The sequence below is a fragment of the Nonomuraea sp. NPDC050404 genome, from assembly GCF_040655495.1.
GTDB lineage: Bacteria > Actinomycetota > Actinomycetes > Streptosporangiales > Streptosporangiaceae > Nonomuraea.
The window spans coordinates 57,672-115,342 of sequence record NZ_JBFAKB010000034.1 but is presented as its reverse complement, the minus strand read 5'-3'; the positions used below and the strand labels follow the sequence as shown (position 1 = coordinate 115,342).

52 protein-coding genes and 1 pseudogene (1 of these 53 only partly in view) are annotated in these 57,671 nt (G+C 67.0%); 21 read left to right on the top strand and 32 right to left on the bottom strand.

The window, feature by feature from the left end:
• The 13 genes from AB0I81_RS54145 to AB0I81_RS54085 form a co-directional block, all read right to left on the bottom strand.
• Positions 1–112: the start of a carbamoyltransferase C-terminal domain-containing protein gene (locus AB0I81_RS54145; RefSeq protein ID WP_360676284.1), read on the bottom strand. 1,655 nt of this gene lie to the left of the window's left edge; 112 of the gene's 1,767 nt are visible here — the first part of the coding sequence; its start codon is at positions 110–112; its stop codon lies beyond the left edge, outside the window.
• Between the two features lie 75 nt (positions 113–187).
• Entirely contained in the window at positions 188–1,117 is a 930-nt protein-coding gene (locus tag AB0I81_RS54140) for a TauD/TfdA family dioxygenase (RefSeq protein ID WP_360676281.1), read from the bottom strand.
• Positions 1,108–2,568: an AMP-binding protein gene (locus AB0I81_RS54135; RefSeq protein ID WP_360676278.1), complete on the bottom strand. Its 1,461-nt coding sequence runs from the start codon at positions 2,566–2,568 to the stop codon at positions 1,108–1,110. The genes AB0I81_RS54140 and AB0I81_RS54135 overlap by 10 nt, the downstream gene beginning before the upstream one ends.
• A complete protein-coding gene (locus AB0I81_RS54130) occupies positions 2,565–3,461 on the bottom strand; it encodes a TauD/TfdA family dioxygenase (RefSeq protein ID WP_360676276.1) in 897 nt (298 codons plus the stop codon). Before AB0I81_RS54130 ends, AB0I81_RS54135 begins: the two co-directional genes overlap by 4 nt.
• 19 nt (positions 3,462–3,480) lie before the next feature.
• A complete protein-coding gene (locus tag AB0I81_RS54125) occupies positions 3,481–4,671 on the bottom strand; it encodes a hypothetical protein (protein WP_360676273.1) in 1,191 nt (396 codons plus the stop codon).
• Between the two features lies 1 nt (position 4,672).
• On the bottom strand, positions 4,673–4,915 hold the full coding sequence (locus AB0I81_RS54120) for an acyl carrier protein (RefSeq protein WP_360676270.1): 243 nt from the start codon (positions 4,913–4,915) through the stop codon (positions 4,673–4,675).
• 5 nt (positions 4,916–4,920) lie between these two features.
• Positions 4,921–6,471 carry a histidine ammonia-lyase gene (locus tag AB0I81_RS54115; protein ID WP_360676267.1) on the bottom strand — a complete coding sequence of 517 codons (1,551 nt, stop codon included), beginning with the start codon at positions 6,469–6,471 and terminating at the stop codon, positions 4,921–4,923.
• A complete protein-coding gene (locus tag AB0I81_RS54110) occupies positions 6,443–9,553 on the bottom strand; it encodes an AMP-binding protein (RefSeq protein ID WP_360676264.1) in 3,111 nt (1,036 codons plus the stop codon). Before AB0I81_RS54110 ends, AB0I81_RS54115 begins: the two co-directional genes overlap by 29 nt.
• A gap of 16 nt (positions 9,554–9,569) precedes the next feature.
• Entirely contained in the window at positions 9,570–9,788 is a 219-nt protein-coding gene (locus AB0I81_RS54105) for a phosphopantetheine-binding protein (RefSeq protein ID WP_360676261.1), read from the bottom strand.
• A 25-nt stretch (positions 9,789–9,813) separates the two neighbouring features.
• Entirely contained in the window at positions 9,814–10,860 is a 1,047-nt protein-coding gene (locus AB0I81_RS54100; RefSeq protein ID WP_360676258.1) for a hypothetical protein, read from the bottom strand.
• A gap of 56 nt (positions 10,861–10,916) precedes the next feature.
• The gene (locus AB0I81_RS54095; RefSeq protein ID WP_360676256.1) at positions 10,917–11,606 is read right to left on the bottom strand and encodes a class I SAM-dependent methyltransferase; all 690 of its coding nucleotides are present in this window, start codon (positions 11,604–11,606) and stop codon (positions 10,917–10,919) included.
• Between the two features lie 152 nt (positions 11,607–11,758).
• Positions 11,759–12,448, bottom strand: coding sequence for a class I SAM-dependent methyltransferase (locus AB0I81_RS54090; protein WP_360676253.1), 690 nt, complete (start codon positions 12,446–12,448; stop codon positions 11,759–11,761).
• Between the two features lie 211 nt (positions 12,449–12,659).
• Complete coding sequence (locus tag AB0I81_RS54085) at positions 12,660–13,925, bottom strand: MFS transporter (protein ID WP_360676250.1); 1,266 nt, start codon at positions 13,923–13,925, stop codon at positions 12,660–12,662.
• A gap of 184 nt (positions 13,926–14,109) precedes the next feature.
• Here AB0I81_RS54085 and AB0I81_RS54080 point away from each other — a divergent pair, with 184 nt between their 5' ends.
• Positions 14,110–15,882 carry a condensation domain-containing protein gene (locus AB0I81_RS54080; RefSeq protein ID WP_360676247.1) on the top strand — a complete coding sequence of 591 codons (1,773 nt, stop codon included), beginning with the start codon at positions 14,110–14,112 and terminating at the stop codon, positions 15,880–15,882.
• On the opposite strand, the gene AB0I81_RS54075 is transcribed toward AB0I81_RS54080, so the two are convergent.
• The 5 genes from AB0I81_RS54075 to AB0I81_RS54055 all read right to left on the bottom strand — a co-directional run bounded on the left by AB0I81_RS54075 (position 15,766) and on the right by AB0I81_RS54055 (position 22,507).
• The gene (locus tag AB0I81_RS54075) at positions 15,766–18,951 is read right to left on the bottom strand and encodes a BTAD domain-containing putative transcriptional regulator (RefSeq protein ID WP_360676245.1); all 3,186 of its coding nucleotides are present in this window, start codon (positions 18,949–18,951) and stop codon (positions 15,766–15,768) included. The genes AB0I81_RS54080 and AB0I81_RS54075 overlap by 117 nt on opposite strands.
• 32 nt (positions 18,952–18,983) lie before the next feature.
• Positions 18,984–19,508 carry a hypothetical protein gene (locus AB0I81_RS54070; RefSeq protein ID WP_360676243.1) on the bottom strand — a complete coding sequence of 175 codons (525 nt, stop codon included), beginning with the start codon at positions 19,506–19,508 and terminating at the stop codon, positions 18,984–18,986.
• Positions 19,509–19,752: 244 nt separating this feature from the next.
• A complete protein-coding gene (locus tag AB0I81_RS54065) occupies positions 19,753–19,947 on the bottom strand; it encodes a hypothetical protein (RefSeq protein ID WP_360676240.1) in 195 nt (64 codons plus the stop codon).
• 76 nt (positions 19,948–20,023) lie between these two features.
• Positions 20,024–21,160, bottom strand: coding sequence for a hypothetical protein (locus AB0I81_RS54060; protein ID WP_360676237.1), 1,137 nt, complete (start codon positions 21,158–21,160; stop codon positions 20,024–20,026).
• A 315-nt stretch (positions 21,161–21,475) separates the two neighbouring features.
• Positions 21,476–22,507: a hypothetical protein gene (locus AB0I81_RS54055; RefSeq protein ID WP_360676235.1), complete on the bottom strand. Its 1,032-nt coding sequence runs from the start codon at positions 22,505–22,507 to the stop codon at positions 21,476–21,478.
• Between the two features lie 78 nt (positions 22,508–22,585).
• Here AB0I81_RS54055 and AB0I81_RS54050 point away from each other — a divergent pair, with 78 nt between their 5' ends.
• On the top strand, positions 22,586–23,200 hold the full coding sequence (locus AB0I81_RS54050; RefSeq protein ID WP_360676232.1) for a TetR/AcrR family transcriptional regulator: 615 nt from the start codon (positions 22,586–22,588) through the stop codon (positions 23,198–23,200).
• Positions 23,201–23,646: 446 nt separating this feature from the next.
• Here the strand turns inward: AB0I81_RS54050 and AB0I81_RS54045 are convergent, their stop codons facing one another.
• Positions 23,647–24,546, bottom strand: coding sequence for an EamA family transporter (locus tag AB0I81_RS54045; protein ID WP_360676229.1), 900 nt, complete (start codon positions 24,544–24,546; stop codon positions 23,647–23,649).
• Between the two features lie 34 nt (positions 24,547–24,580).
• Between AB0I81_RS54045 and AB0I81_RS54040 the strand changes: the two genes are divergently transcribed.
• From AB0I81_RS54040 to AB0I81_RS53990, 11 genes are all read left to right on the top strand, one after another.
• Complete coding sequence (locus AB0I81_RS54040; protein ID WP_360676226.1) at positions 24,581–25,063, top strand: Lrp/AsnC family transcriptional regulator; 483 nt, start codon at positions 24,581–24,583, stop codon at positions 25,061–25,063.
• A 654-nt stretch (positions 25,064–25,717) separates the two neighbouring features.
• Positions 25,718–26,086 (top strand): hypothetical protein, encoded by a 369-nt coding sequence (locus tag AB0I81_RS54035; RefSeq protein ID WP_360676223.1) that lies wholly within the window; start codon positions 25,718–25,720, stop codon positions 26,084–26,086.
• A gap of 159 nt (positions 26,087–26,245) precedes the next feature.
• Positions 26,246–26,692 (top strand): hypothetical protein, encoded by a 447-nt coding sequence (locus AB0I81_RS54030; protein WP_360676220.1) that lies wholly within the window; start codon positions 26,246–26,248, stop codon positions 26,690–26,692.
• Between the two features lie 199 nt (positions 26,693–26,891).
• Positions 26,892–27,371, top strand: coding sequence for a hypothetical protein (locus AB0I81_RS54025; RefSeq protein WP_360676217.1), 480 nt, complete (start codon positions 26,892–26,894; stop codon positions 27,369–27,371).
• Positions 27,372–27,454: 83 nt separating this feature from the next.
• On the top strand, positions 27,455–27,895 hold the full coding sequence (locus AB0I81_RS54020; RefSeq protein WP_360676214.1) for a hypothetical protein: 441 nt from the start codon (positions 27,455–27,457) through the stop codon (positions 27,893–27,895).
• A 733-nt stretch (positions 27,896–28,628) separates the two neighbouring features.
• Positions 28,629–31,145 (top strand): right-handed parallel beta-helix repeat-containing protein, encoded by a 2,517-nt coding sequence (locus AB0I81_RS54015; RefSeq protein WP_360676211.1) that lies wholly within the window; start codon positions 28,629–28,631, stop codon positions 31,143–31,145.
• Between the two features lie 261 nt (positions 31,146–31,406).
• Positions 31,407–31,832, top strand: a complete 426-nt coding sequence (locus AB0I81_RS54010) for a hypothetical protein (protein ID WP_360676208.1) — start codon at positions 31,407–31,409, stop codon at positions 31,830–31,832.
• A 29-nt stretch (positions 31,833–31,861) separates the two neighbouring features.
• A complete protein-coding gene (locus tag AB0I81_RS54005) occupies positions 31,862–32,374 on the top strand; it encodes a helix-turn-helix transcriptional regulator (protein ID WP_360676205.1) in 513 nt (170 codons plus the stop codon).
• A gap of 339 nt (positions 32,375–32,713) precedes the next feature.
• Positions 32,714–33,595 carry a class I SAM-dependent methyltransferase gene (locus tag AB0I81_RS54000; RefSeq protein WP_360676203.1) on the top strand — a complete coding sequence of 294 codons (882 nt, stop codon included), beginning with the start codon at positions 32,714–32,716 and terminating at the stop codon, positions 33,593–33,595.
• Positions 33,592–33,714: a hypothetical protein gene (locus AB0I81_RS53995; RefSeq protein WP_360676200.1), complete on the top strand. Its 123-nt coding sequence runs from the start codon at positions 33,592–33,594 to the stop codon at positions 33,712–33,714. Before AB0I81_RS54000 ends, AB0I81_RS53995 begins: the two co-directional genes overlap by 4 nt.
• A 95-nt stretch (positions 33,715–33,809) precedes the next feature.
• On the top strand, positions 33,810–34,961 hold the full coding sequence (locus AB0I81_RS53990) for a SagB/ThcOx family dehydrogenase (protein WP_360676198.1): 1,152 nt from the start codon (positions 33,810–33,812) through the stop codon (positions 34,959–34,961).
• Position 34,962: 1 nt separating this feature from the next.
• Here the strand turns inward: AB0I81_RS53990 and AB0I81_RS53985 are convergent, their stop codons facing one another.
• Positions 34,963–35,703, bottom strand: coding sequence for a MerR family transcriptional regulator (locus AB0I81_RS53985; protein ID WP_360676195.1), 741 nt, complete (start codon positions 35,701–35,703; stop codon positions 34,963–34,965).
• Positions 35,704–36,736: 1,033 nt separating this feature from the next.
• Between AB0I81_RS53985 and AB0I81_RS53980 the strand changes: the two genes are divergently transcribed.
• From AB0I81_RS53980 to AB0I81_RS53960, 5 genes are all read left to right on the top strand, one after another.
• Positions 36,737–37,117: a methyltransferase domain-containing protein gene (locus AB0I81_RS53980; protein WP_360676193.1), complete on the top strand. Its 381-nt coding sequence runs from the start codon at positions 36,737–36,739 to the stop codon at positions 37,115–37,117.
• 237 nt (positions 37,118–37,354) lie between these two features.
• A complete protein-coding gene (locus tag AB0I81_RS53975; RefSeq protein ID WP_360676191.1) occupies positions 37,355–37,516 on the top strand; it encodes a hypothetical protein in 162 nt (53 codons plus the stop codon).
• 75 nt (positions 37,517–37,591) lie between these two features.
• Positions 37,592–38,584 carry a substrate-binding domain-containing protein gene (locus AB0I81_RS53970; RefSeq protein WP_360676188.1) on the top strand — a complete coding sequence of 331 codons (993 nt, stop codon included), beginning with the start codon at positions 37,592–37,594 and terminating at the stop codon, positions 38,582–38,584.
• 41 nt (positions 38,585–38,625) lie between these two features.
• A complete protein-coding gene (locus tag AB0I81_RS53965) occupies positions 38,626–39,600 on the top strand; it encodes an ABC transporter permease (RefSeq protein ID WP_360676185.1) in 975 nt (324 codons plus the stop codon).
• A complete protein-coding gene (locus tag AB0I81_RS53960; RefSeq protein ID WP_360676182.1) occupies positions 39,597–40,352 on the top strand; it encodes an ATP-binding cassette domain-containing protein in 756 nt (251 codons plus the stop codon). Before AB0I81_RS53965 ends, AB0I81_RS53960 begins: the two co-directional genes overlap by 4 nt.
• Positions 40,353–40,396: 44 nt before the next feature.
• Here AB0I81_RS53960 and AB0I81_RS53955 read toward each other — a convergent pair whose 3' ends face one another.
• The 4 genes from AB0I81_RS53955 to AB0I81_RS53940 all read right to left on the bottom strand — a co-directional run bounded on the left by AB0I81_RS53955 (position 40,397) and on the right by AB0I81_RS53940 (position 44,753).
• Entirely contained in the window at positions 40,397–41,992 is a 1,596-nt protein-coding gene (locus AB0I81_RS53955) for an FAD-dependent monooxygenase (protein ID WP_360676179.1), read from the bottom strand.
• The gene (locus tag AB0I81_RS53950) at positions 41,992–42,234 is read right to left on the bottom strand and encodes a hypothetical protein (protein WP_360676177.1); all 243 of its coding nucleotides are present in this window, start codon (positions 42,232–42,234) and stop codon (positions 41,992–41,994) included. Before AB0I81_RS53950 ends, AB0I81_RS53955 begins: the two co-directional genes overlap by 1 nt.
• Positions 42,235–42,251: 17 nt before the next feature.
• Complete coding sequence (locus tag AB0I81_RS53945; protein ID WP_360676174.1) at positions 42,252–43,481, bottom strand: serine hydrolase domain-containing protein; 1,230 nt, start codon at positions 43,479–43,481, stop codon at positions 42,252–42,254.
• Positions 43,482–43,616: 135 nt separating this feature from the next.
• Entirely contained in the window at positions 43,617–44,753 is a 1,137-nt protein-coding gene (locus AB0I81_RS53940) for an FAD-dependent monooxygenase (RefSeq protein WP_360676171.1), read from the bottom strand.
• Between the two features lie 120 nt (positions 44,754–44,873).
• On the opposite strand from AB0I81_RS53940, the gene AB0I81_RS53935 reads away from it, so the two are divergent.
• Together AB0I81_RS53935 and AB0I81_RS53930 are read left to right on the top strand one after the other, a co-directional pair.
• Positions 44,874–45,764 carry a LysR family transcriptional regulator gene (locus AB0I81_RS53935; protein ID WP_360676168.1) on the top strand — a complete coding sequence of 297 codons (891 nt, stop codon included), beginning with the start codon at positions 44,874–44,876 and terminating at the stop codon, positions 45,762–45,764.
• A gap of 235 nt (positions 45,765–45,999) precedes the next feature.
• Positions 46,000–46,662, top strand: a complete 663-nt coding sequence (locus AB0I81_RS53930) for a DUF4097 family beta strand repeat-containing protein (protein ID WP_360676165.1) — start codon at positions 46,000–46,002, stop codon at positions 46,660–46,662.
• A gap of 360 nt (positions 46,663–47,022) precedes the next feature.
• Here AB0I81_RS53930 and AB0I81_RS53925 read toward each other — a convergent pair whose 3' ends face one another.
• The 5 genes from AB0I81_RS53925 to AB0I81_RS53905 are packed head-to-tail and all read right to left on the bottom strand — an operon-like array spanning position 47,023 to position 54,106.
• Complete coding sequence (locus AB0I81_RS53925) at positions 47,023–49,785, bottom strand: discoidin domain-containing protein (protein ID WP_360676162.1); 2,763 nt, start codon at positions 49,783–49,785, stop codon at positions 47,023–47,025.
• A gap of 39 nt (positions 49,786–49,824) precedes the next feature.
• On the bottom strand, positions 49,825–51,126 hold the full coding sequence (locus AB0I81_RS53920) for a Gfo/Idh/MocA family oxidoreductase (protein ID WP_360676159.1): 1,302 nt from the start codon (positions 51,124–51,126) through the stop codon (positions 49,825–49,827).
• Positions 51,123–51,935 carry a carbohydrate ABC transporter permease gene (locus AB0I81_RS53915; RefSeq protein ID WP_360676156.1) on the bottom strand — a complete coding sequence of 271 codons (813 nt, stop codon included), beginning with the start codon at positions 51,933–51,935 and terminating at the stop codon, positions 51,123–51,125. Before AB0I81_RS53915 ends, AB0I81_RS53920 begins: the two co-directional genes overlap by 4 nt.
• On the bottom strand, positions 51,932–52,822 hold the full coding sequence (locus AB0I81_RS53910; protein ID WP_360676153.1) for a sugar ABC transporter permease: 891 nt from the start codon (positions 52,820–52,822) through the stop codon (positions 51,932–51,934). Before AB0I81_RS53910 ends, AB0I81_RS53915 begins: the two co-directional genes overlap by 4 nt.
• Positions 52,823–54,106 carry an extracellular solute-binding protein gene (locus tag AB0I81_RS53905; RefSeq protein WP_360676150.1) on the bottom strand — a complete coding sequence of 428 codons (1,284 nt, stop codon included), beginning with the start codon at positions 54,104–54,106 and terminating at the stop codon, positions 52,823–52,825.
• Positions 54,107–54,184: 78 nt separating this feature from the next.
• Between AB0I81_RS53905 and AB0I81_RS53900 the strand changes: the two genes are divergently transcribed.
• Positions 54,185–55,321, top strand: coding sequence for an ROK family protein (locus tag AB0I81_RS53900; protein ID WP_360676147.1), 1,137 nt, complete (start codon positions 54,185–54,187; stop codon positions 55,319–55,321).
• 224 nt (positions 55,322–55,545) lie between these two features.
• On the opposite strand, the gene AB0I81_RS53895 is transcribed toward AB0I81_RS53900, so the two are convergent.
• The 3 genes and pseudogenes from AB0I81_RS53895 to AB0I81_RS53885 all read right to left on the bottom strand — a co-directional run bounded on the left by AB0I81_RS53895 (position 55,546) and on the right by AB0I81_RS53885 (position 57,237).
• Positions 55,546–55,878: a group II intron maturase-specific domain-containing protein gene (locus AB0I81_RS53895; RefSeq protein WP_360676313.1), complete on the bottom strand. Its 333-nt coding sequence runs from the start codon at positions 55,876–55,878 to the stop codon at positions 55,546–55,548.
• A gap of 127 nt (positions 55,879–56,005) precedes the next feature.
• Positions 56,006–56,545: pseudogene (locus AB0I81_RS53890) on the bottom strand (transposase); the annotation flags it as partial.
• 41 nt (positions 56,546–56,586) lie between these two features.
• The gene (locus AB0I81_RS53885) at positions 56,587–57,237 is read right to left on the bottom strand and encodes a transposase family protein (protein WP_360676144.1); all 651 of its coding nucleotides are present in this window, start codon (positions 57,235–57,237) and stop codon (positions 56,587–56,589) included.
• Positions 57,238–57,671: the final 434 nt, after the last annotated feature.

Genomic DNA, 57,671 nt, shown 5'->3' with positions numbered 1-57,671 from the left:
CCGAGTCCGCCCCCTGGGCGAGCCGATATACGCGCTCGTCCAGTCCCGGAAACGACCGCCGCATGTATGGCTGGCTCTGGCCCAGCCCACTGATTCCCAGGACATACCGCACGATTGTTGCTCCTCTCCTGTCGACACTGCCGGTTCGCATCGGTTCGGCGGCTCCAGCCGGGCCGGCCGGGCCGGGTCAGGTCATCGCCACCGCGATCTGTCGCTCTCCCTCGTACGGTTCGCGTCCGTGGGCCGTCAGCATGTTGTCGATCATCAGCAGGTCGCCTTGCTGGTAGTCGAACCGCGTTGCTGCCTCACGATATTTCTCGCGGATGTGCGCGCATACCTCCGCGGGAATTTCCGCCCCGTCACCGTAGACGGTGTTGTTGGGCAGGCCGGACCTTCCGAAAAGCTCCTCAAGGACTCCGATGACCCGCTCGGGAAGGGTTGACCAGTGAAAGAAGGCTATGTGGTTGAACCACAGTTCGTCGCCGTTTCCCGGATGGCGATGCAGAGCCACTCGATCGGCTACCGTGCGGAGAGTCCCGTCGTTGTTCCAGTGTGTCTGTATGCCGTTATTTCCGCAGTAGAGATCCACGGCTTCGCGGCTCGTGGTGCCAAATACCTCGCTCCACGGCAGGCCAATCTGTGGATGGTAGTTTCGGACGTGCCGCCAGCCGCGCCTGCGGAACTCCTCGACGATGCCGACGTCAAGCGAGGCGGTGACCTGACGCATGTCGGCCAGTGGCGTTGCCCCACCTGAAGCGGGCGGCCGCCGGCAGAAGAAGAAGAGCCTGGCCGGCCAGGTCGCCTGGTAGGAGTTTTCATTGTGGAAGAATATTTCCTCCTCCCGGGTGTACTCGGTCGACGTGTAGATTCCGGACTCGAGTTGCTTCCGCGGCGTGGAGCGCTCCGTATACGGCAACGGGTCGCCGCCCAGTGCCTGAACCGCCTTTGCGAAGTCGGCTGTGCTCTCGAGGGGAAAACCTCGGAACAGGACGCGGCCCGCTGACATCAGCAGCTCGTTGACATGCCGGGACTGCTCGTCATTCAGCCCGGCGGTCAGGTCACCGTTCAGGTCGGATGGTGTGACCGGGGTGACCGGCGTCTTTCCTGTTACTCCCATGACGCGCTCGACTTTCCACGTTCTGTGATGTTGATCTGTGTATTGATCCGAATGGAACTCGGCAGCGCGTAGGACGGAAATGTCTGGCGCAGGTGCGCGAGAAGATCGCCTTGGGTCGTCCCGCCGTCCCGGGTCACCACGGCCGAGCGGAGGCCGTGCACCTCGTCCGCCTGGACGGTGGCGCTCACCACTCCTGGAAAGGCATTGAGGCAGGACTCGAGAGCGGCCAGGTTGATCCGAAAGCCGGCGACCTTCGCCTCCCGGCCCAGCCGGCCAACATAGGTGTAGGTTCCGTCCTGGTCGCGCCGCACGCGATCTCCGCTGCGGTAGCTGCGCTTACCGGCGGAACTGGGGAAAGGTCGCAACTGCCCGCGGCCATCCGCGGCGTCGTCCGAGTTCGAGGCGGTGAGGTAACCGGTCGCCACCTGCACCCCGGCAATTACCAGCTCGCCCTCCTCGAACTCGGCTCCGGCCTGGGGCGGCTGTCCCTCGATACTCAACTCCACGCCCGGCGGGGCGGTCCCGATCGGAATCTCGTGAGCGGTGAAGCCGGCCGGCACGACGTAGCGGCAGCAGCCCACGGTCGCCTCGGAAGGGCCGTACTCGTTGACCACCAGCGTGTCGGGGAGGCTGTGTCGCCAGCGGGCGACACTTTGCCCGTACAGGGCCTCACCTCCGACAACCAGGATTGGTATCGAGCACCGGGCTCCACGCGCCTCCAGCAGCTCACACAGCATGTTGACCTGGCTTGGCGTCATCTTGACGAAACTGGAGCCCTGGAGGATGCCGGGGTCGGTGGCGACCTGAAGCGGCCAACGCAAGGGATCGAGAACCTGTACTCGTCTGCCGTTCAGGAGTGGTCCGAGGAGGCTGGTGATCGTCAGGTCGAAGCCCAGCGAGGTGAACAGCGGTGCCCCCCATCCTCGGGTGCAGTTGTACTCGCGCATCGACCAGCCGAGGTAGGCCCGCACGGCAGGCTCGGGTACGACGACTCCCTTCGGATCGCCGCTGGTGCCCGAGGTGAAGATCACGTACACGGTGTCCTGCGGGACGGTCGGTATGAGGCGGTTGGCGCCTGGATCGTTGGCCACGTCCCCGGGGCTGAGCCAGACGACGCCGTCGGTCGTCCCGCCGGCGGCTCCGAGGATGAAGGCGGCACCGCACAGACGGGCGATCCTGGCGGCAGTGCGTGGCGGTATGCGGAGATCGATGGGAGCGAAGGCGGCTCCGGTCATCAGGATGGCCACGATCTGGATGAGGGCGGTCGTGCTCGGGGCCGCCTGGATAGGCACGATTGTCCCGGGTCCGGCCCCGCGTCGGCGCAAATGCGTGGCGACCTCGCGTGCGTGCGAGAGTAGCTGTGCATGGGTGGTGACCGTGCCCTGCTCGATGACCGCGGTGGCGGTGGAACTGGTCAGTTCGCCGACGAGGCTGTGCGCGCGTGTGGTCACGGCCTTGCCAATCCTGCGCAGTCAACGAGGTCGCCGACGGCGACCAGCAAACGACGCACGCCCGAATAGGGGTTACGAGCGTGGCTGCGGCGCAGGTTGTCAACGACTATCGTGCGGTCCGGCTTCCAGGGCACGACTTCCTCCAGGTCGGAGCAGATTTCTACAAGTTCGTCGATGACGGCGTCGGGGATCGGCCTGCCGTCCCCGCGTCGGCACCCTTTGGGAAACTCGTGAGGCTCGTAAAGCAGACGGAGCGAATCGTAAATGTCCTCGTCCAGTGCCCGAGGATGCCAATGCAGGACTTGTGCTGTCAGCGAGGGTCGGCCAGTGGCCGGGTCGAGGATGACAGCCGGCCGCCGCTGCTCGGTGGTGAGGATGCCGCCGCGCTCATCCCACCTCCAGATGGCGCCCTCCCGTTCGCAGGCGCGCTCGGCAGCGGCTGGATCAGTGGTGCGGTAGACCTGGCGCCAGTCGAGCCCGAGGTCCATTCCCAGCCGGCGAACGTAGGTGACGCCGGTGGCGAGGACGTCCCTGGCCGAGTTGCTAAGCCGCCCGTAGACGGCCGTCATGTCCGCGGTCGGTGTCTGCCCACCTTCCCCGATTTCCTGGCAGCCAAAGATGATTCGCCTGGGCCACATGCGCGCAAACGTGTTCTCGTTGTGCCACAGCAGCTTCCTGGTCCGGGAGAAGGGGGTCGGACTGTTGATCGTGCCCGTGGGGTCATCGTCGATGCTGTTGTGCTCCGGGTTGTCTTTGGCGAGCGGCCCGCAAGCCGCGGCGGCGAGTCGCTGGAAAGCCGCTACGTCCTGGCACAACCCATCGCCGTCGATGACGACCGCACCGTCACGGCGAAGGTGCTCCGCGACCGCCGTGGAGTTGGCGAGCCACCACACGTCCGGTGGGCCATCGAGCCTAAGGTGCCGCATCGGAGGCCGCCCTTTCACCGTATGCCGCTGCCGAGATCAGGTGCCGGCGTGCCAGCTGCGCCAAACGGGCGATACCGGTGCTGTCGGCGGTGCCGCGTCGTGCGGTCACCGTCACTTCAAGGCTGGTATCAGTGACCGTCACGCCTACTGAAAGCTGGTTACGTGCCACTGGTAAGCGGATGTCGATGGGCCGCAGGTGATGCGGACGACGCCGATACCGGAGGTCACGGAAATAGAACTTGCAGGGGTGACCGCCGTGCCCGGCAGCTTCGCTGCCCGGGCGGATCTCCTGCCGTACGGCGGCGGCCAGCCGGCGCAGCACGGCCGTGTGGACGGCGGCGGCCGCGGCCGGACCGGACGTGCCGCGGTCGACGGTGGCGATTTCCAGTTGAGCCAGGTGGAATCCCATCGTGTCTTGGGACGTGCCGGCCAGCGGGCGGAGGTCCACGTCGATGTACGCCATGACCGGCGCCGGCTCCGACCAAGCCGCTGCGGCAGCCGCCAGGTGCCCGACTGTCCAGGCGAACGGGGTGACTCCGGCCCTCCGCGCCGCGGCCGCAAGCCGCTCCCAAACACTGTCGCCATTCGAGATCGCCAGGTGCCGCTGCAGGTCGGTCACGAGCGGGACATGGTCTCGCGTGGCAACGCGGTGCACGCAGGAGCCGAAGCCGGGATGGTGATGTCCCGCGTCGCCTGCCCCGGGTCCGGAAAGCCGGCGGTCGACCTCGGTCCAGAAGATCTCCTCGGAATGCGCGTCCCAGACGATGTGGTGGGCCAGCACGAACAGCCGCGTGGCGTTTCCCCGGTGATCGGCCTGTGCGGCCAGGTGGACCAGCGGCCCGGTCGCTAGGGGGGTCGGCAGCCCTGCCAGGTGGGAGACGATGTCCGTGTGCCGCCATTCCGCCGGGAACGCAAGGACCTTTGCGGGCGGCGAAGCCGCAGGCGGCTCGAGGAACTTGTGAAGTATGCCTTGCTCGTCGACTGCGAACCGTGCCAGCGCCTCGGGATGGCAGGCCCGGACAGCGGTCATGGCGCCGGCCGCGTCGCGAAGGCTTACCTGCGACCCGGGGCATGGCTCCGCGGCCGCCAGGCACAGGTAGCGCCCCCGCAGTTCGGCCGCCTGCTCCTGATACCACAGGCCGAACTCGGCTGCGGTGGCAGGCAGAATGATCGCCACCTCAGCGTCGCCTCGCTTCGATAACGCAGCGCGTTATGGTAGCCAGCTGCGGAGCCTCAAAGACCTCAAGCAGCGGCAGCGTGACATCGCACGCGGCCTCAACCGATCGCAGCAGCCGGATGAAGGTGAAGGAGTCGGCGCCGCCTTCGAAGAGGTTGTCGTGCGGTGCCAGCTTCATCGCGGACTCCGGCGCGATATCACGCCAGCAAGCTTCAACCTCTTCCAGGACCCGCGGGTAATCCATTGGCCTCATCGACCCGCCTCTTCTCGAACACCGGCTGCGGCGGTCTGTTCCGCGACAAGGTCGCCGGCCAGGTCGTACCGGAGGAATTGGCGGGTCTGCTCGATGTCGTCGGCCAAGACGCGGTCGTCCTTGAGCCGGGGCACTCGTGTGCGGTAACGCTCCTGTACGCCGCGGACCGCGGGGGAGAGGACCAGCCCGGCCTTGAGATCGGCGGCCTGGCATGCGGTCATCAACTCGATGGCCAGCACGTTCTCCAGGTTGTCCACGATCTGCCGCAGCTTCAGCACGGAGGTGCCACCCATGCTCACGTGATCTTCCTGCAGTTGGCAGGTCGGAATCGAGTCGACGCTGCCGGGGTGCGCCAGGGTCTTGGCTTCGCTTACCAGCGCCGCAGCGGAGTACTGGCTGATCATGAGCCCAGAGTTGACGCCCGGATCCTCGGTGAGAAAGTCCGGGAGACCGCGGCGTCCGGACAGTAGCTGGTAGGTCCGGCGCTCGGAGATGGAGGCAAGCTCGGTGGCGGCGATGCCGAGCATGTCCGCGGCCATGGCGACCGACTCGCCGTGCAGGTTGCCGCCCAGGAGCGCCAGTTCGTCATCCACGAAGAACAGCGGGTTGTCGGCGGTTGTGTTGATCTCATTGAGAATCGAGTTCTGGGCGTACGCGATGTGCTCGCGCACGGCCCCGTGGACCTGAGGAATGCATCGAAACGAGTACGGGTCTTGCATTGACGGTACGGCGGAGTCCAAGGCTGTGTGGTTTCCGCCGTGGGTGTAGTGGGAGAGGTTATTGGCGACCACCGCCCGCCACCGGTTCCCCGAATCGCGGTGGTATCGCTCGTGGAAGAACCTGTCGGCGCAGCTGAACGCCTGGGTGCTGATCGCCGCGATCAGGTCGGCTGAGCGCGCGAGCTCAAGGAGGCGCCGCAGTTCGATCACCGCGACGGCCGAGATGTACTGGGTCCCGTTGGTCAGCGCGAGACCGTCCTTGGGACCGAGCTCCACCCGGCCGAGGCCCAGCTGCTCCTCGACGTCCCCGGTGTCGCGCACCTGGCCGTCCACGGTGATCTGGCCGAGGCCCAGGAGGGGAAGCGCCAGGTGGGACAGGGGTGCAAGATCTCCGCTCGCACCGACGGTGCCGCGCTCGGGTACCACGGGGTGGATGCCGTTGTTGAGCATCCTCACCAGGCTTTCGGCGACCTCCGGGGACACGCCGGTGTAGCCGCTGCGGAAGGTCAGCAGCTTGATCAGAAGCATCATCCGGACGACTTCAACGGGCGCACCGAGCCCGATGCCGCATGCGTGGGAAAGGATGTGGCGACGCTGGACTTCCGCCTCATCGCCGGGCCGGACGCGGACGTTGGCCAGCGCGCCGAAACCGGAGTTGACGCCGTACAACAACGCGGGCCTCACGGCGAGCGAATCGACCCACTTGGACGAACGTCTGATCGCCTCGGTGGCCTCATCCGCCAGGACCACTGTGTTGCCGGGATCGATCCCGGCCATCAGGTGCTCGAGTTCCCAGCGTTCACCGGGCCGAATCACGACGTTGGCCATCGCCGAACCTCCTCATTGAGAACTGCTTTGTCATGGTGGTGAGAGTGGCGTCGGCCTCAGCGCGCAGTGCACGTGCCATCCCACCGTCGGAGCGGCCCGTGACGACGCAGGTGATGTCCTCGGCCAGCGCGCTGGTCCGGAAGTAGCACGCGAGGGCATGGCGCGGGGGCGAGCCGATGAGCTGCGTGGCCGAGCTCGCCACGCCGTCGATCTCGACAGCCGGCGCAGGCACATGATCCTCCAGGACGACGACGACGTCGCCGACGGGTGCCCACCCTTGTCCCGGCCGTACGCTGCCGAATCCCGGGACCAGCGCCGCGAAGTCGACAGCCGCCAAGAGGTCGCGGTTGACCGCTTCGATGACGCGGGTGGCGTCCTGGCCGGCAGCATCGACCAGCAGGGGCACGTCAACCACGTAATTGCCGATCGAGCGGACCTCATCTGGAGTCCGCGTTGAGACCGGGGTCTCGACAACAACCTGGTCCAGGTCCAGCACCCGGCCGACCGCCCTGGCGATCAACGTGATGAGGACAGCCGCCCGGCTCACTGACAGGCGGTCCGCGAGCTCCCTGATCGGCTGCGTCGGCAGCCGCCAATCGACCACCGACGCTCCTGCGGCAGCACCGTTCGGGCGCAGCCGCTCGTCGTACGGCTGCGCCTTCAGCCCACGCCTGACCGTGGACCAGTGCCCTGCCGCAGGCTGGACGAGACCGGCATCCGGTCTTGCCGGGGGCAGCACGCACAGCGAAGGCAGCGATGTTCGGCGTTCCGGTGTGCCAAGGCGGTGCTGCAACTCCGCTACGAGCAGTCCCATGCTCACTCCGTCGCACACCAGGTGGTGGGCGATCAGATAGACGCCCACCAGTGCGGGCTCCGTGCGCGAGCGGACCAATATGGCCCGGACCAGCTGATCCGCCCCAACGTCAAACGGCTGGTACGCGCTGCTGTCCACCTCGGGTTGGGGGAAGGTGCCGGCGGATGCAGAGATCTGGAGTACGTCAACCCGCGCAACGCCTGCTCCGCGCAGAACCCGTCGCGGGCGATCGCGGCCCAAGACGTACCGGACTCTCAGCTGGGCTACGTCCTTGAGCAAGTCCGACAGCGCTAGCCGGAGGCGCTGCTCGGTGATGGCCGCATGCGTGGTGAATCCTCCGACGACGTTCAGTGCACCGTCGCTGGGAAACATCTGACTCCACACCCAGACCGGCCGTTCAGCGGAGGTCAGCTCCTCACCGAGGGTTACGGGGGCAGCGGCCGACGCGGATTGCGGAGTCTGACGACGGTTGCGGTCCACCACGCCGGCGAGCCCGGCGACCGTGGGATGGGCCAGGTAGTCACGGATCGTCAGCCTGACTCCCAGGTCGCGCTCCAGGTGAGCGCTCAACTCGAGTGCCAGGAGGGAGTGTCCGCCGCTGGCGAAAAAGTCAGTCGAGCCTGTTATGGCCACGTCGGGCAGTACCCGCTCGAACCCCGCGGCGACCACCTTCAGCGTCGTCTCATCCGCCGCCACCTCCACCTGTTCGTCGCCCGAGTCGGCTACCTCGAGCGACCGGTAGTCGACCTTCCCGGAGTGCAGGCGCGGCAGGTACGGACAGATCACCACCCGGTCGGGCAGCAGGCGGACCTCCACCGTCTCGGCGATCTGCGTCAGGACCGCGACACGATCGAGGCGGCTGTCGGACGGTACGATCCAGACGCGGATCACCACCTGCCCGTCTGCCTCATCGGCTCGTGCGGCCGCCTGCCCCACGGCCGGGAGCGCGTGGAGCACCGCCTCTACCTGGTCGAGATTGATCCGTACACCGCGTCGTTTCACGGTTCGATCGCGCCGTCCAGACAACCGCAGACGACCATGGTGGTCCAGATAGCCGAGATCCCCTGTCCGGAAGACCGGGACGCCATTGGGTGCCGGGAAAGCTACGAGCGAGCCGACCTGCTCCGATCCGTATCCGCGACACAGGTACTCGGACTCCACCACGATCTCGCCGGGGTGTTGCGCTGAGGATCCGGATTGGCCGTCCAACGGCTCGATGGACAATGTCCGTCCTGCGATCGTTTTACCAACCGGAATGTCGCCCGAGCCGGCGTCCTCCGGGGTGATCTGGTGCCAGGTCAGCAGAATGCACTCCGAAGGGCCGTATTCATTGTGCAGTCCGACCTTGGCCCCGCAGCGCTCCGCAGCGTCGAAGACCTGCCTTGCCACTTGCGGGTCGAATCGCTCGCCGCTGCACATCACCTCCGTCAAGTGCGGCGGCCACGACGCCCCGGGCCGCACCGCAGCGGACGCCACCCGCCTCAGGATCGACGGAGTGGTCTCAAAATGGGTGATGCGCGCCTCCCTCAGCCACTGAAGAACCGCGTCCCCGTCATTGCGGATGGACATCGGCGCGAAAACGCCTGCCGCGCCACTGGCCAGGGCCGAGATCAGTTGGCAGTAGTGGGCGTCGTAGGTGGGGGCCGCCCACAGCGCCAGGCGGTGGCCCGGCGCGAGACCATATCTGCCGATGAACTCTGCGCAGTAGTGCTCGATCGCCGCACGACTCATCTCGATCAGCTTCGGGTCCGCAGTCGTGCCAGAAGTCCGAACGCAGTACGCCGCCACCTGCGGTGTCCGCACCGCCATGCGTTCGCTGTGCTGGAGCACAGCATGGTCATCCCACTGCCGGGCGACTTTACTCAGGTCCCGGCCGGTAACGGTGACCAGGTTGTTTATCAGGTTCGCAGGCGTGGTTTCGGCGGATGGGCCGGCCAGGAGGACCACGTCGGCGGCGAACTCATCGATGAGCTGCCGCCGCACGGCGTTGCTTTCCTGGTCGTCGATGACCATGAAGGTCCGTCCCGCCCGGAAACATGCCGCGATCAATGCGCTGACCTCCATCGACGCCGCACCGACGATGGCGACCCGTTCCGCGTGCCGTTGACCGAAGAACTCATCGCATGTGCAGGCAAGGGCACCGAGGTCGGCGTACGACAAGACATTGCCTGTGCTGTCCGCCAAGGCTGTCTCGGCAGCTCCACGACGGATCCGCTCATCCAAGATCGTGGCTAGCGATGCCCGTCCGTCCGGACCAGAGCTGGTCATGATGGCTTCCCCTTGGTCACTCGGCGTTCGCCATCATCGCCACGAATTCATTCATGCTGGCCGCGGACAGCAGGTCGTCCAGTGAAACGTTGTATCCGGCCTCCCGCAGCCCTCCCAGCAGGGAAAGAATTCCTAGCGAGTCGAGACCAAGCTCGAATACGTCTACCGTCATGTCCGTCAGCTCGCGACCAGTCACCACGCGGAACTCTTGTTCAAGAACCTTGCGTGCCTGCATCGTCAGCCTCCTTTGTCGCGTAACGTCAAGTAGTCATATCGCCGCGATCACGGCCCATCGGCTTTTTCCTGCGCTCCGCGTCCCTGAAGCCAGCGTGTCGGCAGTCCAGTGCATCCGTCACCGTACTTATCTGTTGCCTGATGATCTCGGGAAAGCCGGCCATCAGCCGGTGCAGTGCCGAACGGTCATTGTTCTGCTTTGCACTGAATACCGCCACGGGCAGAGCAGAATAAAATCGAAGTACCCTGCCGTATCGTTCGCGAATATAGCGTTGCCATAGATCGTCGCCGAGCAGCAACTGCAACCGCTCGGACATCAGGTTGCTGTGCTCGAACAGCGCCCGCGGGGCATGGAGATCGAGCCCCGAATCTTTGGGCGGCGTGTCCAGGAGCTCATCCCGGTACGCTTCGAGCGCCGCCACGCCGTACAGGCGACCGTCCGGCATGGCCAGGCCCTGGGTGGCTCGACCCGGATTCTCAGAAGCGAGAAAAAGCTCGAGCTCGGCAACCACGAACCGTGGGTCGAACCGGTAGGACGCCATTGCATTGAATTTGAAGAGGATGAATGATCGCGTCCACGGCTGGTCGGCGTTGGCGCAGGATTCGTACGCGGCGTCTAGGTCTGCCCACAAAACATGGGTGGTTTCAAATCGAATCAACTCGTCGTAACCCAGTAGATGCGCGATCCCTGCATCACTGTCTGATCCATGGATGAGAACGTCATGATGACAAGGACTCTTCCCGTACGTCGGTCGTCTCGGGATAAAGAACTCATCGACGAACGCGTAGATATACCAGCCATCGAGCAGCTGCGCATGCACGAACTCGGCGAAGCTGTGGCCGATCCACCTTTGCATCCACTTACGGTCTGCCTTGATGGTGTGCAGATACGGGTTGGCCGCAAAATCATAGGAATAGAAGCACAGCGATGGGGACTCTATCGGGTGTTCATCATAGGCCAGGTGCATGAAGTTCGAGAGAATCCAGTCACGGTTCTTGGGAGCATGCGCCTCGATGATGGAGACCGGGTACGCATACGGCTGGTACGCCCGGATACTGGGATTCGTTGTCACCGGCAAAATTGTGCGGTGACGCCGCAAATCCCCAGCGTGTTCCGCCTCTACCCGGTTCACCAGTATTGTCCAACTGCCCACGCGCGCTCGGCCGGTCCCTGAATCCGGCTGACGGCAAGCGCGTCGGACATGTACTCGAGCGGGGTGACGACTTCATCTCGGACCGCCTCTTCCCATGCGGTCGCTGGGCCGATGCCCCACTTGAACCAGGGCGTCAGGTCATCAACCACGAGCGTGGCGCCTGGCTTGGCCAGCCGGCGAGCGTTCGTGATGTCCGCCTTCACGCACGAGTAGTCGTGGCCTCCGTCGATGAAGATGAGATCGAAACCATCCGTTGATCGCGGTACCTGAAAGGCTGGAACGGTTTGCGTGGAATCTCCGTAGATCAGGTGATGGCGATCCGGGTAACGGGAGTCGATGAACTCCTTTGCCGCCTTGACGGAGGCCTCGGTGTTGATTTCAAAGGATGTGACCTTCGCCTGGGGGGAGCTTTCAAGGAAGGCGATGCTCGAGTAGCCGATATTGAAACCTATCTCGGCTATGGAGCTGGCCTTCCGGGCACGCGCCAGATACATGAGGTAAAGGACCTGGGACAGGCAGCTAATTCCGTCGTCCAATACGCTTCCATGCTCTTGTGCATGCCGGAACATGTCCTCCATGAGCGACTGAATACGTGATCGATCGCTGATTCCCGAGTCGGGGAAAAGGGCAGACTTGAATCCCGCTGAAGGCATCGACATGTCCATATGGCAATGTTGGCTTTTGAAAGCTTCCGCTGTCAACGCTTCGGTGCTGCCGGCGCCGGGGGAACTGCAGAAGAGCCGTCATAGCAAGATTCCCTACCGAGGTACCCCCGGTAGGGAATGGAGTGATTCAGCTGATCTTGAAAGTCCTTCGCTTACTGGTATTGTCCAACAGCCCACGCGCGCTCGGCCGGTCCCTGAATTCGGCTGACGGCAAGCGCGTCGGACACGTACTCGAGCGGGGTGACGATTTCATCCCGGACCGCCTCTTCCCATGCGGTCGCTGGGCCGATTCCCCACTTGAACCAGGGCGTCAGGCTGTCAACCACGAGCGTGGCGCCCGGCTTGGCCAGCCGGCGAGCGTTCGTGATGTCCGCCTTCACGCACGAGTAGTCGTGGCCTCCGTCGATGAAGATGAGATCGAAACCATCCGTTGATCGGGGCAGCTGAAAGGCTGGAACGGTTTGCGTGGAATCTCCGTAGATCAGGTGATGGCGATCCGGGTAACGGGAGTCGATGAACTCCTTTGCCGCCTTGACGGGAGCCTCGTTGTGAATTTCAAAGGATGTGACCTTCGCGGAGGGCGAGCTCTCCAGGAAGGCGATGCTCGAGTAGCCGATGCTAAAGCCTATCTCGGCTATGGAGCTGGCCTTCCGGGCACGCGCCAGATACATGAGGTAAAGGACCTGGGACAGGCAGCTAACCCGGTCGTCCAATGTATTTGCGTGATCTTGTGCATGCCGGAATATGTCCTCCATGAGCGACTGAATACGTGATCGATCGCTGACTCCTGAATCGGAGAACAGGGCAGACTTGAGTCCTGCTGGAGGCATCGACATGTCCATGTCGCAATGTTGGCCGCCGAAATCCACCGCAGTCAACGCTTTGGTGATGCCGGCGCTGAGGCAGCTCTCAGAAGAGCCTTCCCGCGTGGCACGAGGTCAGCTTCCGAGGTTGTTGTCCTGCCCGGCAGGACAACAAACATGCAGTGTCCGGTTGACAGCTCTCTCTGGCTGACTCTGCGGCCGCTAATGAGCGCATGCGGAAACATCTTGGTCACTTCGCGGGTTTGGCCTGTGCCGTCTGGCTGGTGCCGGCCGGCTGCTCGCGTTCGTTGAGTAATGCGGCGATGGCGAGCAGGCCTGCCAGCGCGATGAAGGATCCCATGCCGATGACCCAGCGCGGGCCGAACCATTCCGCAAGCACGCCGCTGGCGAGCATGGCGACGAGCGACACCCCGGCGTAGATGGCGCCGGTCGTGCCAACGATCCGGCCGCGCAGCGAGAGCGGCGTGCTGAGCAGCAGCCAGGTCTGCCCGCCCACCCAGGAGATGGTGAAGGGCAGCCCGGACACGACGAAGGCGATCAGCGCCAGCGGCAGCGACGGCCAGATCGCCAGCACCACGATCGCGCCATTGGAGATGGCGGCACCGAGCAGAACGGGAAGACGGTACCCCAGCCGGCGGACCACCGTGCCGATCACCGGGCCCGCGATCAGGGCCGAGACCGCGAACGCGCTGTTGACCAGGCCCATCTGCCCGGACGTGGCGCCGATCACGCCCAGCATCAGCACGGGAAACAGGGAAGACAGCGGCCCCTCCTTGATTGCGTCAAGGATTTGCAGGAGTACCAGGCCCCGGACGCGACGGCTGCGCCGGAGCATCGCCAGATACCCGTCGCCGCCGCCTTCTTCGCCTTCCTCAACCATGCCGCTGGCGGTCGGCGTCTTCCGCCCGGAGCTCCGCAGGAGCAGGCTGAGCAGTGTGGACAGCAGCATCAGCGCCGTCACCCCGATGGCCGTCCAGCGGAATCCGGCCCATCCCATCATGAACCCGCCGAGTGCCGGCCCGACTAGCCTGGTGGCATTGGAGGCGAACGAATTCAGGCCGTTGGCCTCGGCCAGGTCCTCGGCGGTCACGTAGTCGGCGACGAGGACCTGCTCGGCCGGAGTGTAGAGCTGCTGCACGACCGCCTGGGCGAACACCGCGCAGACGAGGCCAAGCGGCGAGTCGGCGAGTACGAAGAGGGCCAGCAGTACCACCACCCGCAGGAAGAGCGCGATCCGTATGATCCGCAGGGGAGCGCTCCAGCGGTCCGTGACAGTCCCGGCCAGGTGCCCGAAGGCTACCCCGGCCACGGTCGGGGCAGCAGCGAGCACGGCTGTCCAGACCGGCGAGTGGGTGAGCTGGTAGATATGGACGCTCAAGGCGATGCCCACACCCGATCCCACCAGCGACGAGACCAGGTTGACGACCAGCAAGGTCCCGAAGTGTGGATTCCTCATCAAGAACCTGATCGGGTTGACCCCCTTGTTGACGCTCACCTGGCCGCTCCTCTCGGAAGGATGACCACATCAGCCATACGCGAAGACGTAATCGTGTGTCAGTCATGATGGCAAGGTGTGTCTCTTGCTTATTGACGATTACGGATGCCTGCGCTAGAACTAGCCAAAGTCGATGGTCAAACCATCAATGCTTGAACTCCGTGAGCGTGCGTGGAGAAGTGGTATGTCGGTCATCAAACTTACGCCGCAATCTTCAGTACCCGTACATTTCTCGGGCAAGGCTACCCGGCAAGGACCACTGACCATAGGTCAGCTCAACATTTTGAAGTGGATTGATGATTTCAATTCGAGAGAAGGTCAGCCGTATCCCACCGTGACGTGTGCTGTCAGCCTGGATGGAACGGCAAGTGTGGAGGACTTCACTGAAAGCATTGCCCTCCTGATCGCCCGCCATGAAGTGCTGCGGACGTCCTTCGTCACCGGACCGCAGCCATATCAGCGTGTTTCCTCCGTTGGCACCTTGATGGTTGATATCTATTCGCTGGAAGGCGGCCGAGCCGATCGGGTTGACGTTGAAGCCGAGCTCGCCAAGTACCTGGAGACCACAGCCCCAAGACAGCCTGCCGGGCAGCGGCTGGCCGGCCAGCAGTTGCGAGTCGCCCTGGCCACGAGCGCTGAAGTGGTATGCGCAGCCCTCCTTGAGTTCTCTCACATGGCTGTGGATAGGGCGGCTGCGCAAATCCTTGAGCATGAGCTGGCCGAACTGATAAGCGATCCTGCTGCTCGAGTCATAGGACCACCTCGTCATCAGCCTTTGGATCAGGCGGAGCTCGAGCGCTCGGAGCGTGAATGCCAGAAACGTCGTAGAACGCTGGAATACTGGAGCAGCAAGCTTGCCGTAATGCCCTCACCTCTCTACCTGACGCCTTCTGCGGGATCCGGGCTCACGGAGGCGAACGCGGACGACACGGTGGGCATATACATGTCGTCACCGGCCGCTGCACTGGCCGTGCAGTGCGTGAGCGCACGCACGCGAACCAGCCGGTCCAGCTGCCTGCTTGCCGCGTTGTGCGCCGTGCTCTCAGTGCGTACCGGCTATCGCGAGATAGTCTTTCCCGTGATGCCCTCAAACCGCTTTGAGCGCCACCTTTACGACTACGTCGGTACGCTTGCCCAAACCGGCATCGCCGCTGTCGATGTCGGCTCTGCGAGCTTCGATGAATTGGTGAGGCAGGCATGGCGTGGCATGCTGAAAGGCTGCATGCACGGCGTTTACGATGCCTATGAGCTCGAAGAAATCGGTAATCGCATATCGCATGACCGTGGCGTCTTTTTCTGTTTCGATGCCATCTACAACTGTAGTGTCATCGAAAGCGGTGTACCCGTGAAGGAACGTACACCATCGCCCGAGTACGTGACCGCCATGCTGAGTCGGACTCAACTGCGCCGTTACCCTATGCCGTACCGTCTGGCTACACCTGTCCGATTCGATGTTTCCAGGCTGGAAGGCGAGGTGGAACTGTGTGGCTGGAGTTCTGACGTTGGCCGGGTGCCGGCGGCACACCTGACATCGTTGCTGCAGGCCATTGAGCGTCTGCTGGTAGCAGCGGCCGGCGGCGACCTCGATCACGAGGGTATGATCGATGTCCTTCAGATGGAGCCAGTCCGCCGGGACTCGAACTGGGTGAAGACCGACATCCAGTGGGTCGAGCTGGCTGAGATCCAGAGACTCCTCGATGACGCGTTCGCGCCGGCCAAGGCGCGGATTTTTTCACAGGTAGCCGGCGAACCGCTTGTGGCGTATGTCGAGGCTTCCGACTCCGTCCGTACGCCGGAACAAGCTCACGCACGGTGCATGGCTATGATACCCGCACACCCGTCAGCGATGACGCCGCGCCATTACGTCATATGCGAGGCAGTTCCGGTTGGCGTTGACGACCCCATTGGCTGGCCGGCGGGGACAAGTGCAGGGACGGGAAGGAGCGCGGGCATCTAAACATTCAATGCCAGTCCAATGAGGCGCTGCAAAATCGATCGCCGCAATGAATATCCGACGCCATGCCGGATCCGTATTGCTGGTGATATCAAGAGCCTCGCGACGGGCTGCGTCCGCGGCCCTTGGATTTCCCAAATTCGCATCAACGTCGGCCTTGAACTCAAGGAACCTGGCACGAAGCACCGGAATGGGACCGGTCTCACTGAAGATCACCAGCGCCTCGCTGATCAGGGTGGCGGCGCGGTCCCAGTCCCCGACCATGACGCAGAACTCAACGAACGACAGCAGCACCCGGCCACTGGCAAGACTGCTGACCATGACACGCGACAACTTGAGCGCAGCACAAAGGGCGACCTGCGCGGACTCGTAATGTCCCTGACGGGTTCTGAGTGAGCCGAGAGCGGTCAATGCGTGCGCCTCGCCCACCATGTCACCGCATTCCCGCACCCGGGCCAGTACCCTGGTGAACGACTGCTCAGCTTGCCGCCAGTCGCCCGTGCGGAGGTAGAAGTCACCGAGCCTGTGCTCGACTTGGGCAGCTATGCGCAGCGCCTGCGTGGCGCTCTTGGCAACTGCCTGGTCAAGGAGCACTCTGGCGTCGTCCCAGAGTTCCCTGTCCATGTAGATCTGCGCCATGTTGCCCAGCGCGTCCACCTCGCCCACCTGGTCACCGGCAGACCGGCAATCAGCCAGCGCCCGCCGGTAGCCCAGCAGTGCTTGGTCGAACCGACCGGCCATGCGGTCGGCGAAGGCGAGTGCACCGAGCGCCTGTGCCCGGCCGGGCACATCCCCGAGTTCCTCGAAGATGCGAAGGGCGGACTGGAGGTAGGAAGTGGCATCCGTAAAGCTACTGTTAAGCTTCATCGTCCCAAGCGAGCAAAGCAACGCGGCCTCACCGCGCGTATTGCCTGTCCGTCTGACGACTTCAAGCGCTATCTCGTGCGTTCGCAGCCAATCCTCAATCCGGTGATCGGGTTCAAACAATGTGGCCAGGCTGACAGCCAGCCCCCAGCACACCTCGTCCAGTCCGAGTTGAGCTGCTTGGGTAACGGCGAGAACCAGTCCCGGGCTTTCCAGCCGGAGCCAGCCAAACGGGTCTTCCACGAGTTGATCGCGCACCTTGGCCGGCAGCATCCACAACTGCGCGGCACAGCGCAGCTCGTAACTGCCGTAGATTCGGCAGTGAGCGTCAATGGCTAGGGAAAGCCAGCAGGATAGCAGCCGGGACTGTGCGGCAATGCGCTCGCTCGTCACCTCGTCCGCGGCCAGCCGCTCCAGGGAGAAGATGCGAACTAGAGCATGCAGCCGGAACCGGTGCCGGCCCGTGTCGTCAGCCCTCACCTCAACGAGGCGTGCCGCGACGAGTTCGTCAAGCACATCGGCTGCGGAATCAATATCGGCGTCGAGCAGGGGAGCGCTGACCCAGGATGCGAAGTCCACCGGGCCAAGGAGTCCGAGCCTGGTGAAGAGCCGCCGTGCACCCGGGCTGAGGCCAACGTATGAGGTGGCGATCGTCGCCCTGACGCCCATGTCACCGAGGGTCAGCTCGTCAAGTCGCCGAGTTTCGTCTCTGATGCGGGAGACCATCTGCCCGATGCTCCAGTGCGGCCATTTCACGAGCTTGGCGGCCACGATCCGGACGGCGAGTGGCAGGCACTCGCACAGCCTGACGAGTTCGAGCACCATTTCGGGCTCGACAGTCACGCGCTCAGCGTGAACTATCTTGCTGAGCAACTCGACGCAGGCTGCCTCGTCCAGATTCTCAACATGAAAGTGCAAGGCGCCGGGCAGGCTGGTGAGTGGATAGCGGCTGGTGACAATCACGCAGCAATTCGAGTTCCCTGGCATCAGCGTCTCGACGCTTGCCGCACTGTCGGCATCATCGAGCAGGATCAAGACCTTGCGTTCGCCCAGCCAGCTCCGGTAGACGGCCATCCGGCTTTCCAGCTGGTCTGGAAGTGCTGCCGGGAGGAAGCCGAGCGAGCCGAGCAGCTTGGCCAGCAAATCCAGTGGGTCGTTGCGATGGCCGTCGCTGCCTTGGAGTTGAACGAAGATCTGGCCTTCGTCATACAGGCGATGGACGGCGTGCGCCACGTGCAGGGCCAGGGTCGTCTTGCCGACGCCTCCATTGCCGTTGAGGCACACGACAGGCATGTATCGTCGGCCTTCCGCCGAACTCGATCCGGAAAGCTTCGCAATAATGGTATCGACCATTTCCTCTCGACCGGTGAAGTCGGCGATAGCCGGCGGAAGCTGCCGGGGGACAATGGTGTCAACCTTGCCTGTAGATTCCGATCCGAAACCAGTCCGGGGCGCGATTGTAGGCGAATTTTCCCGTTTCAGGATGGACTTGTGCAGCCTGTCAAGCTGGTCGGATGGCTCCAGGCCAAGTTCATCTCTGAGGATGGCCCGGATTTCCTGGAATGATTCAAGGGCGTCTGCTTGCCGGGCCGACCTGTACAGGGCGCGCATGTGCAACGCTCTCAGCGACTCGCGCAGTGGGTAAGCTCTGACGAGCTCACTCAGCTCGGCTACGAGTTCGTGATGCCGATCGAGTTTGAGCTCAAGCTCGACACACTCTTCGGTGGCCCTGATTCGTTCCTCTTCAAGCCGAATCGCCATCGTTCTGACCACCCCGCTCTCGACGTCTGAGGCGACCGCCGGGCCGCGCCAAAGCGCTAGCGCGGCACGAAGCTCGGCTGCCGCATCCCTAGTCTTCCCGGCAGCAGCTAGCTCCCGGCCGGAGTTGATCATCCGGCGGAACACAGCGGAGTCGAGCGACTCGGTGGGAATATGGATGGTGTAGCCTACCAGGCTGGTAGCGATAACATGGTCGTCACCGAATTTCCGCAGCTGACGCCGCAAGGCAGATATGCAGGTATGGATCTGGCCCTTGGCGGTGATGGGTGGATCCTCTCCCCATATCCCCGCAGTGATCCGGTCGAGCGATACGAGATTTCCTTCCTGCATGAGCAGCATCGCCAATATGGTCCGCTGGCGGCCGTTCGGAAATTGCAGGGCCATTCCATCAAGTGAGACATCGAGCGAACCAAGGATCCTGAAATGCATAGCATGGTGTGTCGCCGGCAATTTCGACGTCATCATGCGCACGATCGGGGGTCGATCTGACAGTTCGGCGGATTGGTCGTCGCCTTCTTCAGCCAGATGTCCCAGCCGCCGGGGTGCGAAAACTTGTCCGCCAGGAAGATGAGGATCGGGGTGGGCCAGGGAGGATCGTGTTCCAGCTTCATGTCGCAGTCGTCCCTTTTCCATACGCAGACGACGCCCTGCCCGAGATCGCCCCCCGTGAGGTCCCACGCCTGGTTGGCGCTCCCGTTGCGGTCCCGGAGATGGATGTCACCGGTGACCCTGCCGCCGCTGTCACGCGCGTCCGGGCACATGTTGTCGTTGACGTTGCGGACCTGCCGAAAGCTCGCCGGGTCGTCCTGGCTCGGCGACGGGGTGAACTCCCACTGCTGTCGCTGGTCGCCGTTGTCGCATGGATACAAGTCCGGCTGTGCCGCCCGTACAGATCCCACGCAGCTGCAGGAAGCGCTCGGCGTGGCGATGAAGTAGATGCCGGCGGGTATCTCCGCCGCCTTCGCCGGCGACACGCCGCCGACCACGCTCCGCAAGCTCGCCCCCGCGAGGGCGCCGACAGTCACCAGTGCGCGTATCCGGGAGCGACTTGTCATCGGGCCGGCCCTTTCCGGAGTCAAGGGTGGTCCCGCCCCGATGCGGGCGGTCGCCAGATGAAGGTATGCGCAGCCGCGCGTCGGAGTCTTCGTGAGTTTTCACGAAACCGGGGCACCGGGCCGGGCGGCTTTGTCACTAGACGCAACCCGATGTCAATGGCTTTTAATCAAGAGGTCAGGTGGTGTCAGCGGTGCCCGTCAGATAGTGGGTCCGGTCCTGATCGTCGAGCTCGACGGAGGCTTCGGAAATGACGCGGAACGCACCAGAGCGCGGGGCCTGCCGAAGGTCGCGGACCAGGCGTCGACGTGCGGCCGCCAGGGCGTGGCGGGACCGGGCTGACAGTAAATTGGACTGCGCCCGGGCGCCCATCAGGATCAGGGTGGAGGTCTTGCCGGGTGACCGCAATATTACTTCTCTGCCAGCGGTTCGCGGCTTTGCGCAGAGATCACATCTCCGAAGCCTCCTCGCGTAGGCCATTGCGCAGATGTGCGGCCATCGTGTCGCTGACCGGGACGGTGGTGGGCAACTGGGGCTCGTCGAAGTAGCGGGCCTTGTATTGGCGCAGCAGGGACTCTCCGTGCTCGGGCCAGGAGAAGTTCTTCTTCTTGAGGAGCTTGCCGAAGACGACGCCGGCGTTGTGCGGGTCGGGCTCGGTCAGGAGCCTGATGGCGGCGGGGGAGATGTCGTCACCGCGGAGGTAGGAGGTCAGGGTGTCGCGGTAGCGGCGTCGGTTGATCAGGCTCGGGTTGGCGAAGAGCTCCTGTAGGAGGGCGAACTCAAGGTAGAAGCTGATGCCTGTTTCCGGGTCGAAGTGGATGGCCACCGATTCTGCGTCCAGCATCTCTTCGGGACAAGTGAAGCCAGGTAGAGGGGAAGTGTCGCCGGGCTGGACCCGATCCATGCAAGCTCGCATGAAGGCGTCGTATCGCGGGGCCACGTCCTCTCCCCGGACGACGATGTATTCGGCGCCGTACAGTTCGCGGAAGACTTCTCGCTGCTCGGCGACCATCCGGCGTGCGGTGGCGAGCTTGTCCGGGTTGCGGAAGACCAGCTTGGGGTTGCGCAGGCCGAACTCCGCCGCCTGAGTGAGGAGTTGGTCGCGGGCGTCGGCGGGGAAGAGGCTGATGTTCGCGCTGACCAGCCAGTCCTCGCCGATCGGTACCAGGCGGCAGATGAGGAACATGCCCTTTTTGATGGGGCGGAAGGCGGACTTGCCCATGTTGGACCGGACGCGGTAGGTGAGCTCGTCGATGAGGCTGAACAGGATCGCGGCGTCCCCGTCTTTCCCTTGGGCCTCGAAGATGCCTTCGACCACGTCCCTCCAGCCGAGGATCATTTCCCGCTCCTGCGGGCTCAGGCGGGGGTGAGCGCGCAGGAAGCGGTCGATGACCGTGTCGCCGGAGGCCAGCCGCCGTTGTAGGACGAAGTGATCGATGACCATGCTCACGGCTGCCTCGCCGTCGGCGAGGCCTTCAGGGTCGCTCTGCTCGAATGCCTCGTTGAGCTCCCGGGCGAACCGGGGCGACAGGGCGAAGTCGACCAGCTGCCCTTTGAGGGCCGCGGCCCGCTTCATGACGTCCATGACAGTGCCGTTTCTTCTCCGGGCTTGTTCGGTTACTGGCCCACGGACAATCGAGGACTTCCCCGTCCGGTAGATCGAGGAACATGTGGGCCGAGCGTTGAGACTACCTCGATGATCACAAGGAAGTCCGCGCCTTCAGCGCCCCCAGAAATCCGACCCGGTGGACCGCGGCGGCGATGGCGATCCCGCCCCAGTCGACGCCCTCGTGGTGTGCGGGCACGAACGACTCGGCCGGGGCTTTGAGCCCGGCCGCACGTATCCGATCGCGCGCTGCAGCTCGGTCCGGCGACCTGTGCCTGACGGCGCCATCATGAATCAAGGTCGTCTCACGGGTGCACGGCCGTCTGTGATTCGGGAGTCGGTGAAGATGGCGCCGATCTCCGTCATCCGCTCGGTCGCGTAGCCGGGGTCGATCAGCGCCTCGGGGACGTGGAGGCCGGGCGGCACGGGCTCGCCGCGCAGGCCGAGCAGTCGCTCGACGCCGAGGGCCACGCCGAGCGCCGTCAGGGGGCGCTGGCCCTCGGGGTGGAGGAGGTAGCGGCTGGTCCTGAGTGGTGCGCCGGCGCGGTCCACGCCTGCGAGGTCGATCTTGATTTCCGTGGACGCGGGCCCGCCGCGCCGTCTGCCCGCCGATTCGCCGATCGCGAACGCGAAGCGGACGTTGGGTGCGCCCGTCGCGACGGCCAGGCTCGGCACGTCGAGGATGGGGACGATCTGGCCGGGCAGCACGGCGCCGTCGACGCTGGTGACCTCCACCTGTGCGTCGGGGCCGCTGACCCAGTCGAAGGCGCCGTCGCGGCGGACGTGCCCCGCCGAGGTGGTGGCCAGCAGGCGTGCCATGTCCGCCGTGGCCGCGGGCCCGCCGCTGTCCTGTTCGTCGAGCACGCCGCTGACCTCGATGGTGTCGAGCCGGTCGAACTTCCTGGCGAGGCCGAGTACCGCGAGGACGACGAGGCCCGCGTACCAGTGGCTGGCCAGCAGGATCGGCGCCGCGCCGGCTCGCAGGCCGGCGGCGACGACCTCGGGGCCGATGTCGACCAGGCCGCTGGAGATGCTGACGTACGGCAGGCCGCGGTCTTGTGCGTAGCGCAGTCCGTTCAGGTGGCTGTCCCGCACCATTGCCACGACCGCCGAGTGGCCGTCGGTCGGCTGGCGGCCGAGGTCGGCTCGCCGCAGGTCGATGGTCGCGGCTGTTGCGCCACCGAGGTCGTCGGCCACCTGCCGGGCGCGGCCGAGATCGCGGCCCGCGATCGTCAGCGGCAGCTCCGGGTGCCATTGGCGCAGCATGGCTGCGGTGCTCGCGCCCGCCTGGCCGGATCCACCCATGATCAGTACGGAGTGCTCCACGATGATGCCCTTTCGCTAACCTACATTCTGTAACTTACATTTTGTAGCTTAAGCTGGAAGGCGACGCAAGGGAGGACGATGACCACGGGATCGACGCGCCTGTCCAAGCCGGCCAGGCGGGAGCAACTGCTCGACACCGCCATGGCGATCGTGCGCGCCCACGGCACCGACAGCCTCACGCTGCTCAGCCTGGCGGAGGCCGCAGGAGTGAGCAGGCCGATCGTCTACGACCACTTCGGCACCCGCCCCGGCCTGCTGATCGCGCTCTACCGCAGGCTCGACGAGCGGCACCGGGCCGCCTCGGAGGAGGCCCTGCGCGACGCCCCCGCCGACCCCCGCGAGATCGCCCGCGTCCTGAGCACCGCCTACTTCGCCTGCGCCACCGACATGCCCGAGTGGACCGCCATCTCGGCCGCGCTCAAGGGGAACCAGGAGATGGAGGCGATCGAGCGCGAACTGCTCGACGGCTACACGGACCTGATGGCCACCGCCCTGCGGCCTTACTCCGGGCTCACGCAGGAAGCCCTCCGGCTGCGCTGCGTCGGTACGCTGGGCGCGGCAGAGGCGTTCGCCGCGGAGCTGAACCGGGGGCGGGCCACCGCCGCCGAGGCCATCGCGGCGCTGACCGATCTGACGGTCGGCGGCATCGACGCCGGAGCCCAGGCGGGCGCGGGTGTTGCCAGGACCGGTTGAACCCGCTTTCAGGAAGATCGACTTCTCGCGCGGCCGACTGTCCGGAATCTGCCGGGCACCTCAGTCTCGGGTTGGGGGTACTGCCGGTAATTTGCGATTGATCGTTTAGCTTCGCGGCTTGTGGCCGAGTACGTGCCCCAGCTGAAGTTGAGCGGCGATCGCCAAGCCATCGCGGCCCCCGTGGTACGCACCGAACTCACCGCCGGAGACTGCACCACGCCATCGCCCACCTCAAGAGTGCCCGATGATCTGGTGTGGCCGGTAAGGGGCCTCCAGCCGGGCCGTCTCCTCTTCGCTCAGGGGCACATCCACCGCCGCGTTCGCGTCGTTCAGATGACCCACCTTGCTCACTCCCAGGAATCTGGATCGCCGTAGGTCATCATGCCCAGGCAGATCCGGGAGACCCGCAGTCCCGACGAGCCCAGCTTCATGTATCGCATCTGGTCTTACCTTCCTGTGAGAGCGTGGTCTTCACCGCGGCTGGAGGTTTCTCGATGGAGCGCGACTGAGAGCACCACGAGCCCGACTCCGGCTAACTCGGTGAGTGAGGGGAGTTGCCGGAGTACCACGATGCCGATCACCGTTGCCGCGGCCGGAAGCAGCGCCACCAGCAACGCGTAGGTAGATCGAGCCATGCGTGCCATAGCGAGTTGATCGCACACGTACGGGATCACAGACGAACAGATCCCCACCCCGATCCCTGCGGCGAGTGTGACGGGGTCGATCAACGCGGGGGCGGCCTGCCCGACGGCCGCCGGCGCGACGAACACGCAAGCGATGAGCATGGCGGCGGCCAGCCCGTCGATGCCGCTGATGCCGCGCAGACGCCGAGCCGTACGGTGGGCCAGCACGATGTAGGCGGCGAACAGCACTGCGTTGGCGAAGGCGAACACCAACCCCCATGGCTCCCCGGGCAGCCGGATGCCGGTGAGCAGGTAGACACCGCCGACGGCTGCCACGAGCGCCACGAGGTTACGCGCCGTACGGACACCGAGTGCGGCCAGCAAGATGACCGGCAGAAACTCGATCGCGGCGACGGTCCCCAAGGGCACGCGGGCGATGGCCAGGTAGAAACAGACGTTCATGGCCGCGAGCACCGCGCCCCAGGCGATGATCGTTCGCCGCCCTGCGGCGTCGAGCCGGATGAGGGTTCGCCAGGGGCGGCGCCAGAGCGCGAAGACCAGTGCGGCGCTCCAGATCCTCAGCGCCGCGACCCCGAGCGGGGCGAGTCTGGTGAACAGAAGCACGGCGAAGGCCGGGCCGAGGTAGTGGAAGACGGCGCTCCCGACGAAGTAGGTCCATGGAGGCGTCGCGGACAGGACGGCGCGAGGGCTGGTGGGCGGCATGTCGCTATCGTCGGACAACTCGTAATTTAGGAGAATGGCGAATCGAAGGATCAGACCCGAGCGGACGTACGAACCAAAGGCAATCGACGCCCTCGACCTTCGTATACTCGCCGAGTTGCAGGTCGATGCCAGAGTGAGCTTCGCCGAACTGGGCCGCCGGGTCGCCCTGTCGGCCCCTGCGGTGGCCGACAGGGTGCAGCGGCTGGAGGAGGGCGGAGTGATCACCGGCTATCGCGCCGAGGTCGACCCGCGGGCCCTGGGCTTTCCGGTTACAGTGATGGTGCGAATCCGCCCGGCGATCCGGGAACTCCAACGCATTTCCAAGATCGCCCAGGAAGTTCCGCAGATCGTCGAATGCTACAGAATGACTGGCGACGACTGCTTCTACTTCACGATGCACCTGCGGGCAGTCGACGAACTCGAACCGATCCTCGACCTGTTCACCCCCTACGGTCACACGACCACGTCGCTCATCCACACTGCGCCCGTGCCGCGCCGCCCCCTGCCGCTGGAGTGAGAGTCTTCGGGCCTTTCGGCGCGATCCTGCGGTTCGCCGACGGGCGGGACCGGCTCCAGGGGCCGCGACCGGGCCCCCTGCTCGGCCGGGCAGGAAGGAACTGCCCGCGAACACGATGGGCGCCGACGCGGTCGCGGTGGCCTCAGCGGCGGGCGGAGCGCCGGACGCCGTCCGCCGGAAAATTATGGACAGTTTCCCTTATTCGACAAAATGCCCGGCATGAATGCTCCAGCGCCCATCAGCACCAGGACGCGCGTCCCCCGACCGGCCCTGGAGGCCACGTGACGACCTGGTACGAAGTGGCGGGCTCCGGCGCGGAGGATCCCGCAAGCTGTTGAGGAGTCACTTCCCTGGGAGAGTCCTGCCTCTGGCCAGTCGGCTCATGACGGTGGAATCACCGAAGGGTGTGCCAACAAATGTCCGCCGGTCCCGGTGCCGTTCCCAAGCCCGCGGGCCGGGTGGCCAGGCGTATTCCCGTCGTATTCCACGGTGCTGCCGACGCGTGCAACGATCACTCTGGTGAGCCACGGGCCGCCGGGATCGCTCGTGTCAGCAGGGATTCGAGCATGACGAAAACCTCGTCGGAGGCCGGATTCCACCCCCTGACACCAGGAGCTCCGGAGGGCTGGTCTCCATGCGAGAGAAGGAAGAACGATGAACCCGCTCAGAACGGTCACCGTCAGCGTCGCTGTCGCGGTGGCGAGCGTCATTCTCGCGCAACCGGCCTTGGCGGCCAGTTTTCAACGGGACGTCGGAGACGGGATCGTCCGCTACGCCGACCCTGCCAACGAGCTGTGCGTCCGGGCAGATGACACCACAGGGACAGCCTGGGTGGAGGTGACCCTGACCCGCCCAGGTGTGATCGGACAGCCCATCGTCATCAGAGACGACAACATCCGGCACCCCGGCGCCACCTGTGCGGTGCTCACCGCCTTCGAGGACGTCACCTACCGGGCCGTTCACGAGAGCTACTGGAGCGGGCGAGACACCGTCCTGCGCGGGACGTTCACCTTCGGGACCTGACGCTCAAGCAGGAGCCGCACCATCGATCGCCGTTCTCATCTCGATCCGCCACGAGGCGATACCTCGTACATCTCCCCCCCGCGCAGGCCACGCGGAGGGGCTGAAGTTCACGCCCCAAGGCCAACCGAACCAACCGAGACATCTCTTGCTGGAGGACTGTTGAAGACGCGCATTCTGGGCGCCGTGCTGGGAATCGCAGCATTGAGCGGGCTGCTGGTGCCAAGCCCGGCGCAGGCGAGCGATGGGGTGTCCTCCGCCCGCGCGAACTACACGGACGGCGGCGCCGGGTCCGTCCGGACGACCGTCGACTTCGTCAACCGGAAGAAGGTCGTCTTTCGGAACTTCACGGTGCGCGACATCTGTCCCGGCGACAACTTTCCGGTGAAGGCCAGGATTTTCTGGACGCACACCGACGGAACCAGCGGGTACAGCGCCTGGAAGTCGGACACCAACGGCTGCGGCGACAACGGCACCAACTTCGGAAACATCACCCGCACCGGCACCAAGCCCATATCGAAGGTCTCCCTGGAGGTGTGCATCTACACCCGATCAGGCGGGATCCTGTCTTTCGCCTTCAGCGCGCCCCGAGACAACCAGTACACCTGAGCCGCTGACGCTCAGGCTTTCAGCTGGTCGGCGTACCAGGACCGTTCGGAGTCTTGCTGGAGGGTCGGGAGAACCGCAGCGTGCGGGGCTGGGATGAGGGCACCGGCAGCTGGTGGGCGCCGCTGTGGCGTAAACGATCTGCCTGGCCCGACCTGGGAGCGGCCGTTTGGTTGGCACCAGTTGATGCCAGCCAGGTGACGTGGCAGGTGGGTCCGGATCAGATCCCCGGCCGGCGGCCGACGCGGGTCTCGGGTCACCGGCGCAGGCCGAGATCGACGAACTGACCGCCTGCCTGCGTGACCTCGATCAGGACATCGAGCACCTGAAGATCACCCGTAAGCCGAGGAGCCTGACCCGGCACCCGCGCCGCAACCGACTCCCGTGCTTCCCCGCCTATCAGCAAATCCTCATTACCTTGGCGGACACCGGACAGTCCATGCGCGTTCGGGACCTCTGCATGGCCCTGGACCGGCCCCTCGTGCGAAAGAACGCCGAGAACACCCGAGCCAAGCTCAAACGCCTGAACAGCCTCGGCATTCCCACCGAGACCGAGCCAGGACTGTTCGCTCAACCATGCCGGAGCCCCGGGCAACCTGCTTCGACCAGCCCACCTCGCACAGGACAAACGATCAAAGAAACATCAACTCGCGAACCGCCCTTTGAAGCGGTGCGCTACTGACAAATGTTTCTGCACGAATGACAAAGCCCGAAGCCCACGACGATCCAAAGGTCTATGGGCGAGGCCAGAGAAAGAAGAGTCACATGTTCCGCATCACCAGTGCGTTGGTCGCCGCGGCGCTTGGCGCATCTATCATCATCACCCCGTCGCCCGCATCCGCGGCAAGCGATTGGAAGTGCTACGGCACCCAGGTCAAGCGCTGCGCCACCGTCTGGTGGGACCAGGCCGCCGACACCTACCGAGCGCGGGCGAAAATCACCGATATCGCCGGTGGCGGCAGCTACCAAGTCAAGGTCACCAACGTGAAGCTTCTGCGCATCAATAAAAGTGACTATGTGACAGTGCGCTCCGCGAAGGACAATGACGGCTGGCATGACACCGAGGACTCGGCCGCCACCGTCACCGTCGACCCGTGCCTTCCAAAGCAGAGCTACGCCGTGGTGGCGACTTTCAGTTGGAAGGGTGCGTCCTCCGGCGAGAAGACCTGGCGTCCCAGCCACGCGTGGGGCAACGTCTGCGACTGACAACCCGCCGAACACGTCCGTCCCACACTGAGCGGTGCGGGGCGGACGCGGCTCCATCAAACTCGGGGAACCCCTCGTCCAGGCCGGCCAGGGTGCGGTGCGGGGTGGAGTCCGAGGGCGCTGCTCCGAACAACGCCGCCTGGTGAGCTTGCAGCCGTTCGGCTTCCAGCAGGCTCCGCGCGCCGCACGCGATCGCCGCGGCCAGGGCGACCAGGACGTGCGCACGGTTTCGCCAGGTCGGCCCGGCGGGGCACCGGATCAATGCTGGCGGCGCGCAGGATCTCCCACACTGTGGAGGCCGCGATATTGTAGCCCAGCCGGGCCAGCTGGCCTTGGATTTCCGATGCCTTCAGGTCGGGTTCTCCCGCGCCACCCGAACGACCAGCGCTTTGACCGACTGGCGAGTGCAGGGTCGTCCCGGGTCCCGATCTTGACCGCGGAGGGCGTGGCGGGGCGATCCGTTTTGATCGACACGAGCAAATTTCCGAGAGTATAGTTCGCGCCCGATTGCAAGATCTGTTCTGCTTCCAGGCCGCTTCCGGAAGGAGCGTGTTGAGCTGCGCTCGCCTCGCCGGTCGCTGCTCGGCCGATCCGTTCTGGCGGCCACAGTCGCGTTCGGCGACGAAGAGACCGATGGTCCTGGTCCCTCCCTCCGCAACGTAGCGATGCCTGAGGTGGAGGCTCCAAGCTTGAAAGGCAAGATGTGAAAGCACGCCCAATCTCTGCTCGGACCGTGCTGGCGGTGCTGACGGCACTGCCGGTCGCGAGTGCGATCATGTTATCTCCCGGCCATGCCGCTGCTGCCGCGGCGGATCCGCCATGGCCGACCTCACCGCCGGCCGTGATCTGTGGCAACGACGACGTCTTAACCGGGCCGTCCACTCCGCCTGCGGGGGCCATCACGGTTCCGGCCGGGGACAACGAGAAATTCAACTTCGGCCAGTCCGGTGCGACGTACTGGTTCGCGCCTGGAGTGCACACGTTCGGCACCGACAGATACGGCCACATCAATGTGGTTGCGAACACCACCTTCATTGGCGGGCCTGGCGCGATCATGGACGGCCGCAGGCTCAACAAGTACGCATTCGTCGGCGACGTTCCGAATGTGACCATCAAGTACCTGACCATCAAGAACTTCGGCCTCGATGACCCCCTCGACAACCGCAACTTCAATGAAGGGGTCGTCAACCACGACACCGCCCCGAACTGGACGATCTCGTACAACACCATTTCCAACAACGATGGCGCCGGCATCTACATCGGCAGCAACAACGTCGTGTCGTACAACTGCCTGAAGGACAACGGGCAGGCCGGCTTCGGCGGTTACCGTCCGCAGGTGGAGAACGACTCGTCCCAGAAGAACCTCGTCCTCGACCACAACGAGATCGTCGGCAACAACACCGACGACTGGGAGAGCCGGGTCAAGGGATGCGGTTGCACCGGCGGCGGCAAGTTCTGGGACGTCAACGGCGCACGGATCACCGACAACTACGTGCACGACAACAAGGGTCCGGGCCTGTGGGCGGACACCAACAACATCGACTTCCTCTTCGAGGGCAACTTCATCGACCACAACGACGGTGAAGGCATCTGGTACGAGATCAGCTACAACGCCACGATGCGCAACAACACCATCACCCGCAACGCGTGGGTGAGCGGACAGCGTAACCAGGGCTCGCCCGGTCCGGCCATTTACCTGTCGGAGTCCGGCGGCGACTCCCGCCTGGCCAGCACGGTGAGCGGCGCCGCCGCCATCCGAATCTACGACAACCTGATCAAGGACAACTTCTCCGGCGTGTCGATTTTCGAGAACGCCGACCGCTTCTGCAACTCCAACGGCAACACCAGCTCGGGGTACTGCACGCCGCTGGTCAAGCCAACGCACATTCCGGAGCCGTACGACAAGACCCACACCAACCCGATCAACAGCAGCCACCCCTGCTACACCAGCATCAAGAACGAGCCGTACCTGACCGATTGCCGCTGGCACGCGAAGAACATCGAGGTTCGGAACAACGAGTTCCGCTTCGACAAGACCGTCGTGCCGTGCGCCGGCCCTTTCTGCGGCGCGCAGGCGCTGATCGCTGCCGGCATCGACGACATTCCGTGGTCGCCCTACACCGCCGCCGGCGTGCTGAACGACGTCATGTATAAGAACAACAACAAGTTCCGCGATAACCAGTACCACGGCGACTGGCGGTTCGCGAAGGGGTACGGCGACACGGTCTCCTTCAACTCGTGGCGGGCCGCGCCGTTCAATCAGGACGCCGGCAGCACCTTCGACGGTGACGCGGGCGGAGCGCCGATCGGGTACAGCGACCTGGACGAGGACACCTCCAGGTTGTGGACGTCGATGGGCAAATGGCAGGACTGGTACTCGGAGAAGGCCACGCTTTCCACCGACGCGGCCCACGGCGGAAAGTATGGTCTCCGGGTCGACGTGACCAGTGGGTCCGGGTGGGGAGTAGGAACCAGCAACTGGCCGGGCTTCCGGACGACTCCGGGCCCCAAGAAGATCGGCCTGTGGGGCAAGCTCGGATCGGGTACGAATCTCCAACCGTTCATGAGAATCAATTGGCTGGACCGCGCCGGGGCGATCCTTCAGACCAATGACGTCAGGCTTCCCGTACTCACCGCCACCTGGCAGGAGGCGTCCGAACTCGTCGACGCGCCGGCCGGGACCGCGACGGCCTCGATAACGTTGCACGGCGCCGGGAGCACGGGCGACTTCCTCTACCTGGACGACTTCACGGTCGGCCCCCCGTCCGACACTCCGCCCCCGGATGGACCCAACCTCGTGGACGCTGACACCGCCGGGGAGGGGCCGACGGTGGGGAATTGGAAGCCCTGGTACTCCGCCGACGTGGCCGTGTCCACCCAAGAGGCCCACTCCGGAACCGGCAGCCTGTGTGTCACGGTTACCAGCGGTTCGGGCTGGGGGATCGCACTGTCCAACTGGCCGGGCTTTACCGCCGAGGCCGGTGGCAAGCGCATCAGTTACTGGGGGCGGCAGGGAGCCGGCGCCATCACGGGGGTGACCCTCCGAATGAAGTGGTTCGACGCCGGCCAAGCGCTGTTGCGGACCGATCTGGTGCCTCTGACCGGGTTGACCGCCAGCTGGCAGCAGGCGACCGGCAACGTCACGGCCCCCGACGGGACGGCTACCGTGCAGCTTGAGTTCTACGGCGGCTCGGGCACGGCGAATGACAGCGTGTACCTCGACGACCTGCGGATCACCAACGCCGCGTGATCTGCGGTTGGCGCTGAGAGCGATCTCAGCGCCAACCACCGTTGCAAGGCTCGAAGCACCGCCAATTGCATCGGATGCGAACTCGTGATGGTCCCGCGAGTCGGAAAGGAATCTCACGGCCGGCGACGAGAAGAGTCGGCGCGGTTTCGTAGTGCCATGGGCAACGGCCGGGCTCGTACGGACCGCCCGCGGTTGGACCGGACGGAGTTACACCCAGCAGCGCTGGGCGATGCGGATTCTCGTCCATTTGACCCCTGATCCGTGACGGCGCGGGTCACGTGCGCCGGCCGCCGCGCGCGCCAAACTCGACGCCGGGGCGCTGGGGCGGCGGAAGGACTGCTCGCGCAGGCCCTCGTCGCCCCGCTCGACGGGGCCGAACACGCCCAGCTCGAACGCGTACGCGTGGCGATAGCGGGAGGACTCGCCGAGGCGGCCCGCGAGCGCGGCGCGCTGACCGTCCTGCCGTTCGCGCTCAATTACTCGGCCGCGCACCAACTGTTCGCCGGACACTTCGACATCGCCGAACAGCTGATCCACGAAGCCGATTCGATCACCGACGCCACCCGCAATGTCGCCGTCGCCGACTTCTCCGTGCTCCTGGCGGCCTGGCGCGGTGACCGGGATCGCACCCTCGAACTGCGTGAACGCGCGCTGCCGAAGCGACCGACCGGGGCGAGGGACTGCTGATCGAGGCCGCGGAATGGGCCGCTGCGACAATGCATCTGGGGCATGGCGAATATGCCGCCGCGGCGACCGCGGCACAACGCGCCTACGATCCGGCCGGGCTCGGCGCGCAGGCCGAGGCGCTCTATCAGGAGGCGGTCGAGCAGTTCGCCCTGTCCCGTGTCGCCGTTCACCACGCCCGCGCTCAACTGATCTACGGGGAGTGGCTGCGCCGCCAGAAGCGACGCATCGATGCGCGCGTCCAGCTCAAGGCCGCCTACGGAGCCTTTGAATCGATGGGGGCGGCCGCCTTCGCCGGTCGCGCCCGACGTGAGCTGCTGGCCACCGGTGAAACCGTCCGCAAACGCGCCGCCGATCCCCAGGACCGGCTCACGCCCCAGGAGGCCCAGATCGCGCGGCCGGCCCGGGACGGTCTGACCAACCCGGAGATCGCCGCGCGGTTGTTCCTCAGCCATCGCACCGTCGAATGGCACCTCGGCAGGGTCTTCACCAAGCTCGACATCAAGTCCCGCAAACAACTCCTGCAAGCCTTACGCGCCGTGTGATCATCCCGGCAGTCATCACTCTGACGACCCGCTGAGCTCGACTCCTCCTCCTTGGAGCCAGAAGCGATCGATTGCGCCCCACGTGGAGATCCGATCAACCCCTACCGCCCGGTCGTACCCGGTGCTCGCGCGGGTGCCGTCGATCGTCATCGTGACATCGGCGGGGGCCGCCCGGCTGCGGGGTCCGCGGCGTGATCGTGACTTTGATGATCGAGGTTTGGGATATGGCGTGACGCATGTCACACGAAGCGCGGCTTGAGTGTGCCGTAGCGGCACAGCTTTTCCTGGTTGTCAGCCGGTCCGCACCCACGACGGAGCGGCGGGGGAGCAGGGGCGATCATGGCGAAGCAGCAGCCGCGGCCGGCGGATGGCAGGGATGGGTACGCGCTCGGTCCGGATCCGTCCCCCGATGGGATGACGGAGGCGGGTGCGGTCGTCGCCGATCCGGTGCGGGAGGTGTACGACCGCACGGCCCCGATCTACGACCGGATGACCGGAGCGGATGACTACGACCTGTGGGTCGGCCTCTACCGGGAGTTGATCGACCGTCATGGCGCACCCGGGCGTGAGCTGGTGGATCTGGGATGCGGCACGGGCAAGGCCGCTCTGCGGCTGGCCTCCTCGGGGTTCCGGGTGACGGGTATGGATCTGTCGCCGGAGATGATCCGGATGGCGTGCGCCAAGCCGGGAGCCGAGAACGTACGGTTCGCCGTCGGCGATCTGCGTGACCTGCCCGAGGCGGGCCCCTTCGACGTGGCCGTCGCCCTTGGCGAGCCGCTGAACTATCTCGCCGACCAGGACGAACTGCTGACCTCCTTCCGCAGCGTGGCGGGCGTGCTGCGGCCGGGCGGCCTGTTCGTCTTCGATGTCAACTCGGCCGGCTTCTACCGCCGGCTCGCCGAGGAGACCAGCGTGGAGGAGGAGCCGGGCGCGGTCATCGTGCACCGGGGCAGCGCCTCTCCCCGGCAGGCGGAGGCGGCCGATCTGCGGATCGACTACTTCGCCACGGCGGACGGCCTCACCTGGCAGCGAACCAGCGCGCTGCACTCCTTCTCCTACTTCGCCCCCGACGACGTGGCACGGCTGCTGAACACCGCCGGCCTGGCTCAACTGGCCGCCTACGGCCTGCACCGCGGCGCACTCGTGCCGGGGGGCGATGAGGAGCGCGACCGTAAACGCCTGGTGGTCGCTCGCAAGAACGCCGCTGCCCTGACCCGGTGAGGCCAGGCAGCGGTCCCGCCGGATCAGCGAACGGGGGTGACATCAGCATGCGCAAGATCGTGATCAAGGCCAAGGCGGTCAAGCGGTACGACCGCCGCGTCCGCTTCTGGATCGCCTAACGGGGCCGTCCCACACCGGCGGCTCGGGATCGGTCATCCGGTCCCGGACCGCTGAGGTCCGGCCCATCCCCACCAGGTCTCGGAGAGTTCGCCCCATGCGCCTGCGCAGAGCCCGCTGCCTCGTCTGCTACTGGCACGACGACGAGTTCGTCGTCCACCCCTACCTCCGCCCCGACCCCATCGAACTGCCCGTCGAGGCGGCCGAACTCCTCGCCGCCTTCGACCAGTGGACCACCGTGGAGGACGCGGCCACCGCGCTGCCCGCCTACGACCTTGACAGCGTGATCGAGGGCGTCGCCACCCTGCGCGAGCACCACCTGCTCCTGACCGAAGGCAGCCCGCAGGCCGAACGGGACGAGGACGTAGCCCGCCACTGGGCACCGTGGTCTCCCGAGGCGTCGTTCTTCCACTACGCGACCCAGGGCGGCCGCTACGAGGAACTCACCGAGGAGGACCGCTACGACCTGGTCGCCGACGGCCGCCCAGCGATCTTCACCTCCTACCCGGCAGCGGAGCGCGTCCTGCTGCCCCGCACCCCGCCCCGCCCGTACGCGCCCCTCGGCGAGGTCCTCTACCAGCGCCGCACCCACCGCTCCTTCGGCCCCCGACCCGTGACCCTGCACGACCTGGCCACCCTGCTGTCCACCACCTTCGGGCCGGTGGACTTCATCGACGCCGGCGGCTTCGGCGCGCTGATGCGCCGCACCAGCCCCTCCGGCGGCGCCCGGCACGAACTGGAGGCGTACGTCGGCGTCCGCCACGTGGCAGGGATGGCACCGGGCTGGTACCACTACAACACCCGAGAACACTCCCTGGAGTTGCTCACCTCGGGCTGCACGGGAAAGGACCTGGTGTCCCTGGGCGGCGACCAGTCCTGGCTGGCCGAGGCGTCCTTCGTCGTCGTGCTGGCCGCGGTGATCGAGCGCATGCTGGTCAAATACCGCTTCCCCCGCGCCTACCGGGTCTGCCTGCTCAACGCGGGCCACTTCGGCCAGACCTTCGCCCTGACCGCCACTGCGCTGGGCCTGGGCCCCTTCCAGTCCGGCGCCTTCGACGACGCCGCCGTGACCGAACGCCTCGGCCTGGACGGCACCACCATCACCCCCCTCTACATGCTCGGCGCCGGCACCCCCACCGGCACCGACCCGCACGCCAGGCCACCCGCCACCCTCGAAACCTTCACCCGCACCACCCTCGACCACCCGGACCCGCCACCCGCCGGCACGTCCACACGACAGATCGAGTGATTCACCTCGTCTGCTCGGGCGGTTCGGCCTGCGCGAGCAGGGTGGCCAGGCGGCACATGACGTCGGCCTGGGCGGGGTTGTAGAGGTCCGCGACGGCTTGGTCGATCGTCTGCCTGGTGAACTTCTTACCGCGGGGGGCATCGGCCAGCAGCGTGCGGAGTTCCGGGCGCTGCCGGTGCAGCGACTGCAACCAGGGGACCATGCGCTCGGCCAGGTTGGCGCGGGTCTGCTCATCGGCATCGGCGGGCAGCCGTTGGAACTCCTCATCAAGGGGGCCGCTGGCGGGGTTCTGCAGGAAGTCGGCGTAGGCCTTCATGCCTTTCGGGCCGAGCAGTGTGCCCATGACGGTTACGAACGAGCGATCCACTCCGGGCATCGCACTGTCCGCCGCCGTGGCGAACTCGGGTGGCAGGTCGGTCGGCACCGACGTGTCCAAGATGAAGCCGAGCTCCACCCTGGCCCGCTGCAGCCTTTCGATCGTGGCCGCCAGTTCCGTGTCGAGGCTGCGGAAGGCTTCCGCCGGATGGTCAACGGTGTCGCCCATGTCGGCGATCTGGGACAACGAGAACCCCAGATCCGCGAGGCGCTTGATGCGCAGCAACCTGACAAGGTGGGCCACGCCGTACTGCTTGTAGCCGTTGGCGCGGCGCTCCGGCTCGGCGAGCAGGCCGATCTCGTGGTAGTGCCGTACCGCACGCAGGCTGGTGCCCGCGAGGTCGGCGATCTCACGCGTGCTCCACACGACGACAGCCTTCCTCCGTTCCGTCGTCGGGCGTCAGGTGCCAGACCTGGCCGTCGAGCCGACGCGCCCCGTCGCGACCATGCGGTCGCGGCACCGTCCATGGAATCCGCCTCCCCGGCAGGTCCAGCCGGTCGGGAGCGACTTGGCCGCCGGTGAAGACGTACTGCGCGTAGGTGTTCGTGGCCGGTGGCCAGTGTCCCAGCGGTGAGAGAACGGAGGGGGAGACGACGCATGGGGACGATGACCAGCCGGTTGAGCATGGGTTTCATGGACGTTCCCCCATACCGCAGCACGAGGGGACGCGGATGACGTCTGCGCCCGGTTCCGGACGCAGACGCTGCGGTACGTATCACTGTCGTGACATCTCCAGGAAGACGCCATGTGCCTGACCGCCACACAACAATTACTCAAAGCGCTTGAACGGCTTCTGTAAGCGATATCTGCAGGCCGCACCTGGCCTGATGGTGGTAAACCGGTGCCTGCCGTGCGGATCGGGGATGGCGGCTGGAATGGGTCGCCGGTCCCGATATCGCTGGCGGTTCAGAGGATTCTGATCATTTCGATGCGGGACCCCTCCGGGGTGGTTCGGCCAGGTGAAGACGCTCCACTTGTTGATCGCTGCTCGCACCGATCCAGAGCCCCGCGGTCCGGTCCCCGTCTTGGCCGCCGCGCTTTGTCGTGCACCCGATTCCGTCACAGGTGATTTCCTGCCAGGATGACGACAATTCCGGCGGCCAGGATGATCAAGCCCGTCATACCGCTCAGGACGCTGGGCAGGACACGAAAGCGCGGTGAAGACCCGGGCCGCCTGAGGCGGCCGTCCGCTGGCTCGTGGACGAGGTTGGCGTCACCACCGATCAACTGACGTGCACTGTAGGAGTCGCCGAGCGCGACATACTGATGCTGCGACGCCGGATCGGGGGAGCCACGAGTCCCCTACCCCTGAGGTGCCAATGTCGGCACCCTCCCTTGCCCGAAACCATTCTGTAATCATACAGTTACGCTAAGTAGTTGTTTGAGAGGGAGATCCAACGTGGCCAGCGGCTCCGAGCGCCGGACATCGACCCCCATGGGATGGGTGAGTAAAGCCGTCGCCGATTCGGTGCGGAAGGTGGACGACCGCACTGCCTCGGTCTACGACCGGCCGACGGGGGCTGATGACTGCGACGTATGGATCGGTCTCAACAGGAGGCTGATCGACCGTCATGGTGCGCCCGGGCGTGAGCTGGTGGATTTGGGATGTGGCACGGGCAAGGCCGCCTTGCGGCTGGCCTCCTCGGGGTTCCGGGTGACGGGTATGGATCTGTTGCCGGAGATGACCCGCGTGGCGTCCGCCAAGCCGGGAGCCGAGGAGGAGCGCGACCGTAAACGCCTGGTGGTCGCCCGCAAGAGCGCCGCTGCCCCGGCCCGGTGAGGCGAGGCAGCGGTCCCGCCGGAATCAGCGTTGAGGAACGGGGGTGACATCAGCATGCGCAAGATCGTGATCAAGGCCAAGGTGGTCAAGCGGAACGACCGCCGCGTCCGCTCCTGGACCGCCTAACGGGGCCGTCCCACACCGGTCCCGAGCCGGGGCAGCGGCTCGGGACCGGTCATCCGGTCCCGGACCGCTGCCGTCCGGCCCACCCCCAACAGGTCTCGGAGATCTCGCCCCATGCGCCTGCGCAGAGCCCGGTGCCTCGTGTGCTACTGGCACGAGAACGAGTTCGTCGTCCACCCCGACCCCATCGAGCTGCCCGTCGAGGCGGCACCGCCGGCAGGCGGAGCGCGGTGGCCGTCGGTGAGCACTGGTTACGGTCATGTCGTCAACGCCTGAACGGGACATCTGATGATGGCCAACACCAGAGGTCGTCGCCGTACCGCGACCCTCAGTGCGCTTCTCGCTGCGAGCATGCTCACGCTGGCTGCCTGCGGTTCCGGCGAGACCGTGGGGACCACCCCGGCGGGCGAAAGGGCGAGCACCGCAACGCCCAGAATCGCCGCGGTGATCAAGGGACTGGACAACCCGTTCTTCCAGACGATGAAGCAGGGCATGGACGACCAGGCCAGCACGGCCAAGGTGCCTGTCACGGTCCAAGCGGCCAACGCCATCACGGACACGACCGGCCAGGCGGACAAGCTCAACGGCCTGGCCGGACAGGACTTCTCCTGCTACGTGATCAACCCGATCTCGGGCACCAACCTGGTCCAGGGTCTGGCCCACCTCTCCGCCCGGAACAGGACCGTGATCAACGTCGACAGCCCGATCGATGCGGAGGCGGCCAAGAGCGCGAACGTCAAGCTTGCGTCGTACATCGGGACCGACAATGTCGAGGCCGGCAAGATGGCCGGGCAGCGTATGACCAAACTGCTGCCGGACGGCGGCAAGGTCGCGGCCATCGGCGGCATCCCGGGTGATGTGACCAGCGGCGCCCGGATTGAGGGCTTCCAGCAGGGGCTCGGGCCCGATGCCAAGGTGGCGCAGATCGTCGCGGCCAACTGGGAGCGGCAGACCGCGCTCACCGCCGCCACCGACGTGTTGCGGGCGCACCCCGACCTGGCCGGATTCTTCGTCGCCAACGACGACATGGGGCTCGGCGTGGCACGAGCCGTCGCCAACGCGGGCAAGACCGGCAAGGTCAAGGTCATCAGCGTGGACGGCATCAAGGACGCGCTCAACGCGGTCAAGGCCGGCACCCTGGATGGCACCGTCGCCCAGTACCCGTACGCGATGGGGCTGATGGCGGTGGAGGCGTGCCAGGCGGCGGCGATCGGCAAGACGCTGCCCGTCAACGTCAAGGCCCCGGTCGAGCTGGTCACCAAGGAGAACGCGGACGAGGCGTTGGCGGCCACGCCCAAGCCGTTCGGCGGCTTTGACGACCCGTTCATGACCCTCATCAAGTAGCGCCCGAGCCGTCCCGCCCGGCGGGACGAGGAGAGTCAGACATGGCAAACGCAACGCTCTCGGCCCGCGACACGGAGAGCTGGTCCGCGAAGCTGAAAGACGCCGGGTTCTGGGCGGAGTGGGCGGCCCTCGTCGGCCTGATCGTCGTGGCGATCGTGTTCCAGGCGCTCAACCCGGCCTTCCTCAGCTCCGGCAACATCGCCTCCATACTGCTGGCCGCCGCGATCCTGATCGTGCTGGCCGTGGGGCAGACGTTCGTGATCGCCGCCGCCGGCATCGACCTGTCGATCGCCTCGGCGATGACGCTGGGCGCGGTGGTCTTCGGCCAGGCGTACACGGCGCAGTGGGGGCTCGCGCTCTCGTGCGTGGCGGGCGTGCTCGCCGCGGCAGGGGCGGGCCTGGTCAACGGCCTGACCACCGCCTGGGGCAAGATCGCGGACTTCATCGTGACGCTCGGCATGCTCTCGGCCGCCTCCGGCCTGGCGCTGATCCTCTCCGATGGCAAGCCGGTCACGATCATCGATCCGGCGCTGCTCACCCTGTCCACCGGGAGGGTAGGGATTTTCGGCTATTCGTTCCTGATCGCGGTCGCGGTCGCGATCGTGGCGCACGTCGTGCTGTTCCACACCAGGTTCGGCATCCATCTGCTCGCCACCGGCGGCTCACCGGAGTCGGCCAACGCGATGGGCATCAGCACCCGGCGGATCAAGATCGCCGTCTACACCATCAGTGGCACGCTGGCCGGGCTGGGAGCGCTGCTCCTCATCGCCCGCGTCGGCGCGGCCGAACCCGCCTCCAACACCTCCTTCCTGCTCAACTCCGTGGCGGCGGTCGTGCTCGGCGGGGTGAGCCTGTTCGGCGGGCGGGGTACCGTCATCGGCCCGGTCGTCGGCGCGCTGCTGCTGGTCGCGCTGGTCAACGGGCTGACCCTGCTCGGGGTCTCCCAGTTCTACCAACCGCTGGCCGTCGGCGTCGTCGTGGTGCTGGCCGCCCTGCTGACAAGGTTCCAGCGATGACCGAGAACGGCACTGTCCTGCTCGAGACCCACGGGGTCTCCCTGGCCTTCGGCAGCGTACGCGCGCTGGTCGACGTATCCATCACCCTGCACCGCGGCGAGATCACCGCGCTGGTCGGAGACAACGGCGCGGGCAAGTCCACCCTCGTCCGCTGCATCTCCGGCATCCATCGGCCACAGAGCGGGCGCATCGTGTTCGACGGCGCCGAGACCGCCTTCCGCTCCGCCGAGGACGCCCGCGAGGCCGGGATCGAGACCGTGCACCAGAACCTCGCGCTGGTGGAGGACCTCACTGTGTGGCAGAACCTGTTCCTCAATCGCGAGATCGTCCGCAGGCTCGGCCCCATCGCCCTGCTCGACCGGCGCGCCATGCAGGCCCGCGCCCGCGAGATGGTCTCCACGCTCGCCGTCAACGTGCCTGCGGTGAAATCGCGGGTACGTCGTCTCTCGGGCGGCCAACGCCAGGCCGTGGCCATCTGCCGCGCCGCCGGGTTCAGCTCCAAGCTCGTGGTCATGGACGAGCCCACGGCTGCGCTCGGTGTGCAGGAGACCGCCCGGGTCGAGGAGATGATCCTCCGCCTGCGCGACGAGGGGCATGCGGTCCTGCTCATCAGCCACAACTTCGCCCAGGTCGTACGGCTCAGCCGGCAGGTGTGGGTGATGCGGGCCGGACAGTGCGTGGGCGGGCGGCGTACTGCCGAGACCACCGGCGAGGAGATCGTCGCCCTGGTCACCGGCGCGCTCGGCAACTGAGTCGGGGAACGGACCGGCGGTGAATCTACTGGTCATTGTCCGTCTCAGTTGTTTCGAGGCGTTCCGAACCAGGCGGAGAGTGCCTCGCGCAGCAGGGGCGCGGCGCTGTCCGCGGGTTCGTCGAGGGTGGCGGCCCAGGCGACGTGGCCGTCCGGGCGGATCAGCAGTACGTCGGCCGGTGGGTCGTCGGTCTTGGCGGTGTGGATGTCGAGGAGATGCCGCCAGTCCCGGGCGATCTGGCGGAGCTCGGGGCGGTCGGCGAGGTCGAGCAGGACGGGCCGGGCGGTGTGCATGAGCTCGGCGACACTGGTGACGCCTTGGCCGGTGTGCAGGGTGAGGTTGGGGGAGAAGGCGCCGGCCAGCGGATGCCGGCCGGCACCGGGCATCGGGTAGCGGATGTCGCTGCCGGCGACGAGGGCTCCCATGCGGCGCAGCGGCAGCTCGTCGGCGAGCAGTTCGGTGAAGAGCTCGCGGAGCGCTTCGGCGGCCGCGTCGTGCCCGCGTCGCAGGGCCACCTGAGCGCGGGTGTGCAGCAGGGTGCGGGCGCCGGCCAGGTGGCGTTCGGCGTGGTAGGTCTCCAGCAGGCCGGCCGGGGCCCAGCCGTTCAGGTCGGCGGCGAGTTTCCAGGCCAGGTTCACCGCGTCCAGCATGCCGGCGTTGAGCGCCACTCCGGTGGCGGGGAACAGGTGCGCCGCGTCACCGGCCAGCAGGATCCGCCCCTCGCGGTAGCGTTCGGCCTGGTGGGACTTGAAGGTGAAGCGCGACAGGCGGGTCGATCCGGCCAGGGGCAGGTGGGCGCCGAGCACGCGGCGGACGCTGTCCTGCAGTTCGCTCAGGGTCATCGGGACGTCGTCGTCGTAGTCGGTGGTCTCGTCCTCGATGGTGTAGAGCGAGACGGACCGGCTGTCCGGTGAGGAGCCGACGCCGAGCAGGCCGTGGTCGGTACGGGTGAAGCCGGCCCGGATCGTGCCGAAGCCGGGAACGTCGAGATCGCCGTTGCCGAGAACGGTGACCGTGTCCGGCAGGGTGACCTGGGCCAGCCGGTTGACCTCGGGATAGGTGGTGCCGGGGAACGGGATGCCGGCCCGGTCGCGTACGCGGCTGCGCGCGCCGTCGCACCCCACGAGATAGCGGGCGCTCACCTGGTAGAGGCCGTCCGGGCCGTGCACGTCCACGGTGACCGCGTCGTCGTCCTGGTTCACCCCGATCACCTCGTGGCCGCGGCGGAGGTCTACGCCGAGTTCGCCCGCCCGTTCGCCGAGCAGCCGCTCCAGCAGTTGTTGCGGCAGTGGCAGGGCGTGCATCGGCGGTTCCGGCATCTGGGTGAAGTCCAGGTGCACTCCGCCGAACGGAAACCGGGGAGCGGGCATCGGGCCGGTGCAGGCGGCTTGGAAACGTTGCAGCAGGCCCCGGTAGCGCAGCAGTTCCAGGATCTGGCCGCCCAGGCCGCCGGCCTTGGGGGTGTCGCGTGGCCGCGGCTGCCGTTCCAGCACCAGCGGTCGCACTCCGGCCAGGAGCAGTTCGGCGGCCAGCATGAGACCGGTTGGTCCGGCCCCCACGACGATCACGTCGGCGTTCTCCGCCGGCCGCTCTTCCCGCGGGTCCGCCGCGGGCCGGGGGGTGTGGTGGTGCTCCATCATCAATGACCTTTCACTCTGGTTGTCGCTTTGTGTTCGTCCGAGCCGGACCGGAACGCAGCCACCGCCCGTTCCACGCCTTCGTGCACCGCGGCACGGTCGGAGACGTCGAGCGGGACGCACGCCAGGGCGCCGGGGTGGCGAGCCTGCAGGTCCGCCGGCGGCGCAACGTCGCGGGCGGCGGCCACGACGCGATCGCCCCTGCTCAGCGCCCTGGACGCACCCGTGATGAACCAGGCGCGCACGGCACTCGTTCCTTGCATCAGTCGTCGATCGCCTGGTAGACGGTGGTCCAGAAGTCGTTCATCAGGTGGGCGGGGCTGGGCACCGTGTAGCCGAGCTGGCAGAGCAGGATGCCGGTGAGCTGGTTGGCCGGGTCCGCGTAGGCGGAGGTGCCGCTGCCGCCGTCCCAGCCGAACTGACCGATCGGCGCGTAGTCGCCGCGGTACGTGCGCACCGCCATGCCCATGCCCCAGCCGCCCTGCTGGCCCTGGCCGAAGGAGATGTGCACGGCGTTGCGGGCCAGGGCGGTGCGGGCGGCGTTCTGCTCGGGGGTGAGCCGGTTGGTGGTCATCAGCTCCACGGCCGGCCGGGACAGGATGCGCCGGCCGTTGTGGACACCGCCGTTGAGCAACATCTGGAAGTAGGCGTGGTAGTCGTCGGCGGTGGAGACCAGGCCGCCACCGCCGCCCTGGAACGCCGGGGGCTTGCTCCACCGGCCGCCCTCGGGCTCGTCCCACGCGAGGAACTCGCCCGTGGCGGGGTCGGGGGCGTACAGGGTGGGCAGCCGGTCGATGCGGTCGGCGGGCACGTGAAAGCCGGTTTCGGTCATGCCCAGGGGCTCGAAGATGCGCTCGCGCAGGAACTCCTCGAAGGTCTGGCCGCTTACCCGGGACACCAGGACGCCGACCAGGTCGCTGCTGATCTGGTACTGCCACTGCTCGCCGGGCTGGTGCATCAGCGGCAACTCACCCAGGCGGCGCATCCACTCGTCCTGCTCGGGCACCTCGGTCGGCAGGTTGGGGGTCAGGCCGCGCTCGAAGACGGCGTTCAGGATCGGGGTGCCCAGCGCGGTCATGTCCATGCCGAGGCCGAAGGTGGAGGTGAGGATGTCGCGGACGGTGATCGGGCGGCGGGCCGGGACGGTGTCGTCCAGCTCGGCGTCGATGCGGGTGAGCACCTGGCGGTTGGCCAGCTCGGGCAGCCACGGGTCGGCCACGTCGTCCAGTCGCAGCCGGCATTCGTCCAGCAGCACCATCGCCGCCGCGATCGAGACCGGCTTAGAGGTGGAGGCCATCCGGAAGATCGTGTCACGGCGCATCGGCGCGCCGCCGTCGTGCCGCATCGTGCCCAGCGTCTCGACGTGCGTCCGGCCGCCGCGGCTGACCAGGGCGACCAGGCCGGGGATCCGTCCGGAGTCGACATGCCGTGCCAGCACCTCACGCAGCCTGCGCAGGCCCTGATCGGAGAAGCCATTCCTGCTCACTGCCATGATCCTTATCTCCTTGTCGTCATGATTGGTCCGCCGGTTCCGTTCGGATCCGGCGTTTGTGCGTTCACTCTCGCGAAGGGACCTGACACCGGCCCGTCGCCGCCCTGATACCGCCGTTGACATTTCGGTGCCGGGTCAGCGGGCAGCCCGGCCGGGTGACGGCTGCTCCGCGGCGAAGCCGGGAACGTAGTCCTTGAGCCGTACGAGGTGCGGGCGGACCGCGGTCGTACGGTCGAATCCCTCCTGCGAGGGCGTGCCGAGGAAGAACCGGTCGGTGGCTTCTCGCCCCAGGTGCTGGTGCTCGGCGACGAAGCCGCGCATTTCCCGCTCGTACGAGGCGAACGCCCGCGCGTGGTCACCTCCCACGGCCAGTTCGCCGGCCAGGATGTAGGCGCCGATCAACGCCTGGGAGGCGCCGCGGCCCGAAACCGTCGCCGCACAGTAGGCGGCGTCCCCGAGCAGCACCACCCGGCCCGAGAACCAGCGGTCCATCTCCACCTGGGCATTCGCCTCGAAGAAGAGGTCCTCCGCCCCCCGCATCTGCTCCAGCAGGAGCCGGATCAGCCGGCCTTCGCCGGCGAACCGCTCAGCCACGATGCGCTCGTGCTGTCCGGCGTCATCGCGGTCGTAGGCCAGCGGCCCGGAGGCGAAGCGCAGCGCCGCACGCGCTCGGGTGCCGTCGCGGGTGCTGAGCACCGCGGCCGCCTTGCCCGGTACGCGGTATCCCCGGCCGTCGTCTTCGGCGCCGAGGCGGCCGGGCACGCTGAAGACCGCCGTGTAGAGGCCCAGGTGCCGGACGAAGCGCTCGTGCGGCCCGAAGGCCAGCGAGCGGGTGCGCGAGTGCAGCCCATCGGCACCGGCCACCAGGTCGAAGCGGCGCGGCCGGCCGCGGTCGAAGGTGACCCGCACGTCGTCGGCGCTCTGCTCCAGGGTGGCGATCGAGTCGCCGAACACGTACTCCACCTCCCGGCGGGTGGCCTCGTACAGCAGACCGGCCAGGTCGTCCCTGAGAATCTCCAGGTCACCCGCGCAGATCAGCACAGACTCATCCCGCATCGCCGTGTCACCCGGCCGCAGGCCCAGCGCTTCGGCCTGCTCCAGCAGGGCCATCCGGTCCAGCACGTCCAGCGCCTCGCCGCGCAGGCCCGCCGCGTACCCGCCCGCACGCACCCGCGGGGCGCGCTCCACCACGGTCGGGGTGAACCCGTGATGGCGCAGCCAGTACGCCAGGGCGATCCCGGCGACACCGGCACCGCAAACCAGGACGTCCATCCAAGCGCTCCCTCGACCAGGCGAATCGGTACGCATCGAGGATCAAGTACGGTGAACACCCGAAACAACGACGAACCCCGAAAGATCACCTTCAGTGGGAGTGAACGGAGCAGGTCAGGCGTGGAACTGCGGGACATCGAGATCTTCCTGACCCTGACCGAGGAACTGCACTTCGGCCGTACCGCCACCCGGCTGTGCCTGTCGCCCGCCCGCGTCACCCAGGCGATCCAGAAGCAGGAACGGCAGGTCGGCGCTCCGCTGTTCGAGCGCAACAACCGCACGGTCCGGCTGACACCGGTCGGCCGGCAGCTCCGGGACGACCTCCGGCCGTTGTATGCCGGGCTGAAGGAGAGCGTGGCACGCGCCCAGCTCGCCGGCCAGGGCATCACCGGCACCCTCCGCGTCGGCATGCTGCCGCTCAACGCCTACGACCTGCGCCCCTACTGGGACGTCTTCCGCCTCCGCCACCCGGAATGGAAACTGCGCATCCACAGCGCACAGGTGGGCGAAGCCTTCCCCGCGTTGCGACGCGGAGACATCGACGTCCTGGTCAGCTGGCTCCCCATCGACGAGCCCGACCTCACCGTAGGGCCGGTCGTGTTCGCCGAGCAGCGCGTACTGGCCGTCGCCGCCGACCACCAACTCGCCTCCCGCGCGTCGGTCTCGCTGGAGATGGTCTCCGACTTCCAGCATCCGCACGCCGACACCGGGCCCGGCTACTGGTACGACGCCTACGCCCCGCGCCTCACCCGGCGCGGCCGTCAGATCGAGCGCGGCCCCGTGGTCCGGGACGCGGAAGAGGCCATGACCCTGGCCAGCATGGACGGGCTCGTCGTGCTCTTCCCCGCCCACGTCGCCCGCTACTGGGCACGGCCCGACATCGCCTACCTGCCGGTCACCGACATGGCGCCGCTGCCGTACGCGCTGGTGTGGCGCAGTGAGGCGGAGAACGAGCCCATCCGGGCCCTGGCCGGGATCCTCCGCGACCTGGGCCCTCTCCCGTCCCCTTGAAATGGGGTCGAGGTGGTTTCCTGGCGACCGGCGAGGTCGCGCTGAACTGGGCGGGCCATGACGTCACCGCCCGCCCGGCCGTCTGATCTTCTCCACGGGGCAGGGCCGGCTGTGGCCGGCACGCTCTTTGGGCGGTGCCGACCGCATGTCAGCGGTGGTATCAGGACGGCGACGGCTCCGTATCAGGCTGGTTGGCGATGGTGGGTGTCAAGAGAACGCAGCAAAGGAGCACATCATGCAGAAGTTCGACACCCCCGCCCCGATCTCCGCCGTCCTGGACATCCCCGCGGGGCGCGTCCGGTTCGTCGCCGCCGACAGGGCCGACACCACGGTCGAGGTCCGGCCCGCGAACGCTTCGAAGAGCCGCGATGTGAAGGCGGCCGAGCAGACCACGATCGAGTACGCCGACGGTGTCCTGCGGGTCGTGACTCCGGCGACGAACCAGTACCTCGGCCTTTCCGGATCCATCGAGGTGTCGGTCCAGTTGCCCGCCGGCTCCCAGGTCGAGGCGAAGACGGCCAGTGCCGAGCTCCGGACCGTCGGCCGCCTCGGCGACGTGGTCTTCGACGGCGCCTACCGTCAGATCAAGCTCGACGAGATCGCGAGCCTGCGCCTGAGCGCGAGCGACGGTGACGTCGAGGTCGGACGGCTGGGCGGAGCCGCGGAGATCAGCACCGAAAGGGGCGACATCCGGATCGCCGAGGCCGGCGGCGGCAAGGTCGTGCTCCGCACCCAATCCGGCGACATCTCGATCACCGCGGCAGCCGGGGTCTCCGCCGCCCTGGACGCCGGTACCGCCTACGGCCGCATCACCAACTCCCTCAAGAACGACGGCGTCGCCGAACTCGACATCCACGCCACCACCTCCACCGGCAACATCACCGCAAACAGCCTGTGACGCAGCTTCCCCGCATAGGCTGGGCGAGGCGTTTGCCACGGCGGAAGGACGGTTCCGACATGGTCAGCGATGACTCCGTCACCTGGGAGCGCGTCCGGCCGTTCGGTTGGCAGGAGGGTGCGATCTTCCGGGTCTGCCGGCCGCCGCGGCCCGGCCGCTCTGGGCCTGTGCCCTGGTGGCGGCCGGGTGCGTGGCGATCGGCGGCCGGCTGGTGCGCCGCCAGCCGGTCAATCGGGTCGTGTTCCGGGGCGAGAGCGTTCGGCAGGAACGGCTCCCGCTCCGTCAGATGCCGCAGGGGCCGGGTGGCCCTTTGACGAGAAGGGTCAGGCTTGAAGGCTGGTTTCGGCGAGCCCGCTGCGTTCAGCGTGAGGTAGGCATGATGCTGTAGGACTGTCCCGGCTGGGTCTCGAAGGTGAAGGTGGTCTCGCCGGTGTCGGCGTCGCTGCCGTAGGAGACCCGTACGGGACCGCGGTCCCCCCGTACGAGGATCCGGCGCGTCCCCCACGGGCTGGCGAAGGTGACGGGGCCGCCTTTCTCGCTGGTGAGCTCGATCTGCCTGACGGGCTGCCCGGCTTCGCGGGAGGCCGACACCAGGAAGGCGCCCTTCGCGCGCAGCCGCGTGAACGAGCCGTCACGGTCGGCGGGCCAGACGGGGAAGACGCGGAGGGTGTTCTCGAAGCTCTGCAGGAACATGGAGTTGACCGTCTCGATCGAGCCCGAGGTCTCTTGCCCGCCGCCGAACTGCCGCACGGTCAGGTTCTCGCGCCACAGGTCGTTGATGACGGTGGTGAACTTGCCGATCAGGTCGTTCGGCTCCCAGCCGGCGCGGGCCGCGATGGTGAAGGTCTTCGGGAAGCCGTTGCCCGACGAGCCGCGCGTGCCCGGCTTGAACGGGTCCACCCACTGCAGCGTGTTACGCACCTTGCGCAGCAGTTCGGGGTCGCCGCCGATGGCCAGGTTGTCGCTGGGGTGGACGACGCCTTCCAGGTTGATGGGCTGGTCGTTCTTGTTGAGCAGCGCGTTGCCCTTGATCGGGTTCTCGATCTTCTCGGCCAGGAAGATGACGTCCAGGCCGTCCATCTGCCCGGTCGGGTAGGGCGTGAGATCGTCGAGGAAGCCCTGCCAGACCGGCCGCATGCCGGCGTCCACTCCCAGCTTCTCGCTGTAGGTGATCAGCGCCGTCAGCGTGCGGCGGATGTAGCCGAGGTCATAGACGGGGTTGACGTCGTCGCCGCCCTCGTTGACGCCGGTGTGCAGGACGTCGTACTTGCCGTCTTCGCCCTTCTCCGCGAAGTCCATCCAGAAGGCGCCGAGCTCCTTCAGGTAGGGATAGGTGAACTCGCGGAACATTTTCTCGTCCCCGGTGTACTCGTAGTCCCACAGGAACGGGATCGCCGAGAACGTGCCGTTGCTCTGCTGGTCGCTGGGCAGCCTGTCGTGCCGCTTGTCGGGGGCGACCGGGGCCTCGGCGGGCGCGGGCCTGGTCTGGTTGAAGGGGGAGAAGGAGCGCCAGAAGGTCATGCCCCGGTAGCCCGCCTCGTGGGTGCGGTTGCGGGCGTAGGGCACCTCCGCGCGGACCGTCGGATAGAACGGCCTGGCCAGTTCGGGCCGGTTGGCCGAGTAGACGCCGTAGTACTGCGACTCGGTGTTGTAGTTCATGAAGTAGCGGTTGCCGAGGTTGGGGGAGTCGGTGGTGCGCCAGGGCGAGTACGTGCCCGGCATGAAGAACCCCTCCCGGCTGGCGGCGCCCATGACGTAGAGGGCGCCGTAGTAGTACTTGTTCAGGGTCGTGTCGCCCGTGTCCACGTACGACTTCAGCCAGAATCTCCGCCACCACTCGCGATGGTCCTGCTCGGCCCTGCGCAGCGCGCGGTCGTCGACCCTGGCGGCCCGCTCGATCGCCCTGGCCTTGAAGTCGTTGCCCGGCGTCGGATTGGCGTATGAGCCGTTGCCGTGCACCGAGCTGACCAGACGCACCGCCCTGCCCGGTATCAGCGTGAACTCCAGCCGCCCGACGCCCGGCGACGGCGTGCCGGCCACCGCCCGGGCCCCGATCACTTTGGCCGAGAGGGCCGCCTTGGACGCCCACTCCGCCGAGCCGTCGGCGCCGGTGGCCCTGGCCGCCCAGATCTGGCCGTCGGCCGCCACTCCGGCCGTGCCGCCCGGCAGGGTCACGTCGATCCGCAGAGGCACCGGCGCCTTGTCCGTGGACAGCTCGGTGACCAGCAGGTTCTCGCCGTCCGCCGTCCAGGTGCGGGTCTTGACGACCTGGCCGCCGATCGTCTGGGTGCCGCGTACCTCGGCGTTGAGTATGTCCTGTTGCTGGCGGTAGGTGGGATCCGAGGCAGGGGCGGGGTCGATCACATTCTCGCCGCCGCCGAAGAGTTGCAGGTCGCGGATGTAGGTCTTCTGGTTGGGGTCGGCCGGGTCGCGCACGGCCTTGGTCGTCGCCAGCCGTACGTGGCGGGCCGTGAACGCGGGCACCGTGCGGTCGGTCAGTTCGGCGGTGTTGCCGGTGACCGTGTCCACGTCGGTCCAGGTGCTGCCGTCGTCGCTCTTCTGCAGCGCGAAGTCCTGCGTGTTGAGCTTCTGGTAGTTGTCGGCCCGGCTCCGGAAGCCGTTGTGCCGCACCACCCAGCGGTCGATCGTACGGGCCCGGCCCAGGTCGATCGTGACCCACTGCGGGTCGGTGGCCGAGGCGTTGGTCCTGGACACCCAGCGGGTCTCCGGGTCGCCGTCGATCACGCAGGTGGCCGTGCACTCCAGGATGTCCTTCACGGCCGCCGCGACAGGCGGCTTGCCGCCCTCGGCGACGGTGATCTCACCGAGGTGCGGCTGGCCGTTGCTCCGCCAGAAGTCGGACTTGGCCAGGTAGAAGGTCTGCTCCCGATCGCGGGCGTCGGAGGTGACGTGCAGGTCGCCGTTGCCGAGCAGCAGGCCGGAGGTGTAGCCGGTGGTCAGCACGGTGTTCAGGGCGGGCGGCGCGGTGTAGGCGTCGGTGATGCCCGACAGGATGCGGCGGACGTCGGACCACTCCCGCGCGGGTGAATCGGCCTGCGCGGGCTGGGCGGCGAGGCTGGTCGAGAGTACGGCCAGCACGAGGAGAGCGTTGCGAGGACGCATGGGGGTGCTCCTTCCGGAAAGGGGGACGTGGGTCCGGGCTCAGACGGAGACGACGGTCCCGGTCAGACGGGCTCGTTCTGCGGCGAAGACGACGCGGTGACTGGCCACGCTCTCTTCGATCCCCGAGCGGATCAGCTCGGGCCGGCCCTGGTGCAGGGCGTCGATGAAGGACCTGGTCAGGCCCTCGTCGCCGCCGGCGTGTCCCTCGGCGGCGCTGGAGCCGTCGAGAGAGGTGTCAATGGTCGTGGTTTTCTCCGATTTGAAGTCATAAATATGGATAAATCGGCCATCGCCGGTGAGCTGGCCGGCGGTGCCGAAGATCTTGGTGTGCCGGTTCCCCAGCGGGGTGAAGGCGGTCATCGTGAACGACGCGGTTGCCCCGCCCTCGAACTCCAGGCTGACCACCTGGTGGTCCACCACGTCGTTGTCGCAGGCGTACACGCACCGGCCGTAGGGTCCCTCGCGCAGCGCCCTGGTCAGCGCCTCCTCGGTGAGCACCCCGGCGGTGACGACCCCGGTGAAGTACCGCTTCGTGCCGCCCTTGCGCAGGCCGTCGCGGTAGAGCGCGGTCGCGGAGTAGGCGCAGGTGTCCTGCAGAGGGCAGTCGAGACAGCGGTCGGCGGCCCCGGCGGGCCGGTTGGCCTCGGTGAAGTGCATGAGCCCGCCGAAGGAAGAGACCCGCGACACCGGGCGGCCGACGACGTATCCGAGCCAGTCGATGTCGTGACAGGACTTGGCCAGCAGCGCGAACGTCGTCTCGTCGGTACGCCGCCAGTTGCCGCGCACGAAGGAGTGCGCGAAGTGGTAGGAGCCCACCGGCTCCAGATGCTCGACGCTGACGATCCGCCCGATCTCCGGCAGCAGCTCCATCACCCGCCGCGTGTAGGGGGTGTAGCGCATCACGTGGCAGACCACCACGGTGGCGGACGTGCGGGCGGCCACCTCGCCGATGGCCACCGACGCCTCCTCCGTCGGCGCGATCGGCTTCTCCAGCAAGATGTCGTAGCCCTGCTCGGCGAAGGCGGTGGTGGGCGCCAGGTGGTCGGCGTCGAGGGTCGCGACGATCACCGCGTCGGCGATCCGGCCGCGCGCCGCCAGTTCACGCCAGCCGGCGAACACGTTCTCCGGCGGGAGGGCGTACCGGGCCGCGAACCGGCCCCGTACCGCCTCCCGGGGTTCGGCCACGGCGACGACCCGCACCTGGTCCGGCCATTGGGCGGCCAGTTCGGCGTAGGCGGCGCCCCGCGCGCCCGCTCCGACGACGGCGACGGTGAGCGGCCGCTCCAGCGGCACGCCCAGGTGCCCGCGCAGGTTCGCGTGGGCCGATGTTGCGATGGTCATCCTTTGACGGCTCCCCCGGTGAGACCTTTGACGAAGTGCTTCTGCAGCAGCAGGTAGAAGACGAGGATCGGCAGCGTGGCCAGGAACATCAGGCCGAACATGCCGCCGAAGTCCCGCTGGAACTGGCCCAGTGAGCGGTAGACGCCGACGGTGACGGTGGTGCCGCCCGCGGGGCCGAGAATGATGAGCGGGTTGAGGAAGTCGTTCCAGATCCACACACCCAGGAAGATCAGTACGCTGGCCGTCGCCGGGCGCAGCAGCGGGAACACCACCCGCCAGAAGGTGCCGAACCTGCCCGAGCCGTCCATCGCGGCCGCCTCCTCCAGTTCGATCGGGATCGACCGGATGAACCCGGAGAAGACGAAGACGCCGAAGGGTACGTAATAACCCACGTTGAACAGCACCAGGCCGCTGATCGTGCCCATCAGGTGCGTCGCGTTGAGCACCTGTGTGACGGGCACGAGGAGCACCTGCGGGGGGATCATCAGCCCGGCCAGCAGCACCAGCAGGGCGATGCGCGCGAAGCGGCCGCGCGTACGGCAGATGTAGTGCCCGAGCATCGCCGAGACGATGGTCAGCACCACGATCGACAGCAGCGTAACGGTGACACTGTTGATCAGGCCGTTCCAGAACAGGCGGTCGGGCCGGTCGAGGGCCTGGACGAGGTTGTCCAGCGTGGGCGGCAGCGGCAGCGAGGCCGGCGACGCGGTGATCTCCGGGCCGGACTTGAACACGTTGGCGAGCACCAGGTACAGCGGCAGGAAGAAGGCGGCGGCCAGGATCAGCGCGATCAGCGGACGCGGTTTCACAGGTCGATCTCCCTGCGCTTGAGCACGCGGAGCAGCACCGAGGAGGCCACCGCGACGATGACCAGCATCGTGATCGCCATGGCGGAGGACAGGCCGGTGCGGTTCTCGGCGAAGCCGGTCTGGATGACGGTGAAGGCGATGGTCGCCGTGGTCCCGAGCCCCGGCCCGCCGGCGGTGAGCACCTGCACGTGGTCGTACGCCTTGAAGCCGGTGATCAGCAGCATGACCGTGTTGAGCGTCATGGCGGGGGCCAGCATCGGCCAGACCACCCTGCGGAAGCGCAGCCACGGCCCCGCGCCGTCGATCTGCGCCGCCTCCAGCAGCGAGGGCGGCACGCCCTGCAGGCCGGCCAGGTAGACCACCGAGCAGAACCCGAGCATCTGCCAGGAGATGACGAACGCGATCGAGTACAGCGCCAGGTCAGGGTCGGACAACCAGCCCACCCGCGTGCCGAGCAACCGGTTGATGAGCCCTTCGTCCTGCAGCATGGCCATCCAGACCACGCTCACCACGACGGAGCTGAGCACCACCGGGACGAAGAAGACGCTGCGCAGCGCGTTGTAGAGCCACCCGCGCCGGTCGAGCAGCACGGCCACCGCGACCCCGCCCACGTTCGGCAGGATGACGACGATCAGGGTGAGGACGGTGGTGACGTACAACGAGCGCAGGAAGGAGTCATCGGCGAAGATCGTGAGGTAGTTGCGTACGCCGGTGAAGTCGGCCGCCGGGTGGAACAGGTCGGCGTTGGTGAGGCTGTAACCGAAGCTGAGCAGGATGGGGGCGAGCACGAAGCAGGCGTAGACCAGCAGCCCCGGCGCGGCGAAGACGAGCGGATAACTCCAGCCGCGCGGCGACCTGCGGACGGGCGTCTTTCTGGCCAGGAACATCTACCGGCCGCCGGCCTTGACCCACTCCTCGTCGAGGAGCTTGGCCGCCTCATCGCCGCCGGTCTCGCCGGCGATGATCTGCTGGGCGATGGCGAAGACCTTGTCGCCCACGCCGGGCAGCAGCGCGTCGTCGCCGGTCTCCACGGTGAAGGCGTTGACCACCTTGGAGTCCTGGAACACCTTCAGCGTGGCGTCGTAGACCGGGCCCATCCGCGGCGGCCGGTAGCCCTTGATGGCGATGATCGCGGCGTCGGACTTGACCAGTACGTCATTGTTGGCGGCGTTCTGGTTGAACTCCAGGGCGAAGGTCCTGGCGACGTCCAGGTGCCTGGACCTGGCGTTCACGATCGGCCCGCCCCCGGTGAACGAGGGCACGACCACCTCGCCGTCGTCGGTCGGCCAGGCGAACACCCCCACGTCGAACGGCGGCCTGTTCGCGTCGGCGGAGGCGGCGAACCACGAGCCCATCGGGTACATCGCCCCCTTGCCGTCGAGGAACGCCTTCTCCGTCGAGGGGTAGTCGCGGCTGAGCCCGGCCCTGTCGATGTAGCCCTTCTTCACCAGGTCGGCGAACTTCCGGGTGGCGCCGGCGAAGATCGGGTCGCTGAACCTCACCTGTCCGGCCCGGCGCTTGACCAGGAAGTCCGGCTGCTGGTCGTAGACGTCGGCGCCGACCAGCGCCATCCAGATGTAGCCGGCCGCGAAGGCGTCCTTGCCGCCGCCGCCGACCACGAACGGGTTGACGTCCTTGGCCTTCAGCTTGGCGCTCGCGTCCAGCAGTTCGGCGTACGTCCTGGGCGGGGCCGTGATCCCGGCCTCGGCGAAGAGCTTCTTGTTGTAGTAGACCAGCGGGGTCGGCTGGGAGTTGTAGGGGAGCTGGTAGATCTTGCCGCCCAACGGGTTGGACCGCGGATATTCGTAGGGGGCCAGCTCTTCGGGGGTCCACGCGTGCAGGTTGCCGCTCTCGGCGAAGCCCGCCGGGGCGATGGCCTGCATGACGTCGGGCAACTGGCCCGAGGCGAGTAACTGCTTGGCGTAGGCGTTGCGCTCGCCCGCGCTGGGGGCCACGAGCTTCTTGACCGCGATGTCGGGGTGCTTGTCGGTGACCCGCTTGATCGCCTCGTCCCAGTACTGCGGGGTGAGGTTGGGGGTCTCGAAGACGAGGAAGGAGATCTCCTTCTTCCCGCTCGCCGCCTGCTGGGCTCCGGTGCTCCCGGCGCTGCCGGCGGGGGCGCAGGCAGCGAGTGTGAGCGCGGCGGCGCTGACCGCGATGACCTTGTTCACCTGGGGGGTCCTCTCTCCATGTCGCACCGATATTTTTAGTAGGTCCTCAAATAATTAGCAACGGCCTATCATCGGATCGTGACATTGACGGGACAGGATCCGGCGCTGCTGCGCCGCCTGAACACCACTGCCGTCCTGCGCGCCCTGCACGGCGTCGAGGGGGCCACGCTGACCGAACTGGTGAAGATCACGTCGATCTCCCGCGCCACGATCGAGGACGTGATCGCCTCCCAGCCCGACCTGGTGGAGGAGATCGCACCCAAGCCGGGAGACCCCCGCCCAGTGGGGCGCCCGGCCAAACGCCTGCGCTTCCGCGCCGAGGCCGGCCACGTCGTGGGCCTGGACATCGGGCCGCACAAGGTGCTCGCTCTGACCGCCGACCTCAAGGGCACGATCATCGACACCCGCCGCTCCTTGGTGGACCCCCGGGCCGAGCCCGCCGCCCGCCTGGCCGCCGCCAGATCCGTGGTGCGCCGGAGCCTGCGCGCGGCGGGCGTCGGCCCCGGGGGCGTGCGGGCCCTGGGCGTGGCCACCACCGGCGTCGTCGACCCGGTCGCCGGCAAGGTCGTGGTCAGCGACCGCCTGCCCGGCTGGGCCGGGCTCGACCTGGCCGGCTCCTTGACCGGCCTGTCCGTCGGCCCCGTGCTGGTCGGCAACGACACCAACCTCGCCGCCCTCGCCGAGCACTGGGCGGGCGCGGCGCGTGACGCCCAAGACGTCCTGTGTCTGCTGGTCGGCCGCAGCATCGCCGCCGGCCTGCTGATCGGCGGCAAGCTCTACGCCGGCCGCAACGGCGCCGCCGGGGAGATCGGCGTCATGCGGGCCTTCGGGTGGTACACCGCGCTCGACCGGTTCCTGGCCTACGGTGACGACGATCCCGCCGGCGGCAGCTCGTCCAGGGACGCGGCGGAGCGGGTCTTCGAGGCCGTACGGCGGGGTGACCCGCAGGCCGCCGCCATCGTCCGCGCCTTCGCACGCGACCTGGCCAAGGGCGTCGGCGCCGCCGTCCTCACCATGGACCCCGAACTGGTGGTGCTCGGCGGCGGCCTGTCGGGGGCGGGGGAGTTGCTGACCGGGCCACTGCGCGAGGAACTGGCCGAGTTCTGCCTGTTCCCCGTCCGGGTCGAGGCCAGCACCCTCGGCGGGCGCTCAGTCGCCCTCGGCGCCGTACGCCTGGCACTGGACCACGTGGAGCACGAACTCTTCGACGTCTGACCGCCGGCGCGCGGGTGAGTGGTGGTGTCGAGCACGCGGACGCGTATGGTGGCGTGCTCGATGGCCGCCAGGATGTACTGGCGTTGCCCGCTGAGGGTGACGGTCGTGGGGTCGGCCCCGGGCGCGGTGTCGGTGTTGCCACCGGTCCGTTTCCCGGAGCCGCCCGCCCGCACCCGACGTGCGGCTCTCACCGCATCGGGCGCTCCACGTGTCTTGCCCGGTGGTCAACCGTTGGTGGTTGCCGGTTTCGGGGTCCACGGGGTCGTGATGGTGTTGCCGCGGTAGCGGTAGCGGGTCACGGCGACGCTGGAGGCGCCGGTGAACACGACCCCGTTGTGGGCGAACCTCCATCCGACGTCGCAGAAGCGGCGTCGGAGTTCGGGCATTCCGATCCGGTGGGTCCCGCGTTCGTACTTGGCCCGTAACCAGCGCATGATCCGACCCCACGTATAGTGATCGATCGCGTTGAATATGGCCTTGGAAACCCCGTGTCGGAAGTATCTCGCCCAGCCCGTCAGCGTCCGGTTGATGCTCGTGAGGAGTTCGTCCGGCTGCATATGACGGCTCTTCGAAGTTAAGCGGGTTGAGGCAGCCGCGGCCGCGTCGGGTGGTGGCGCAGCGGGTGCGTAGCCGCTGATTCTCGGGGTTGCGGAAGCCGTAGGCGTCGCGGGCGGTGGTCTTGATGACGCGGTTGGTGCCCTCGGAGCCGGCGTTGGTGATGCCGGTGCGCAGGAAGGCCAGAATTTCGGGCCACCAGGTCTCGATGGTGGTGGCCAGGCGTTCGAGTTCGGGCAGGCCGGAGGAGGCACAGCGGTCGTAGAAGCGGAACAGCCGGCCGGCGATCACCGTGCGGTCCGGGTGGGTGCGGGCCAGAGCGAGCAGGTCCAGCAGGTCCAGCAGGTCTTCCTTGGCGTTCCAGGCGGCCAGGATCGGCCGGCCCAGTCGCGCGGGCAGCGCGTGCAGGTCATCGACCATCGGATCCAGCTGGCGGGCGTGCATCCGGGCGGCGGAGCGGGTGAGGCGGTTACGCAGCTCCCATTCGCGGTTGCCTTTGCGGCCGCGTCTGCCGCGCACCTGGACGGTGAGGCGGCGGCGGATCTCGGTGAGCGCGGTGTTGGCCAGCTGCACCACGTGGAAGTGGTCGACCACCAGCGTGACGTGCGGCAACGCAGCGCGAACGGCGGACTTGAAGATGGTGCACATGTCGATCGCGACGAAGGCCACCTGCCGGCGCCAGGCGGTCTCTCGCTGGTCGAGCCAGCCGGTCACCGCGGCGATGGGCGTCCTTCGACCTGGCCGAGCAGTCCCTGCTCGCCGGACAGGTCCACGAAGCCGACATGCCAGCGGTCCACCGTCGTCGTCCAGGTGCCGGTGCTCTCCTCCAGCACCCAGCGGGGCCGTCCGCGCCGGATTTCATCGATGCCCAGCACGTTCACCGGTGCGGGCTGGGCGGGTAGCACTCGGCGGGCGTGCGCGGTGAAGGCCGCCGACACGATCGGCCACGACACCCGGTGATCTCGCGCCGAGTGGATCACCGTCCGGCCGCCATCGGCGACGGCGGCGCCGGCGGCGCCGGCGGCCTGGCGTAATCGCGTGGTCAGCCGCGCTCGGGCGGGGACCTGCGGGACCTGCTCGGTGAACGTCTGACGCGGGCAGGACGCCTGGTCACAGCACCAGCGCCGCTTACGCCAGCGCAATGCACAGCACCGCCCGCCGACCGGCAGATCCCGCGGGCGGGTGGTCACCCACTCCTTCATCCGGACCGCGACAACTCCGCACTGCGGGCAGCACCTGGCCCGTTCATCCGCGGTGGCCAGATGCACCACCGGCCCGTCTTGCGGCTCGTTACCTGCGGCGACGACCTTCGTGACGGCCAAGCCGTCCAGGCCGAGCAGCAGCGTCGTATCGTGGTCCATGCTCGTGGCTTCTCGCTGTGGCCTTTTTGCTTCGACAACAAGAAGGATTCCTGAGAGCCACGAGCCCTCTCAAGCCCAGGCCAGGCCGGACCTCAACCCCCGCTCAAGTTCGAAGAGCCGGTATCAGGTGCGAGAGCGCCGCGAACCACAGGCGGTCGGCTGGGTCGTAGCGCACTCGCGGGACCTGACGGCGTAGGACAGCGTTCTGATGCCGAAGCACCAACAGTTCCGCCTCCCTGGAGAGGCTCTTCCGTAGCAGCAGCGCGGGCAAAGACAACAGACGCCGGGTGACGGTGCACACCGTAGACAAGATCACGAAAGAGGATCCCAGGCGATCAGGACCGGCCATTCGGCGCCCCTGAGCCCCTCCGCTCATCGGGCGAAGGGCTCAGCGCTGGAAGTGATTCGAGTTCTTGAGTGCCATAGGGTCCGTA

Coding starts and splice junctions, on each gene's coding strand:
- AB0I81_RS54140 (WP_360676281.1), bottom strand. CDS start 1,117: ATGGGAGTAACAGGAAAGACGCCGGTCACCCCGGTCACACCATCCGAC.
- AB0I81_RS54120 (WP_360676270.1), bottom strand. CDS start 4,915: ATGGATTACCCGCGGGTCCTGGAAGAGGTTGAAGCTTGCTGGCGTGAT.
- AB0I81_RS54115 (WP_360676267.1), bottom strand. CDS start 6,471: ATGGCCAACGTCGTGATTCGGCCCGGTGAACGCTGGGAACTCGAGCAC.
- AB0I81_RS54110 (WP_360676264.1), bottom strand. CDS start 9,553: ATGACCAGCTCTGGTCCGGACGGACGGGCATCGCTAGCCACGATCTTG.
- AB0I81_RS54105 (WP_360676261.1), bottom strand. CDS start 9,788: ATGCAGGCACGCAAGGTTCTTGAACAAGAGTTCCGCGTGGTGACTGGT.
- AB0I81_RS54095 (WP_360676256.1), bottom strand. CDS start 11,606: ATGGACATGTCGATGCCTTCAGCGGGATTCAAGTCTGCCCTTTTCCCC.
- AB0I81_RS54090 (WP_360676253.1), bottom strand. CDS start 12,448: ATGGACATGTCGATGCCTCCAGCAGGACTCAAGTCTGCCCTGTTCTCC.
- AB0I81_RS54080 (WP_360676247.1), top strand. CDS start 14,110: ATGTCGGTCATCAAACTTACGCCGCAATCTTCAGTACCCGTACATTTC.
- AB0I81_RS54075 (WP_360676245.1), bottom strand. CDS start 18,951: ATGCATTTCAGGATCCTTGGTTCGCTCGATGTCTCACTTGATGGAATG.
- AB0I81_RS54065 (WP_360676240.1), bottom strand. CDS start 19,947: ATGGGCGCCCGGGCGCAGTCCAATTTACTGTCAGCCCGGTCCCGCCAC.
- AB0I81_RS54060 (WP_360676237.1), bottom strand. CDS start 21,160: ATGGACGTCATGAAGCGGGCCGCGGCCCTCAAAGGGCAGCTGGTCGAC.
- AB0I81_RS54050 (WP_360676232.1), top strand. CDS start 22,586: ATGACCACGGGATCGACGCGCCTGTCCAAGCCGGCCAGGCGGGAGCAA.
- AB0I81_RS54045 (WP_360676229.1), bottom strand. CDS start 24,546: ATGCCGCCCACCAGCCCTCGCGCCGTCCTGTCCGCGACGCCTCCATGG.
- AB0I81_RS54040 (WP_360676226.1), top strand. CDS start 24,581: ATGGCGAATCGAAGGATCAGACCCGAGCGGACGTACGAACCAAAGGCA.
- AB0I81_RS54035 (WP_360676223.1), top strand. CDS start 25,718: ATGAACCCGCTCAGAACGGTCACCGTCAGCGTCGCTGTCGCGGTGGCG.
- AB0I81_RS54020 (WP_360676214.1), top strand. CDS start 27,455: ATGTTCCGCATCACCAGTGCGTTGGTCGCCGCGGCGCTTGGCGCATCT.
- AB0I81_RS54005 (WP_360676205.1), top strand. CDS start 31,862: ATGCATCTGGGGCATGGCGAATATGCCGCCGCGGCGACCGCGGCACAA.
- AB0I81_RS54000 (WP_360676203.1), top strand. CDS start 32,714: ATGGCGAAGCAGCAGCCGCGGCCGGCGGATGGCAGGGATGGGTACGCG.
- AB0I81_RS53990 (WP_360676198.1), top strand. CDS start 33,810: ATGCGCCTGCGCAGAGCCCGCTGCCTCGTCTGCTACTGGCACGACGAC.
- AB0I81_RS53975 (WP_360676191.1), top strand. CDS start 37,355: ATGCGCCTGCGCAGAGCCCGGTGCCTCGTGTGCTACTGGCACGAGAAC.
- AB0I81_RS53970 (WP_360676188.1), top strand. CDS start 37,592: ATGCTCACGCTGGCTGCCTGCGGTTCCGGCGAGACCGTGGGGACCACC.
- AB0I81_RS53965 (WP_360676185.1), top strand. CDS start 38,626: ATGGCAAACGCAACGCTCTCGGCCCGCGACACGGAGAGCTGGTCCGCG.
- AB0I81_RS53960 (WP_360676182.1), top strand. CDS start 39,597: ATGACCGAGAACGGCACTGTCCTGCTCGAGACCCACGGGGTCTCCCTG.
- AB0I81_RS53955 (WP_360676179.1), bottom strand. CDS start 41,992: ATGATGGAGCACCACCACACCCCCCGGCCCGCGGCGGACCCGCGGGAA.
- AB0I81_RS53945 (WP_360676174.1), bottom strand. CDS start 43,481: ATGGCAGTGAGCAGGAATGGCTTCTCCGATCAGGGCCTGCGCAGGCTG.
- AB0I81_RS53940 (WP_360676171.1), bottom strand. CDS start 44,753: ATGGACGTCCTGGTTTGCGGTGCCGGTGTCGCCGGGATCGCCCTGGCG.
- AB0I81_RS53930 (WP_360676165.1), top strand. CDS start 46,000: ATGCAGAAGTTCGACACCCCCGCCCCGATCTCCGCCGTCCTGGACATC.
- AB0I81_RS53925 (WP_360676162.1), bottom strand. CDS start 49,785: ATGCGTCCTCGCAACGCTCTCCTCGTGCTGGCCGTACTCTCGACCAGC.
- AB0I81_RS53920 (WP_360676159.1), bottom strand. CDS start 51,126: ATGACCATCGCAACATCGGCCCACGCGAACCTGCGCGGGCACCTGGGC.
- AB0I81_RS53910 (WP_360676153.1), bottom strand. CDS start 52,822: ATGTTCCTGGCCAGAAAGACGCCCGTCCGCAGGTCGCCGCGCGGCTGG.
- AB0I81_RS53895 (WP_360676313.1), bottom strand. CDS start 55,878: ATGCAGCCGGACGAACTCCTCACGAGCATCAACCGGACGCTGACGGGC.
- AB0I81_RS53885 (WP_360676144.1), bottom strand. CDS start 57,237: ATGGACCACGATACGACGCTGCTGCTCGGCCTGGACGGCTTGGCCGTC.